We start from the raw sequence: 57,671 nt of genomic DNA, 5'->3' as shown, positions 1-57,671 counted from the left end.
TTCACCTGCCCGACCTCGTGATCGTCGATGGGGGTAAGGGCCAACTGGGTATGGCGGTAAAAGAATTGCGAGCTCTCGGCCTGCACGACCTGCCGGTGATCGGACTTGCCAAACAGCACGAAGAAATTTACCGCCCCGGCATCTCTGAGCCGCTGTGTCTGCCTCACGACACCGGAGCCCTGAAACTCCTGCAGCGCATCCGGGATGAAGCCCACCGCTTCGCAAACAACTACAACGAACTGCTGCTGCGTCGCCGCGTCAGGGAAAGCCTGCTGGACCAGTGCCCCGGTATGTCCCCGAAGCGGAAAGAGGCGCTCTTGCGGCGCTTTGGATCGGTCAAACGTATCCGTAAAGCCAGCATCAAGGAGCTCGAATCCGTCCCCGGCATTGGCAAAAAATCAGCCAGTCAAATGCATTCCTGGTTGCATGAGCAAGGGTGAAACCTCAGAATGCTAGACAGCCATGATTGCCCGCGCCCTCCACCTCTTCACCTTCATAACGCTCCTTTTCTGCGCATTCACGCCATCGGCAAATGCCCAGCAAGCAAAGATAGGGTTCCAATGGAGATCTGTCGAGCTCAGGGGGAAAGCATACATCCCACTCGAACAAATCAAATCCTTCTACCAACTTCAGGAAAGCAAGCGAAAGAACCAAACACTCACTCTGGAGAACCGTAGAACCCAGATCGAGATCACCATCGGAGAACAAAAAATCCGCATCAACCGGGCGACCTTTTATCTCAGTGAACCGGTGATCGAATCAGCCGATACCATTCACCTCTCAGCCTTGGACCTTCGAAGCCTGATCGACCCGGTCATGCGTCCAGCCAAAGTCGCCCGCGACCAGATCTTCAATACCGTAGTGCTCGACCCCGGACATGGAGGAAAAGATCGCGGATCGGCCAAACAAGAAGCCTCGCTCACACTTTCGCTTGCAGAAAAAACCCGCGAACTCCTCGTCAATCAAGGCTACCGCGTGGTTATGACCCGAACGGAAGATCAATTCGTCTCCCTGGGCGAGCGCGTCAGAATTGCCCAAGCGGAAGCCAACGCCATTCTGCTCTCAATCCATTTCAACGCGGGTCAGAAAAACACCCATGGGCTGGAAACATATATCATCAGCGCCAGAGAACCCCACCCCGCCGCCGCATCCAGCGTCACGCTGGCAACCGCCGTCCACTCTCGCAGCCTGCTGTATCTCAACGACCCAATGTATGGAAACCAGTTTCAAATCGTGGACCGAGGTATCAAACACGCCAAATTCAGTTTACTCAAAGGGGTAAGCCATCCCGCCATCCTGATCGAAGCCGGGTTTCTCACGCATGAAGAGGAAGCGGCCAAGATCCACTCCGAGGCTTATCAAAACGCCCTGGCCAAAAGCTTTGTCAGGGGAATCGAGGTCTACAGGGCCTCGATCCAAAAGAAGCCATAACATATGGCAGCATCTAGGCTGGCAGGTCCGATTGAGAGCCGCTTGGCTCCCCTCCGACACGGATGCCGCATCTGAGATGGGTTCCATGTAGTATAGCCGCTCGTCCGATCCGCTAGTCCGACGCGTGCTCAAGTGCGCGCTGTTTCATCTGGGTGGCCATCAGATTCAGGGCGTTCGCCCGGGTCGGCGCCAGATGCTCTTTCAAGCCAGTCTGATCGATGAAGCCCATGTCAGCCTGTAAAATGGCATCGGGAGTCTCACCGTCCAGGACTCGAATAAAAAGGGCAATCATACCCTTGGTAATCAGGGAGTCGGAATCCGCCCTGTACTGCATTCGTCCGTCCGTATAGCTGGCATCGAGCCAGACCTGGGACTGGCATCCCTTGATCAGCTTGTCAGACGTCTGCTGGTCCTGAGGCATCGCAGAAAGTTGTTTTCCCAGACCGATCACATACTCATAGCGTTCGGTCCAGTCCTGGAAAAAGCCAAGCTCTTCCAGCAACTCCTGCGTTTTGGCCTCAATGCTCATCACTCAGGACCCCAATTAGGAAGCTTGTTGAATGACAGGAAGGATCCGTGCGACCTTTTCCTTCATTTCCTTGCCGGGTTTGAATTTAACCACGGCACGTGGTGGGATCTTCATGTCGAGTCCCGGATTTTTCGGGTTCCGACCGATCTTTCCTTTCATTTCGCGCACTTGGAACGAGCCAAAATTGCGGATCACCACGGTGTTGCCATCGGCAAGCTCCGTTGTCACTGTGCTCAGAAAACTTTCAAGTACCTCCAGGACCTGAGCCTGGCCCATGTTGGTTTTGTTGCTAATTTGTGTAACCAGATCGCGTTTTGTAATCGTGTCCATGAAATGAATAAGGGTGTGAGATATTCAATAGCCGTGAGAGGCGGATTGCTGCGCACTGGAAAACCACAGACACGCGTCATTGTCCCGCAAAAAATACCTTAATTTTTGGCATCATGAGTAGTCGCCCCCAAGACGAATCTCGATCTGCCCCAGTAAACGCTCGATTTCCGGGACCTCTACCCCAAGCGCCTGAGCCCGACGAAAGGGTTCACGCCAGATGGCATCCACCTCTACCTGGCGGCCTTCGACAAAATCAATCATACTCGACGGTCGATATGCTTTCATCGTGCGGGTCACCTCCACTTGCTGGTCAATAAAGTGATCTTCGATTTCATGGCCCAGCGCCGCAGCCACCGCCTGAACCTCATGCATGATCTTGCGAATACGCCCTTCCATTCCGGAAGTTTCGAGCAAGGTCTGGGTATCCACGCCGCCCTCGGAGATGGCTAATCCATTGAATGGAATGTTCCATACCAGCTTCATCCACTGTGCGTGCTCCAGGTTCGCCACACCCCGGCAATCGATTCCTCCGTGCCGAAGCTGGGACACCACGGCCTCAAGTTTCTCACTCCCAGCCGACGGCACATCCGACGGCTGATCCGCTTGATACTTACCCACTCGCACCTGCCCCGACGCCGTATGGCGGATTTCGCCGGGAGCCACCCGGTTGGAGCAAATAAAGCAAAGCCCACCGAACACACGCTGGGGACCAAACAGATCGGCTAGCAACTCACAGTTTCCGAGACCATTCTGCAAGGTCAGCACCAGTGTCTCATCGTGAAGCAGAGGGCTGATGACCTCTTCATACAGATGGTTGGAGGTTGTTTTCCAAGCCATCAAAACCAAATCCACCGGGCCAAGCTCACGGGTATCCCGAACACACTGCACGTCCGGCAAATGAAAATCGCCGGCCACACTCTGGACATTCAGCCCATGTTGCCGGACATGCTCGTAATCACTGCGCAGTAAAAAAGTCACATCCTGTCCAGCCTGGGCCAGACGAGCCCCGTAGTAGCCACCAACCGCTCCAGCACCAACCACTGCGATCCGCTTGAATGGCTGCAGCTCCGAATTCTCCTCGCTCTTCTCCGTCATCACTCGTTTTTCCTATGATTCAGCTCAACGTGTCCGAAATACCAGCCTCCAAGGCAAGGCACATTTGTTTGATTTCCTCAGAATCAATACACAAGGGAGGCATCAACACAACCGTATCCAATACCGGCCGGGTCAACAATCCATGCTCACGCGCGGCCTCACAAATGTTCGCCCCCACCCGCCGGGTGTATGGAAACGGCTCTCCCGATGCCTGACGCAGCTCCACGCCGGCAACCATGCCACACTGGCGGACCGCATGAATATTTGAGCATCGCTGCTGCATCTCGGTAAGCAAGTCGCCTAGCAGCCGAACCTTTTCAGGAAGTTGCGCCAAGGTCTGCTCCTGCTCAAACACATCCAGACTGGCTAAGGCCGCGGCACATCCAAGAGGATTGGCGGTGTAGCTGTGGCCGTAATAAAACGCCCGCTCAGCACCACCGAGAAAAGCCTCGTAAATAGCCTCGCGGGTCAAAGTAGCGGCCAGCGGCATGTATCCTCCGGTGATCCCCTTCGCACAACAAAGAAAATCCGGTATCACCTCTTCCTGCTGACAAGCAAACATACTCCCGGTCCGACCAAAACCGGTCATCACTTCGTCCAAGATCAAATGCACCCCGTGCCGGTCACACCATTCCCGTAACTGCCGGAGCATTCCATTCGGCCAAACATGGATCTGGTTGACCCCTTGCACGAGGGGCTCGATCACGACGGCCGCAGTCCGGGCGATCTGCGCCTCATCCAGTGCCTCCAAACCCTCGATCCCTTGTAGATGGTGCACGGGAAAGCCAAATTGACGGAATCGCTCGAAGAAAGAGCTTACCCCACCTAAGGAAGCCGCCCCCATGGTGTCGCCGTGATAACATTGGTCAAAGGCAAGAAACTCGGTGCGCTCAGGCGCTCCGGTCTGCATCCGGAACTGAATCTCCATCTTGATCGCACACTCAACCGCCGTGGACCCGTCGTCCGAAAAAAACACGCGGGAAAGCTCGCCGGAGGGAAACAATCCACACAATCGCCCGGCAAGTTCGCTCGCACGCGGGTTGGCAAACCCCAGATAACTGGTGTGCGCAACTTGCTCCAACTGGCGGACAATCGCCTCATTGATGACCGGATGCCGGTGACCATGGATATTGGTCCAAATCGAAGCATTGCCGTCGATATACCGACGGCCTTCGGAATCGGTCAACCAAACCCCGTCACCTTCAACAAGGACCAGAGGATCGCCATCGCACCACTGGTCCTGGCGAGTGAACGGATGCCAGCAATGCGCTTTGTCCGCTGCGACCCAGGCTCGTGTCGATGGCTTCATCTTAATCAAACAGTCTCGCGTTGCCCGGCAAGGCCAGACAACAAGCTTACATTCGTTCCGGCACTTCAATTCCGAGAAGACCCAAGCCTTTCACCAGCACCTGGCTGGTCAAATCACAAAGCACCAAGCGCGTGTTCTGGGTCGCTCCCTCCGATTTCAACACCGGACAAGCCTCAAAAAAGGAATGAAATGCCCGGGCTAACTCAAGCAGGTAGTTTGCCAGAAGGTTCGGACGAAAATCATCGAGTAAGGAGGGCACCACCTCACCAAACCGAACGAGCATCCGTGCCAGATGCACCTCGGCATCCGCTTCGATCCGGAGCTCGCCCAAATCAAGTTTCACCCCTTCGTCCAGCTTACTGAAAATCGAGCGCACCCGGACACAACTGTATTGCAGATAAGGCGCGGTATCCCCCTGCAGGGCCAGCATCCGATCCCAGCAGAATACGTAATCCGTCATCCGATGCTGGGAAAGTTCGGCAAACTTTACCGCACCCAGTCCGACAATCGACGCCACCTTGTCTTTCTCCTCGCCGGACAAGTCCGGGTTTTTCTCTTCGATGGCTTTGGCGGCCCGTTCAACGGCCTCATCCAAGACATCAATCAGCTGCACATTGTCACCGCTGCGGGTTTTCATCAGCTTACGGTCCTCACCCAGAATCGAACCAAATGCCACATGGTGCATGCTCGGGTTCTGCCCGCGCATCCGGGTGGCTTCGAAGATCTGTTGGAAGTGCAACTGCTGTGGTGCTCCGACAACGTACCAGATCTGGTCCGCCTGCCATTCCTCAACCCGGAAATCAATCGTCGCCAAGTCCGTTGTGGCATAGAGGAACCCACCATCCGCCTTACGGATAATCGTTGGCTTGTCCTTCAGCTTGGCCTCACCGTCGAAGAACACACAAATCGCCCCTTCACTCTCGCGAGCGACCCCTTGCTCCAACATGTCATCCACGAGTGGTGCCAGGCGCTCATTGTAATAACTCTCACCATACCAGTAGTCGAACTGCACATCCAGGCGGTCATAAATCCCCTGCAACCCTTGTTTGGATAGCTCCACGCAGCGTTCCCAGATTTTCAAATTGTCCGCATCCCCCCCCTGCAGCTTGACCAACTCCTGCTTGCAGATCTCACGAATGGACTCGTCCTCACCGCACTGCGCATTCACCGTCCGGTACACGCGCAATAGCTCAGTCACCGGATCGGCCTCGAGCGCCTGCTCATCCAGAACGGTTTTCCAGCCGTGGATAATCATGCCAAACTGAGTCCCCCAGTCTCCAATGTGATTGTCGGTAATCACCGTATGCCCGAGAAAACGAGCAATCCGGGCCAGACTATCACCAATAATCGTCGACCGAATATGGCCAACGTGCATCGGTTTGGCCACATTGGGTGCCGAAAAATCCAAGACCACCGTCTGTAGCGGCGACGCCAAAGGCACCCCGAGGCGTTCATCTTTGCCCAAAGAGGAAACCGCGCTCCCCCAGGCACTCATGGTCACCGTAAAATTAATAAAACCCGGACCTGCAATCGAACACTCGGCCAAATCATCTATCTGCATCGCCTCGACCACTTTGGTCGCCAACTCCCGGGGATTGGTTCTCACCCGTTTGGCCAGCACCATCGCAGCATTCGTTTGATAATCCCCGAATCGCAAATCGGCCGAAGCTTCGACCTTCGCTTGAAAGCCCTCGGGCAATTCCACTCCCACGGATTCCAGGGCACCGATGAGCGCGCGTTCCAATTGTTCAATGATCATATCTACTCAATATCAAAAATTCTTCGAAAAAACTTATGCCCACCGGGCCTCGTCGCGGGTTTCTTAAACAGGATTACCTCGATAAACGAGGTTTTTTATTCTTCCACCACCACACAAACCGCCACAATCGACCCTCTTTCGGCATAGCCGCCGGCCTTGTTCAAAGGAGTCCGGTAAGAGTCCTTACTGCTCACAGTGGGTCCGCGATGGCCGGGACGCAAAAATATCCAGAACCTCCTCAATGGATGGAGCCTCTCCCAAGCGCTGCCTCACCTCACAGTTGTTAAACATCTTGGCAATCGCCGCCAAGGTCTGCAAATGCATGTTGTAATCCTTCTGCGGCACAATAAACAACACGATGAAATTGACAGGTGCATGGTCGATTGACTCAAACTCAACCCCCTCTTTCGAACGAGCAAAACAGGCAATCACCCGGTCAATCGATTCAGAAAAAGCATGAGGAATCGCAACCCCATAACCAATCCCCGTGCTAATCTGCTGCTCGCGCTCATACAATGCATCGAACACCTCCTGCCTCATGTCCGCCGCCAACAGATCCTTGGCAATCAGATGGTCCAGAATGCCGTTGATCGCCTCAACACACACCTCCGCCTCCAAGTCGAGAATCACTTGGTCGGGAGTCAAAAGACTGGCTAGTTTCATGAATAATGGGATCGGATGAATCAAGACCCTGGATCACCCGACAACAATCCATGTGCGCATGCTTTCACATCCACAGGTGGATCCATCATCCGGAAAAACAAAAGTCTATTGGGGAATCGTTCATGTTTCTTCATCCGGCTCATCTGAGAAAGCCGCCTGAACAAACAGGAATGAGCCATCTCAATAACCCCAAGTAACAAATCATGCAAGCCCTAATCAAGATCCGCACATGATCAGCAGCCATCGAAACGAAGGCTTCCAAACAAAAAATCGCCCGGCCCTGCCACATGGCAACACCGGACGAATCTATGATTTTTAACCGCTTTCCGCTCCTACTTTCGACGACGGAACACAAGCGCCAACCCACCAAGACCCAGCAGGGCCAGTGAGGACGGCTCGGGGACGGCAGCTAGGGAAGCGTCCAAAACAGCGGGGTCTGAGATACCTCCATCAGTATCAAACACAAATCCATCAATCAACAAGCCATCTTCCCGGGCTCGGATGGTAAAATCTGAAACTCCGGCAGGGAGGTCATAAATTGGAGCCAAAACTCCTGAAGTATCTCCCGTCTCTCCAACAAAGGTTCCCGCATTCGTATTGACCCAGCGATATGTCAAATTGTTCCCATTCGATAAATTATTAATCTCAACCGTGGGGCTCCCCATGGTCTCATAATCACTCTGGGTTGGAACAAACATACTATCATCTCCACTGCTGGGTGCAAACACCCTGATATATAACGTATAGTTTGTCGCTGTGGTGACATTCAAGGAATAGGTGGCCGTAGCCGCATATGAATTATCACTCGCAGTGATAGCTGAACCTCCGGAGGCGTTAGCATCCACCACTGTGTTGAAAGTGGGACTTCCTGATACAGAAGCGAAATCCTCTGCTTCAAATGCAATAGTCGCAGCCTGAGACAGACCACCCCCTGCAGCTATCGCTGCCAGTATCAATGTTGTTTTTTTCATGAGTATTGCTGTTAATGTTAACCACCTTCTTTGCATGGTACACCGAAAGATGACACGATATGCTTCGCAAAAAATGCGAAGACACGTGCCATCCTTCAAAAAAAGCAGCCTACGTCAACCTGTTTTTATTAACAGGGGGTGTATTTTTTGTAAAACACACCCCCATTCCTACAATTTCTGCCGATATCGGGCAAACTTCGAGAAAAAATTGACGCGTTTATGACAAAATCCACCCTCAATCATTTCCCATTGAGGGCGAATCAATCAGCATCACTCAAGAATTTGCCGCGCCTACTTGCGACGGCGGAAAATCAATGCGACACCGGCCAGACCGATGAGAGCAGAAGAAGAGGGTTCCGGTACCACAGCTGCTGTAAGCTGGGCGGAAGTCACTACCTCGCCAGTATCGACAAAGGCATAAGCGTCAATCCAAAGCTCTTCCCTGTGCCCCACTTGGAAGGTCTCGACTCCTGTCGCAGTAGTAAATGTGCCCACCGGCTCATCCTGTGTCACCTGTCCAGAAAACTTCACCCAGTTCCAAGTATCATTGGTAATTTCGACCGACTCAGGGTTCACATAGCTATTACTGTTCTCATTCAAACCATTCACACGAGTCCATTGAGCGTTATCACCCAACACTTTGATTCCAAATCCTTCGCCAATGAAAATACTATCCACTCCAGCGGAATTACCTCCATTTTCATCCACACGTATCCGAACATAAAGGTCGTAAGTTGTAGCAGCATCAAGTGCTACGGTGTAAGTGGCCACCTGATTTGCAGAAGTTGGGCTGTCACCCGTTGCATTAGACGAAGTCACATAGGCACCACCAATGGCTCCAGGATTCAATTCTCCGGCGTCGGAAACTCCCGTGATCCAGTTCGATCCGAGCAGCCCGTCCTCTGCTGAGAATGCTACAATGGCAGCCTGACTCATAGCCGTCGTAGCCGCGAGAGCGACCAAGCTTGTTGTAATGTTTTTCATGATATTGTTATGTTTGAGTGTCCCTTCTATTTGGGGAGTTTACCGGAAGGAAGAACGGCAGAACCTCACAGCTCATGTGAAGATACGTAAACAATCTAAATTTAGGCTGAAGAGTCAACGCCAATTCACGTATAAATGCGTCATTTTTAGTTAACACTAGATCATCTGTCAATAATCCGAAAAAGCGTTTACTCATTCACCTTTTTCCACGGTCATCGCCCAGTCCCCAAAGCCGAGAATCACACTGAGCCCCTGGGGCGGGCTTGGCTCGGCTTGCGCATCTGAAGGCCTGACTCCGGTGGTGGCGGACACCACATCCCCCGGCGAATCCGACTCGTCTATTTCGGCCTGATCCTCCTCTTCATCAAGCGGCGCATCCGTATCGGATTTCAGAGCGAGTGCTGAATCCAGCTCTTCCGAATTGATTTTTTGACCACTGGGAACCCAGGCCAAGGCATCGATATGCAGCTCTTCCCGATGTCCGATTTGGAACGTCACCTCTCCACCCGGGCTGACATACGGGGGGACGGCAACATCTTTATCCACCTGCCCTGAGAATCGGACCCAACTCCAAACACCATTTTTAATTTCCTCCCCGACAGCATTCACATAGGAGTTGGCCCCATCCTGCAACTCATTGATTTTCAACCATGCATTATTATCATCCAGAGACATTTCACCAAACTTTGCAGGCAAAAACACACTATCCACAGCTTGGGGATTCTCTGAATCCACGCGTATCCGCATGAACAAATCATATCGCCCCTGAGCGAGTTCCACCTTGTAGGTCGCCACTTGCTCGGAAGAAACCGGACGGTCCCCGGTCAACTTCCCCGATGTGACATAACGACCATCCAAAGCCTCATCATCATCAACGACCACAAATCCTCCCCCCAACTTACCCCGCTCTGCATCCACGGCCACCACTCCCGCCACAGCAGCAGGCACAACCAGGATCGACATCAATAACATTATGGAGCGCACATTCATCTTAAGCATTCAATCAACAAATAACAAAACGGTAGCGGAAGGGGTAGTGGAAACCGGTAAAGGAAGCGGAAGCGGTTTAAACCATCAGGGGACAAAGGACCGGGTCGCGCTCATCGCGACACTGGCTCATCATCTCTTTCCGAACAAAAACAAGATGACAAAGGCATACAACAAATCAACCATTTTTTATAGAAAAGCGTCATTTTTACTCCCATTATCCAAATTTAACAAGGTCCGGATCAGGTGGGTGGCACTCAATCATTATACCCCCACACCTGATCCGCATCGATCCAGCCTACCTTCCTTCTCGATGAAAGACAAAACGATGGATTATTTCAGTATAAAGCCAGCCCAATCCGCATGATCGGAATTGCTTCCATTCTTTCCACCATCATTGACAATCAACTTCAGTTCCTTCACCCCCTGAAGCGATAACTCGACCCGTTCGGGGCCCTCATTCCCCTCGATTAACTTCGACGTATAAATGGCTTTGCCGTCGGCATGCACCTCAAATTTCACGGATCCTCCGTCACCGGCGGTTTCGCCGACGCCGATGTAGCCGGACATCGCTCTGTATTTCTCATCCAAAGCAAACACCAGTTCACTCTGAGCGTGCACGGCAATGCCCTTGCGCCATTGCTGGTCTCCTATGCTCAGTGGAATACTGAACAAGCTCTTATCCCGACCGATATGGTTAAAACCATTTCGCAAGGATTTGATCTCCAAATCAGAGAGGCACACCACCCCGACCTGAAAACACTCAAGTCTCTCGATGGTTTTTCCAGCCGCCGTGATCACACGCTTGATCTCAAGCTCGGTTTCGGCGGGCGTATTTCCAGCCACACTGAAATCAAAGGAAAACTCGCGACTGGCACCAGGTTCTACAGGATCAATCGTGAGCTCTGTCTGCTTGAGTTTGACATACGGCTGACTCGATTCAGGAACCGAGAGAGCAAGCTTGAGCGGGCTCGATGCCAACTCCCCTTCATTGTGCACTAGGTAGCTCACTCGACTCATTTTACCGGCGGCCACCATCGGCACCTTTTTACCCTGCGTCTGGGTCCGAAGGTAGGAGACCCTGATTTTCGCCTGCTGCAATGAACAACGTTTTTTCATGCGGGCAATCATCGATTTCCCATCGGACACGGTAAAAAACAGATCAAAGGAATCCTCCAAGCGCCATCCCTCAAGCACTTTGAGCACGACCTTCGCCTGCTTGCTCGCCCCAGCCTCAATCCGCCCCAGAGCATCATGCCCTTTGACCAAGTCAATCAATTCATGTTTGCCATCGCCTCGTTTTGCAAGCGACACCGCCAGAACCGTTCCCTCAGCAGAGGCCACGGAGGCATCGTTTGTCACATCCACCAGCAGCTCCACTTCCTGATACGGCGGCATCTGCAATCGCTTGGAATCATTCGGATTCACCTTCGCACCTCCGGCGAACTTCATGGAAAATGCCGCACGAGGCAAGGTCTTGGAAAACTTCCGCTCGATACGGTGAGCTCCCGACTGATCCGCAAAACTTGCCTGCACACTGATAGGCAGGCGGGTGTCCGCAGGGGCCTCCTCGGAAACCAAAAGATCAAAACGAACACTGGCCTCTTTACCCGCAGGCAAGGAAAAGGCCCCGCCCCCTTTGTTGGCTGTCACTTTGACAAAGGGACTGCGAACCACACACTGGATCTGCGTCTGCAAGGCTGACTCTGTTCCCCGGTTGGCAAAAGGAACCGTCACGCTGGTCGTCTTACCCGGCTCAAACGTCCCCTCCCATGTCATTTCTCCAAAAAATAAACAAGGAGCTGAAGCCTTACAGACTCGCGCATCCACCCAGTTGACATAGGCATTCCCATCTCCTTCCGTAATCAGCTTCAAGCGTTTTTTCCCCCGCACATCAACAAGCACCTGTGCCCGTTCACCCTGACCAAGTTTTTCGCTCTGATAGAGTTCGTTCCAATCTCCACCGCCCTCCTTAGAACCCATCACCTTAAAGCAAACGACCTCATGCCGAACCTCGCCTTTACGGTTCAAGCGGGCGTCATGGCCGACCTCGGCAGCAAACAAGGCATAGTCATCCAAGAGAGGAACCTCGATCGTGGATGAGCCCGTCGTTCCGATGCCTCGGTCAATAACCTGCCCATCCATCACCATGGTGTAATGGCCCGGATTACAGTCCCTCTTGACTTTCCCCTCAGGCGAAACACTCCCCCATTCAAGATCCGTCAGGCTGGTCCACCTCCCGTCATCCACGGTGGCAACCACATGTTGTTTACCGGGTGCCAGTGTGACATCCACATAGGAAAGCGATTTCCCATTGCGCATCGACGATGTTGCCTTTTGCTTCTTTCCGTCGACAAGCAATTCTTTATGTTGCCCATAAAACCGGGCACGCCACGTCAAGGCCGCCCCACTTACATTTTTTACGCTTGTTTGCTTATTTCCTTCGTGCCGGACCGTCAACTCGTTCTGCCCACCCGGCGCATGCTTGCTTCCGACAGGGAAATGCTGAACCTCCACCCACGGAACTTCCGCGACCAACATGGGCAAGGTGCAGACTCTTCGTTCAATGGCATCACCTTCAAGTCCCATCATACCGGAAATGATATTGTTTACTCCGGTGTATGCCACCTCCGGATACTTATCCTTGGTTCCTAACGAATGAGCCAACCAATGCCAACCCATGGCAGCGCGCCCATGCAAGTACATGAACTCGGGATAGTACGTTCTGGCCTCAATATTGATCCCATTCTGGTATGTCGAAGCATGCACAAAATCAATGTAATCCTCCATCGGAACCCCTAGATCCTGACCGATAAACTTCAGCGGAATAAAAAAACTATTCTCACGGCCAAAATCTGTCGGTCTGGATTCTTCGTTCACCATGCTGGCACCAGTATGACTGTGCTGCCAATGGGTTCTGGTAATCCCCCGCACATACCTCTGTGTTGTTTGTGAATACCAATCCGTCTGAAACACCTTCAACAAGGCATTCGCTTTTTGCTGGAACGCTTTGGCTCCATCCGAATCCCCACGCGCTTCCAGTATGGAGGCATAGGCCAACGTTGCCCGATACTGCGATCCAAACGCATCAGCAGCCGACTTCAATTTCTCCTGCTCAAATTCGAAATACGAAGTATGGATCCCCTTGTTGACCGGTATATCGGCAACCCCGTCATCATCTTCACAATAATGCTGGTCGACAAAATCCGTCATCGCAAAGGAATAAAAATCAAACAACACGGGGTCGTCAATCCAGCGGCGGTCGCCACTCAAGCGATACTGTTCGTATGCCCGGTGAACCAACTCAAACACCGCTGGCAATTCATCAAAGCGAGAATTTTTCTCCCCCCAGAATTTAAACGACCAAGCTGGAAAATAATTCTTACTCTCATCCTTCACCAAGGACCCGGCAAAGAGCTTGAACATCGTCAAATTCTCCTCATCCAACCCCAACAAATGACCTCCTGCCGCTTGATGGTAGATATCCCGCGCAAAAAATGCCGGATCATGGGCATAAGAACCCCAATAACAAGGAACATGCACGGGGCGGTTGGGTGTCGACTTGTGCGTCTGAACCAGATCAATCGAACGAGCTTTCGCCCAGTCGAACCACTCGACCAACTCCTGGTTACCAGATTCGAGTCGTAGCTTGCTCGAGGTCTTCTTTTCCTCTTCGAGCGCGAGCAATGGCGTGGATGTTGCTATAGCGCAACTGGCAATCGTGGCCCAACGGGCCACATGAATTGGGATCATCATCGTGTGTTTTTGGGTGTGATTATACAACTCTGGCAAAAAGCCAGAGAACCATTTTGCAGCAGAGTCGTTAGACACCTACGACAAAGAAAAAGATTAAACGTTCTACCTCTCGATCACTTGCAAGCCACCTAAGCGAATATCTGAAACCTTGCCAAATTCGGGGGGACCCAAGTGAAAATACAAATCCGATGCCGTCAGATCGGCAAAATAAACATAGTGTCCGGGCTTACCGGTATTTGAACACAAGAACGTTCGATCTTTCGAATCCTGCCTGGTGAATGATCGGATTTGACCTTCATAAGGGTTGCCAGACACCTTAACTCCACTCACAAGATCAGAGGCTAACAATTTAGTTCTATCAGAGTCACCCCAAACGTCTACCCGGCTGATGGGTTGTTGTGAACCGTCCTGTTGATTTTCATCAAGCACATACTCCATGTACAACACCAGATCGTAACGTTTGAACCCCGATGCGTTCAAGCCTTGCAGAGAAAACGAAAGCTCCTTCCCCTCAAGGTTACTGCTCATCAGCAACAAGGAACCATCAGTATCCGGCTTGGGAGAGTTACGCCGGTTGGTGAGCCGGGGTGCCTGCCACGTCAAGGTCACCGACCCAGCCCGGCTACCATCCGCCAGTTGAAGCCCCTTCACCTGCCCGTCGAGAACCTTACCATGCTCGGCCCGTTGGTTTTGGTGACTAACATTATTCCAATGGGTCTGCGTAACAGCATCAAGACCAGCCGAACGGTTGGATGGAATCTGGTACTCATTGCCGGTGTAAAAATTAACCGCCATCACCTTGGCCCCATTGCGAAGGGGCAAAATGACTGACGGTGCTGTGTTGGGTTTCAGCCCCAGCTTTTTCAGTTCCGGTGTATAGATCTCATTGACGTAGCCATCATATCGAATCCTGAACGTTTGAAGGTTTTCCTCGACCACAGGTTTCGATTGTTCCTTGCTATACTCTCTGGCTGACTTTTGAAGCCGGGCGAGATACAGTTCACGGTCACGGGATAGCCGCTCACGCCTCCGGTTCCGATCATCCGCCTGATCCTCTGCTTTAAGCACAGGCTTTGGCCCCTGATCCTGCTCAGCATCAGCCGATTCTTTTTTTCCACAACTGGAAAAACAACAAAGACCAATGAGTAATCCTATATACTGGGAACGGTGCATCTTCTTAACGGGTAATAATTTCTTCAGCACAAATAATCACAGAAAGGTCGGTTTCACCTGGGCCATTCTGTTGCCGGACCAGCACCTTGTTGAATCCACGGTGGAATCGCACCTTGCTATAGCTTTCATTCAGAGCCCAGTCCGACATCGTATCTTCTTCGATCACCACCTGGTCATTCACCCATACCTTGGCCGTATCGTCCGCGGCAACTGAGAGAACCATCTCGGTATCTTCCTCAAAATACAACTCCGTGTAGAGAAAATAAGCCGAGTCCCTCCATTGTGGATCCATCGCCATCAAAACACTATCGAATTGTTTGAACTTCCAGACCAACCGCTCTCCATCCTGACCTTCACCATAATCAGCCTCGAGATCAATTTCATGTTCCGGAGGAAATTGCACGCGGTAATCAACGCGACCATCTGCCCATGGCGCTTTCCATGGCCCGATCACATACCAGGTATCAATGTAAAACCACCCCTTACGCAAACTTTCCTTTGAAAAACGACGGGCTGGCAATATATCCCGAAGCTGCTCGTGGGAGAAATGATACTTGGCACTGGCTACGGCATCCCGCCACTTCATGTTTGTTTGATTCCACGTCCCTCCCGACTGCAAACGCAGAGGATCATCCGGACCGCTACGGGCTTTTCCTCCGAAGCCTTCACCCCGTTTACCCTGGCCTGTGCCGGAACCAAAGCCACCTTTTCCCCCGCCGCCCATGGCAGCGGCGATAGCTGCAGCTCGCATGGCAGGGTCTGACATCCGCTCATTGCGGTTGATGCTTCGTGCCGCTTGCTGAATCCCCTTCATCGCATCCTTGGTGAAATTAGCAAAATCATCCATGGTTTCCCCCTCGGGATTGGCTTCCGTATTATTGGATTTCGGCGTCGACGGAGTTTGACCGTCGAGCTTGTTCTTCTGATAATCTGTTAGCTTCTTGCTCGCCAGTGAATCATTGAAAGGCATGTTCTTTTCCTTGGCATCTTCGGCCGCCTTGATATCCGTATGTAAATCATTGGCATGAGCCGCGAGATCCTGGCTGAGGTCGTGCAGTTCTTTGATACTCAGCTCATCCAGAGGGCGCGTTTCAGAACGCATCGGATTCGTCTCACTATCAGCCAACCCCTCGGTCATTTCACTGGTATCATTCTCTGCCAATTTTTCCAAATTCTTGGCAACATCCTCGGCAGCCATCGACGCCTGTTCGGCATCTTGTTTCGGTTCACCCGACTCGGCTTTCTTCGATGCCTCATCCAGCCGTTTGGCCAGATCTTCGGCTTTATCTGAAAGGTCCTTCAACTCTTCCTCATTTGCGGGCTTGCCGCTCGGGTCAGTAGGGTTCTCTTCTTTGGCAACTTTTTCGAGTTCCTTCTCAATGTCGTCCACCAACTCTCTGGCCTCCCGGTCGAGATCCGTCGCCTCTTGACTGGAGTCTTTGTTATTAAAAGTATGCGCCTTATCCTCGAGCACTTCGGCGACCTCTTTGATCCTTTCGATCATGTCCTCTTTCGGGTCGCGAAGGTCCTGTAAATCATCCATGCGCTGACGTTCGATTTGTTCAAGATTGGCCACCTGGCGCTGCATCTTCTTGATCTCGGTAATCATGCGCTTTTTCAGCTGACTCTTCTTCTTTTTCACCACCTTGTCCTTCAACTCCTTGGGCATCTGCCGAGGTTTCTTTTTGGTGATTTTCTTTTTCTTCGGCTTACTCAGTTCACTATCGCTGCTCTGTTCTTGCTTCGGAACTTTTAACAAGGTGCTCAGCAAATCAGGATAAATGCTGAGGGTAATCGAAACGGAGATCACCAACAACAAACATATCGCCATCGCCAAGCGCCGGCGACGTGCATAAATCTTCTCCAAGGCCCTATCTATGGAATCCACTATCATGATCTCTAATTGTGTTATTGGTTATAAAATTCATCGTAGGTCCGAACAGCCAGGTTTCGCATGCCAATGAATTGGCAAATGTCCAAAACCTCGACCACACGGAATGCAGGACACTCGGTATCCGCATCGAGTCGGATCTGATGATCCGGCCCGTTCATCATATAAATATCCTTGAGCACAACCCTCAGGTCGTTCAAGTCAGAGGGGACACCGTCGATATGAACTTCGCCTACGGCGTTCAATCCAATCACCGTGTTTTTATCATCAGCCGCAAGCTCCAAAGCTGAAGTTGAAACCGGCAAATCAATCGAAATATCCCGGTTATCCTTCTTCAGCATGGTGGTCAGCAGAAAGAAGATCAGCAACAAAAAGACACAGTCGATCAATGGCGACAAGGACACTTCAAATTCTTCTTCGTCTTGGTCAGAAATACGCATGGTTTCGGTTCTTTAAGTTGATCCCCTAATTGGAATATCGAAGCATCTTCTTCGATGATTGTTCATCGAGCAAACGCAGGCTAACGTTATCAAATTGCTTTTCTTGAAACAAATCCAGCAACTCAACAATCAAAGCAAATCGAGTTTCCCGCGGCACATCCAAGCGGATGGGAGCACCAGCCGGATGCACAGCCCCTAGCTCGGTAAGATAATCCGGAAGTGTCTGCCTGATTTTTTTGTAAGTCACCCGACCAATGTTCGTTTGCCGGGCCCCCAGCGTATAAAAATTTCCGCGAGGCCCCATGGCCACCACCTGAATTTCAGGGGTGGGCTCTTTCGATGAGCTCAAGTTCATATCCGGCATATTCACCGGAATCTGCTTTTCCTTCTTCTTCAACATCGTCGTGGCAAGAAAAAACACGAGCAAGAGGAAGACACAGTCAATCAATGGAGACATACTCACTTCTGGAGATTCCTCCTTACTTCGTTTTCCACGGCGATGGCGACGTCTCATAACGTTGGATAAGGTTAGACTTTGATCAGGCGGTCACTTGCACATCCTCAGATGATTCTTCGGAAGCCACACCCACCGTTTTGCCAGGCTCCGTATCCTTGACGAACCCACTGGTCTGGAAGAACCAGGCACTGGCCAATGATTCAACTGCTTCCTCCAGATCCTCTGAATATTTGTTCAGGCGTGAGCGCAGGTAATGGTAGATCACCAGCGTGGGGATCGCGATCACCAAACCCATAGCCGTCGTAATGAGAGCCTTTCCAATCGAGTCCGCCAAGACAATGGAGGCCTCAGAACTATCTTCGATCAAAGCAAACTTGGCGAAGGCTTCAATCATCCCAATCATGGTCCCCAACAGACCCAGGAGCGGAGCAAGCGAGGCAATAATTCCAATAGGAGCTAGCTTCCGCCGATGTTTATCAATTTCACGGGCTCCGATATCTGCGGCGCCAGCCATGTAGAGCTCCGGGTCATTCCCGCGGTGGTTCACCACATAGGTCATCACCTTGGATAAAACGGACGGTGACGCAGCACAGCGGTCCCGAACTTCATCAAAATAATGGTCGCGACCCAGCGGCTTGATTTCATCGATCAACTTTCGGGAAACAATCAGGTTTCCTCGTAAATTGAGCAAGCGCTCAATGGTAAAACCAACCGCAGCTACAGCGAGGACGATCAAGGCGATACCCGTGAGTCCACCTTTCTGGAGTTCTTCCATCCAGTTAATTTCAATGCTAATCGGCGCATCTGTCTGGGCTGATGCTTGGAGGACTGTCAGCATCATCACTGAGGCTGACAGGAAAATAGGGTGGTTCTTTATCTTGCGTTTCATGGATCTTATTGGTGTGGGTTGAGGTGATTGCGACCACCGCCCCCCGAGTTGATTTCTGGGGGACGATGCGCATCTTTGTAGATTATAGTTGTATCTGAATAGGTGTTTTACCGTCGTATTCACGGGATTCAATCGTTTTGCCTGCGGCTTTGACGGTCACGTGTTGTTTTTCACCTTTGCGAACCACCTCGATATCGATCGAGGTTCCAAAGGCATCGATATTGCGCAATGACATCTTCGGCCAGCCTTCAGGTAAGCGAGGAAGACAGGTAAAGGAACGCAGACCGGTCGGATGGAAGCCAAACATACCTTCGACAATCAGGCGGATATACAAAGCGCTCTCAGCGGATAGGTGACGCTGGTTCCCTTCCGGATAGGCTTCCACCGGGTAAGGAACATGATCACCTAACAACCTACGTGCCGAGTATTTCTTCAAGTAGTCAATTCCCTTCTCCGTTGCTCCTGCGCAGAAGACACCCCGCAGCCCGTAAAGTGTCGAGCGATCCCAGAACGTTTGATTTCCGGCTTCTGTTGCAAGTCCGTCTTCGGTCCAGAGGCGTTTTGAAAACAAAGCATCAATGGTGCCGTCACGGCGTTCATCAATGCCTACGGTCAGAGGAATACAAATCCACGAACGCAGAAGCTTGTTGCCCTCGAAGTAGCGGTAAGTGTCAAAACCTTCGACCTTACCCCCGAAATAGGACTCAATGGCTATACGCAATTCCTTGGCTTCCCGCTCATACTGGGCAATTTGCTTTTTAGGTTGACCGAGGTCACGTCCAAGTGCCACAGCCGAGACCAAGGCATCATAGTGTAAGCTCGAGGTGCAAAGGTTTGCTTTACCTGCAGGGAAACGTCGCTCCAACTCATCACAATCCGAAGCCACCACACCTCCATCATTCAATTTTCGACGACTATACTCCAGGCACCACTCGATCAAGGGCCAGAGTTTCCGTGCGATGGTTTGGTCACCACGGGCCATAGCGTAACGGGTCGCACCATAAGCGATCATTGCCGCATCACCACGGTCACCGGCACCATTCCAAATATCATCACCTTCGGCAATGATGGATGATGGGATGGGTTCCCAATCATCATTCATGAAACGAGCAAAGTGACGGAATGAGTTTTCAGCCGACTCACGGGCGACATCATCACCTAAATAAGCAAACAAGGGGTTCGCGTATTCAGCCTGGTCATTGGCCCAGATGGCAGCGTAATAACGTCCTCCTCCAGGTGCATGCATCAAGCCTCCTTTGGTTCTGAAAATACTCTCGGCGGCTCGAATCTTGGCAAAGCCAAACGACCGGTTGAGGATTTCATCCGGGCTGACAAATTGGAGTTCGGCATCCAGACCGCTGATGTAAGCCAACCGCTCATTCAGTTCTTTCGCGGAATCAAGCTCAAGTGGCTTTTCAGCCTCACGCCGGGCGGAATGAGTCAGTGAAAATTGCATCGATGCCCCAGGAGCCAGCGATTGATCCTGATCCTTGCTCGACTCGGTTCGGAAAACATAAACACCATCCACCCCCTGGCTGGCTTCGGTTCGTTGCTCTGTCTGGAGAGACTTCAATCGCACACGGACCTTCTTGTTTCCAACATTTTTCAAAGTGCATTGCTCCATCGCCGCAGGCTTTTCCATGCTAGGAAAAATCACCCGGGTAAGCTCGAGGCCGTCGCCCACCCGACTCGTGATCGTCATCACTCCACGGTGGGTGATTGTGCGGGGTTTCTCCACAGCAATCGCTTGCCCATCCACCTCGATTTCAGGAAGCAGAGCTCCTTTGAAATCTCGGGCAAGACTCCCGTGAGTGTCATTGGGAATCGTCCGCAGCATCGGCCACACAATGTGTCGCGTGAGCTTCAAGCTACCATCACGGTTTATTCCATACCTTACGATCACAGCTGTGTAGCGGCCACTCATTTCCACATGGTCCTGGTGCCCTACAGCCAAGGGGTCGTTTGGGATATCCCACTGAATCGATCCATCCTTCTGAATCCCCCAGCGCCGGTCACTCTCGTGTGGCATGGGAGCTTTGCCCTCATACGTGATTTTAGCGTCCGCCCAATCGGCATGGTCGGCAACAATGCCGTCACCGCCGTCATCAATCACCAATGTAAGGAATTTCTTCCCCGTCAAATCCACGTCCACTTCTTTTGCTTCCTTCATTTTCATAACTCCACTGTCAAATAATGTTTCTCCATCCGCAATCACCAGATAGTTTACCGAGGCTGTCGGGTTGACTTCATCATCCAGACCAACCACCGCCTTGAAGCGTGTTACTTTTCCGTCCAAAGCCAACACATAACGGCTTACGGCATGCACCCCCACTCCTCGCTGATAGGTTTTTCCGTTGATCTGGATGGGATTGCCATCCAGCGATGTTCTTGGCTTGGCCTGGCCAAAACCTGAGCTCATGCTCGAAAGATCAAGTTCATCTAACCAGACACCCTTGGATTCACCAAGAACGTTGGATGATAAAGCTAAAGCAAGGCTCATTGCACAAAGTATATTCTTATTCACTTTCATTGTTTTCTCGTATTGGAATGGTATCAAATATGGGTTTCACCCTGATTTTTTCTCCGGTGTTGCTGATAATCACGACCAGGCGTTTACCGGCATACACAGGCCAAAAGGTGGAATAGATCGTCTTTATTTCCTGATCGATCGAAGCCTTCGCCATAATCGCGGCCCCCTTTCCCTTCTGGGCTTTTACATCAAAAATATGAATACTACTTGGCTTGATCAACACCGGCTTGGTTTTGGCACCCACTTGGAACGCAATCGCCCGGTCCGAGGTGTTGATCATCAACCATTGATCAGCCTTGGCCTTGGAAAAATGATCCTTGATCGCCATGAATTTCTCTTTCCCGGAAACCTTCCAAGCCAACAATAAAATCCCCTCCGCGGAATCGGGTATATCCACCTTGAAAGCCTGCTTGTAGTCAAGCCCTCCATTTCCATCTTTCACCTGACGATACAAAACCAAAGGATCCGTCTTATCCACCTGCAGCAGTGCCGACGGCTGAATCGAGGAAAAACTCAATAATTCCGGACCCTCCGCCCCATTCACATAAAGGTCCGGCATTTCCTGTTTATCCAACTGAAGCGTCCGCAACTCGAGAGAATCAGCAAACGTCAGCGAGCTAAGACACGCCAAGATACAGGCAAGCCAGAGGTGAAACAGGAGTATTAACGATCGAGAATAAATCATACCAGATTCAGATTAAATTTCATCGGGGCTTAACCACCGGAACGACAACATACGGAACCGACGACCATACGCACTACTTGGATTCGCCAACTCTTCTAACACACTTAGAGAACTTTCTGAATTCCCTACAGGATCAGGGTAACGTTGCACGACGGCCTCACACCAGGCGCGGGCAAGGATTCGGCCACTTACCGGATCAAGGGATTCACCGTATGCCCTGACGGTAAAACTATCAGACCGAGACTGCATGTAGGGCGACAAGGCTTGTAATAAATCACCCTGCAATAGTTGCCCGGGGAAACCGGCGCCTTGCGTACTATCACCAGTGACGGCAGGGTGTGTGGCATCCTCATCCACAGAAGCATCCAAACCTTCATTGACAGTGGCGTCCAAAGCAGCCTGCAACACGCCCTTCGCTGAAAGCGTCTTATCATCATCGAGCTTCCGATTGACAAATTCACCTAGCGTAAGAAATGGCCCGCGCCGTTTAATTTCTTCAACGATTTTTTCGGCCAAGGCACGCACCTCATCTTGCTCCAAATGACGGAAGCCGATCCAATAATCCTCGTCCGGATCATCCTTGTCAAACCCCTCTCCCATCACAGATTTCACACGAGGGAAGCGAACATGCTCAGGTTTGACAAAACCGCCGATTTCCCCCTTGTCATCCATTTTCTGAACGGGAAGCTTGTATGTCCCGGATAGAAAGGCCTCCCATGCCGCAACCGATGTCGAGTTCACATTGAACATCCCGTCAACTAACAAATGACCGGCATTATGATAAAACGATCCGCTCTGTTTATCCCCCTCGTCTTGCATCGTCGCCTTGTCAAACTGAGATCCGGAGGGAGTGTAAGGAATGAACCTTGGATTGGGTAAAAACTCTTCACCTTTTGCAATCTTTGGAAAATCAATCTCCGGCTCATCCGGAGTGTGGTTATCCTTCACTTGTGGGATCGTAGTGAAGATATAACCGTCCCACAGGATTTCATTGATCAGGTAGGACGCATCATAAAGATTGAAGGACCCCGGGATTTTCCATTCTGGTTTCCCTGGAAAGGTATCACTGGCTTCCACCTTCCATTCATCACCCGGAATCCTGACATTCCGATATGAATTCCCAACAATGTAACTGGGCTCATAACTGAAGCGACCACATCCGGCGTGCTGCAACTGACCCAGAGAAACCAAATCTTCACGGGGTACATCAAAGAGAATGACGGATGACGCGCCATCCTGAGATGAACGGTCCGCCCCCCAATAGGTATGGCCGTGACTATCGGCATCCGTCTCCATCTCGACGAAAGGAACATCAGTGGACTCTCCCTGATGCTTATCCGAATAAGAAGCCAACAAGGGAAGCCCCATATTGTAATCCCACTTGGGGTTATGCCACATGGCCCGAATATTGCCATCGATCAAGGGGCGCAGGGAAGAACCAGGTTCCCGCGTGGTTCTCAAGCCAAATGTCATCGAAACCTTACCATTGATATTGAAGCCATCCGCCGGAAGTCCGGTATCGATCTGCTTTCCAATATGTTGATCCGTACCATCCCGATCAACGAACTGATCCCACGCGAAAGGAGAGAAAAACACCTGGGCCGTCTCCAGGTCATTGCGTAGATGCCCTTCATGATTCACACCATGGATCATCGCCGGCCGATCCAACATAAACGAAACCGTGATGTTACCATTCTTCAAAATCGTCTGACCTGCATCGTCTGGTTTCCCCCAGACATTTTCCATCACCACGGTGGCAACCTCGTCACTAAACTTATCCGTCCCATCCACGGACTCATCAAAGCGCGTATTTTTCCTGAAGCCCACCATCCGGCTTTTCCCCGGAGAAAGAATGATTGATTTACCTGGGACATGAATCTCACGTTTGTCATTCAGCCCATTCACCGACTTATCCGGACGGTCCGTAAAATTGACTTGCGGGTAATTGATCACCCGCGGACCGTCCCGCCCTTGGTCGTGTAAGCCGATCAGTCTCAGGTTGATGTTGTAAGGGTTATAGTGGGACGTCCAGAGCTGCACATGGGTTTCAAACTTACCATCATCCGGATCGGAGTCAGCCTTTCCGTGGTTATGATCCGCATTGACCGGATCCAAGCGGTGTTGCTTATCTATTTTTTCAAGCCAGGCATCTTCACGAAGTAACGACAGCACGGTTGTCAGAGGGCTATGTTTGTATTCACCGGCGTAGACCTCTCTGGCAGGATCGTGCAGCACCGTGTAATCACCATAAGGGTGCCCTTCATGGGTTAGTTTCATGCTGGGGTCCGGAGCCCAACCGTCTGAGGTCTCTTCAAATTGATCATCACCAATATCATGTGGCCCCAAGGCCCCCTCATAAAATGGCTTTTTGATATACGGCTCATTGTTATTATTCATTTTGAGGCCGCTTTTCCCGAAAATCACATGATCCAAGTATTCCACACCGCCTTCCTCACGGATATGTTTTTTCATGTTGTAGTAATCCTTGAACATTTCCCAATGGATATATCCGTTCTTTTGTAAATCCTGGGCCTGTTCCAGCTTCTCCTCATCCATTACCAGATAACGCTCTTTTTCATCCAAGGGAAAAACAGAGGCAAATACAGACTCATTTTCAAATGCGATGGTCAGATCCTTTTTCAATCCGCCTTCCCTCACGTTCGATAACACCCCAAGTGACGAAACCGTGTAATCCATCAATCTTTTCCGGCAAATGTCATCCAAGCCACCTAACAATGGCACTTCAGCTAAAGACAGCATCTTTTGATAGTCGGACGGAGCCACTCCATCCAAACTGTCAAGCCCATCCAAGATAGACAGGTCATAAGCACCCGGAAGCACTCCGGAGGCCAGCAATTCGGGCTCTTCATTTTGTAAAGACTCATGATAAGGCGTCAACTGCGCCTTCATTCCATTGTCATCGACAAAATACGCATAAGCAGAAATCCGCTGCCCCATACCATTGTTTACATACACCCGGCCGGCACGAATCGCTTCACCTCCAGTGTATTGGTCCAGATCGAGACTATGCTCACCCCACATCTCCACAGGATTCTGATCCACAAACGGACTGGGGTCAGAAATATTTTTCGAGGAATCGAGCCCGGAAACCAACCAAGCCACAGCCTCCCCCGTATCAGCCGGATCATTAGGATCGCCTGAGACGATCGGCAAATTTCGATCACTGTGCATCGCACCCACCCACCAAGCTTGGGGAGAACCTGCGGAAACCACATCTGCAATGCGAGGGTCCTTGACCAAGGTTTCGGCCCGGGCACTGATCCTTTGGTCAGGCCCAAGATGCTTCTGCAACTCCCCCAAAGCCACCATCAGAGCCAAGCGGGCGTTCGACTTCGCCTCTTGCACTGCTTTCACACGCTGGGAAGAGCGAACCTCCACCGTACTCAGGCTAAGGAGAGACAACGCCACCAGCACCAACAAAACCATCACCGCAAGCGTCGACACCAACGCAAAGCCACCAGCTTGCCCCTGCAGCAGGGTCAGCCTGGCCATTTTCCTCGGTGATGTCAAAATTGGGTTCATATACTCAAAAAACCGAATCCTCTTCATTTTATGATGATTCAGATTCATCTGCATGAGTAAGGCAATCAAGAGAAAAGAAAGAAGCATTCATCAATTCCCCCCTTGCAACTGCATATGCGTTACTCAATGCAAAATTGGATTAACACGTATACTTCAATACTCCAATAGATATTTCCGAAAAATGACGCTCATTTGCTAAATATACCACCAGAGTTAAGATATTAATCAATAATACCCCCTCCATTGCAAACCAAAAGCAATGACATCGAATAAAAAACACCCCCATTTGTCAAAATGCACAGGCAAAGACATTGACCAAAAACCGGATTCAATAAAACTCAGCAGTATGAAAGCACCCACCCTCCTGGCTATTGGATTCAGCGCATGTTGCTGCCCCCTCTTGACCTTGGCCGACAACAGCCAGACCAAAGAGCTTGAAACAGCCCAAAATAGAAAAGAGGACGCCCTGATCCGCTCCATGCTCAATCAGGACTGGGATAAGCAAAGCTTCTCCTTCCCCAAAATCATTCTGGCCAGCAGCAAGAAAAAAGTCATCCCCATCGATCAAGGGAACCCGACACACACAGCCATCCTCAAAGCCATTCAAGAAGCAACGCAAAGAACCATCCGAGATCTCAATCAAACCCCACTCAAACAGATCAAACGAATCAACGAGGTCTCCCGCTTGGCTGAAGACATCCTGTGCAAACACCTCAATGCTCAAAAATCCCTCCAATGCTGCATCCCCCTCAACAGCCAGGGACACGCCCAACGCAGCGGATACCCCGATCTCTGGATCACCCACACCGGACAGAACGGCAAAACCACCCACATCTATTTGGACCCGAAGCTTTACCAACGTGACAGCGAAACCAGCACACTCCGCACCTTTTACTTCAAACCAAGATCAAGCACCCTCAAAGTACAGCATCATGCTATTCACCTTCTCCTGGGAATCCAACACAATGGAAACCAAGGGAGCTGGCACTTTGAGCATGGGACACTCTGCGACCTGTCCGAACTCAAGGTTCGCTTCAAAGCCGAGTTTCAAGCCTCCAATCGCGACATCTACCGCAAACCCGCAATCATCCAACGATCTGACGACTGAAACGCGGCCATGCTTGACAGCAGGCATCCAAATCCTGAGAATCCATGCATGCCAGCCTCCCACCGCACCAGCGGCTCAACCGCCCGCGACGATTACCTCGAACAAATCCTCCACCTCATCGAGGAAAAAGGCTACGCACGTCCGATTGATATTTCAAAAAAGCTCAACATTTCCCAAGCCAGCGTCACCAATATGCTGCAGCGTCTCGATGCCGAAGGCCTGGTCAAACATGAAAAATACCGGGGAACGATCCTCACGGATAAAGGGCTCAACATCGCCAAAGCCATCATTGACCGACACGAGACCCTGACCCGGTTTTTGCAACTGTTTGAAATCGACACCAACACCATCTATCGCGATGTCGAGGGCATGGAGCACCACATTTCCCGCTCCACCCTGGAAGCTCTCAGAGCGGTCACCGACCACCTTCAGCACCACCCGGAAACCCTGCGCCAGGTTAAGGAAAGGCTCCCGGAGTAAGCCTCTCGCAAAGACGAAAACTCAATCAAGGCGGGATTTTTGCGAAAGATTCCACAGAAGGAGCATACACCATCCAGCTGGTGACCAAACGGATTCCCGGTTAGATCTCTATTGTTCAGCGGAGGTAACGTCGCACTGGATGGGGTGCACGCCCCCCCGCGCTCGACGCCACCCTGCTCACCAACTGGACAGGCCACGATTACCCCGGACACTACCTTCCACTCATCGAGGTGAACCTCAAAAAAGAAATGGTTTGGTCATTCTCGAACACCGAGCTGATCCCTGAACCGATAAGCATTCAGGAACTCTAGCTAATCCCCTTGCCAACAAGGCAAAGCAGGTGTATGGAACTCACCTCGCGCGCCCAACCCGCGCCCCAATTTTTATGCTTAAGTGGACTCTTCAGAAAATCGTCGGCAGTAAAAACCAACGCGAAGTCAAGCGACTTCGCCCGGTCATTGCCAAAATCAACAGCATCGAAGAAGGCTATCAGTCACTTTCCGATGACCAGCTACGTGAAAAAGTCGCCACTTGGCAGAATCACCTGCACCGCTATTTGCCACTCGAAGTTCCCACCGTTCACGAACTTGAGCAGATGGATGAGGAAGCTCTGGCGGCGGCGGCCCAGTCACTGAGCCAACGCATCGAAGCCCTCCGTGACGAATACCCGGGGCTTCCTTCGGTAGACAACAACACCAACTCCATCGAGGAAGCCAAAGCTGCCTTTCGAGAACTCGAGGAAACCAGCTTCCCGCAAGCCCAGTCAAAGTACATCGAATCCATCCTGCCCGAAGCCTACGCAGCTGTCAAAAGTGCCGCCCGCAGGCTCTGCGGTCAGACCATCACCGTCTGTGATCAGCCGATTGCATGGGAAATGGTGCATTTTGATGTCCAGCTCATTGGTGGTATCGCCCTGCACCGCGGTATCATTGCCGAGATGCAAACCGGTGAAGGAAAAACTTTGGTTGCCACGCTGCCCGTCTTCCTCAACGGCCTGACCGGCCTGGGCGTCCACGTGGTCACCGTAAATGATTACCTCGCCCGACGTGACTCCGAATGGATGGGGGCGGTCTTCAAATTCCTCGGCCTGACCGTTGGCTGCATCCAAAACCAGATGCCACCCTTCGAACGCCGCGAGATGTATAACTGCGACGTCACTTACGGCACCAACGCCGAATTTGGATTCGACTACCTGCGCGACAATGGCATGTCTTCTTCTAAAGACGAGCAGGTCCAGCGCGGCCACTACTACGCCATTATTGACGAGGTTGACTCGATTTTGATCGATGAAGCCCGGACGCCCCTGATTATTTCCGGCCCGTCCACCGTTTCCAACATCGAACAATACGGCCGCTACAAGCCTCTGATCGAACAGCTCGTCAAACGCCAGAACCACCTCTGCAACGAACTGTCCGAAGAAGCGAAAAAAGCCTTGGACGACAAAGATGAAGTAGCTGCCGGACGGGCACTGTTCAAAATTAAACTCGGCAACCCACGGAACCGCCAACTGATGCGCTTCATGGAAGACCCGGACACCCGCCGACTGATCGAAAAAACCGAACTTTCGATGTATCAGGACGCCCAAAAGCGTGATCTGTTTGCCATCAAAGAGGAGCTCTACTACACCATCGACGAAAAAGCCCACGATGCCGACCTCATGGAAATGGGTCGCGAGTTTCTCTCCCCGGATGACGCCGAAGCCTTCGTGCTGCCCGACCTCGGAACCGCCTATGCCGAAATCGATGCCGACCCGGACCTCAGCACCGACGATCGAGCCGAGAAAAAAGATGCCCTGCAAGCCCGCCTCGATACCCAGGGCGAAAAAATGCACTCGATTTCGCAGCTACTCAAAGCCTATTGCCTCTACGAAAAAGACGTCGAATACGTTATCGCCGAAAACAAGGTGATCATCGTCGATGAAAACACCGGCCGGGAAATGCCAGGACGTCGCTGGTCCGACGGACTTCACCAAGCGGTTGAAGCCAAAGAGGGGGTTCACGTGGAAGAGGAAACCCAAACCTACGCCACCATCACCATCCAGAACTACTTCCGCCTCTACAGCAAACTGGCCGGTATGACCGGAACCGCTGAAACCGAAGCTGCAGAATTTCACGACATCTACAAACTCGACGTCCTTCCGATCCCGACCAACGTGCCCAATATCCGGATCGACCACAATGACCAGGTATTCAAAACCCGGCGTGAGAAATACAATGCGGTGGTCTCAAAAATCCAGGAAGCCCACGACCGAGGTCAGCCGGTGCTCGTCGGAACCGCCTCCGTGGAGGCCTCGGAACTGGTGGGCAAGATGCTCAAACGGGCTAAAATTCCCTGCAACATCCTCAACGCCAAGTACCACCGTCAGGAAGCCGAGATCGTTGCCAATGCCGGACAAAAAGGAGCCGTCACCGTTTCAACCAACATGGCCGGCCGGGGAACCGACATCAAACTGGCTCCCGGAGTCGCCGAAGCGGGTGGATTGTTTGTTATCGGCACCGAGCGCTACGAATCGCGCCGGATCGACCGTCAGCTGCGAGGACGCTGTTCTCGCCAGGGAGACCCGGGAATGAGCCAATTCTTCATTTCCTTCGAAGACGACTTAATGCGCAACTTTGCCGCCGCCGACCGCATGACCAACATGATGGAACGCTTCGGCATGGAAGACGGTGAAGCCCTGGAACACAAATGGCTGAACCGCTCTGTGGAAACCGCCCAGAAACGCGTCGAACAACGCAACTACACCTGGCGGAAACGCGTTCTCGACTTCGACGATGTGATGAACAAACAACGTGAAGTTGTCTACGGCTATCGCAATGAAGTCATCAACAGTGAGAACCCACGCGAGCTCATCTACGAAGTCATCGAGCGGGCCATTCCGGCTTCCGTCCACGCCTACATGGAAGACCGTGACGAAGGAGCTCCGGATTACGCAGAGCTTCTCAACTGGGCAAACACCACCTTCCCGCTTCAACTCAGCATCGAAGAAAGCGGCTTCCAGGATCGCAATGCCGAGGACAACTCCGAGTTCCTCGTCGGCAAAGTCAAAGATGCCTACGAACTCAAGATGCAACACGAGGAGGCCGAGCTGCGTGACATGCTCGAGCGCCACATCATCCTCACCGGCATCGACAAGCTGTGGCAAGAGCACCTCTACAACATGGATGCTCTCCGCGAGGGTGTCCATCTCCGAGCCCAAGGTCAAAAAGACCCGCTCGTGGAATACAAAAACGAGGCATATTCCCTCTTCGAAACCCTGATGAGCAACATCGAGGGCGAAACCCTCAGCAACCTGTTCCGGTCCACCACCAACCTCGAACAATTCGAAAACTTCATGCGCAGCCTGCCGCAGGAATTGTCCAGCGACGCAACCGCCGGAGAACCCATCACCAATGCCAACGTCGCCCAAACCGGCAACCAACAGCAACTGGCCATGACCCCGGTTCCCGACGGACAGCAAATCAAAATCAACCTGCCGAAACGACGCCCGACCGTGAAAATCAACCGCAACGACGACTGTCCATGCGGGTCCGGTAAAAAGTTCAAAAAGTGCTGCGGCCGGGAAGCCTAACCCCGGGACACAGTTCTGACAAAACATCCAAGCCCAAGGCGTCCAAAAGCCTTGGGCTTTTTTGTGCACCCGCCTTGATGCGCTTCAGACTATTCATACCAAGTAGTAAAACAGACGGGACGATAGCCGAGATGAATGAGTTCTTTGGTAAGGCACGACGAAGGAATGGTGCGGGCACCATGACTAAGGAGAAACAAAGCCAAAGGAGTCATTCATCCGGAACTCTCATGGATCACGCAGTGCTTTTCCAAATACCTCAACAACGATCAATCGTCTCGTCTGTTTTGCGGAGTGGTATCAGAGGCTCAAGCCCACGGCTCCACTGTTAGCGAAACAATCGAAGCCTTACTGGCTACAACCTTCACTTTCAGGATGTTCCACCCTGACATAGGTTCCATCAAAGTAGGCTCTAGCCCCGTGGTAATAACTCGTATTCACCCCCCGAACCTTGATCCGGGCTCCGTCCAGTATTTCAAAATCAAGCCACGTTTTACCCTCAACACCTTCACGGCCTTTGCCCTCATCCGAGAAACGGGCGTAACTCTGATTGATCTCAGCCACACCACTAATCTGACCAACGTGGTGGCTCAAGCCTCGTACAACATCGATCTTAAAATGCAGTTTGCCTTCTTTGACCGAGATCGACATGCCTCCCCCATAACTATCACTATAGTCTCCAAGCCACTTCCCCTCCTCCGCCACAGCTGCCCAGCCGTTGAGCACATCGACTCTCGCCCAGGTCAAACCGGCCATCATCGACCAGTAGTCGGCCTTTGTTTTGACATCCTTAACCTTTCCCTCCAGGTCAAAAACCGCCCGCTCTGCCATGGCGTCACGGTATGAAACCCACCGCCTTTGATCGGGCTGGAGCTGCTTGAACGACCATTCGGGCATTGTTTTTTTCAAACTGAGGTAGACCACATTCAACTGTTTGTCTGCCTCTGCAAATTCCGTTTTACTGGTTTCCAGCTCGCTCGCAGCAAAGGCTCCGGCCACCATCGACACACTCATCATCAAGAGGATTTTCATAAGCACAAAGAACTAACAAGAGCCCCTGCACCTGACAAGCCGCCAGTTCAAAAATGACGCATATCAAACCAAACAAGTGCCAGCCTTCAACTAGCAGCCAGGCAAAACATCTCAGCCAGCGCCATCCGCCTACGGCGAACCGGGCGTTTTACTCACCGAGCAGGAAATCTACCACCTCGGAAGCTGAGTATGTCTCCTTACCCGGTTTGACGATCTCCTTGATCGCAGTCAAATTGTATCCGCTGGTCAACAGGGGTAACTCCTCGACTCCACCTTTACGCCTCTGAGGCATACCGATATTGGCCATCAGTGAGTTACAAAGACATTTCCGCCCCTTGGCATCCTCCTCGGTCCCTCCTTTACGAAGGAAAGCAGGCAGAGGCTCGGATGCACAACGCCACCCGAGCGAACCATCCTCTTTTTGATAGGCCTCGCGCAAGTAACCCAGATCACAAATCCGCTTACGGTCCTCATACACATCCTGTTCGGAAAGCGTGTCGGGCAACGATAAAACCTGAAAAGGGAATCCGGTAGGTGAAGCCACGGGGTCGCGGAAAATGCTCTCCGTTCCCGCAAGACAGTGACGGACGGCATCCAGCTTGATCTCAGCAGTCAGACCAGACTCATCACTAAAGGCAAACAAGGAACCTACCTGAATACCTGTAGCTCCCATCGCTTTGGCCTCTTCCAATTTCTCATGGCTGGCAAAGGAGCCGGCAATAAAAAACGGCAGACCAATGTCACGGATTTTTTCGAAATCCACTTCATCCCGCTTACCATATACGGGTTCGCCCCGCTCATTATATTGGGTCTTCCCACGGGGTGGCGCATTGTGCCCACCCGCTGTCGGACCTTCAATAATCAATCCATTGACCCCCTCACCACACTTTTTGACCATCAAGTTAGCCAGCGTAACAGAGGAAACAATCGGGAAAAAATAAGGTGTATGTGGTTCTGGGCAGTCGTCAAATACGAGATTCGGGTCAAACTGCATCTTAAATGGAGCCCCGTCCGTAGCCCCCTTGACCGGCAGACTGAACTCCACCGCCTCGTTGCGACTCAGGCCGTCAATAATCTTGGGAATTTCGAGGGGAATACCCGCCCCGACGATGATCACATCCACCCCTGCCAGCATGGCCCCGTAGATCGATGGCATCATCGGCGTCTGGATTTTATGCAAGAAATTAATCCCGACCAGCCCGTTATGACCTTCCTTGGCCAAATACACTTCCACAAAGTTCGCAACAATCAGCAACTCCTGCAACTCGATACTCGGAGCCTCACCAACCATCGTCTTGTTGGAATAAGCCTTCTCCGGCTCCTTACCATCGGCAATAAAATACTTTTCCAGAATACGCTCCACCACTTCCTGTCGGGGAAATGCAGCCATCGCGCGTCGACGATGCCCTCCTGGATCTCCGTTTTGCAGGCTTCTGACGAGCACCAAATCAATGGCCGTTCCCGAAACCACACCAATCTGCCCCCGGGTAGCAACTGCATTTGCAAGTTGCCAACTGGAAACACTAATACCCATTCCGCCTTGGATGATCTGAGGAAATATCATGGCCTGCTGAAGTCATATACGTTCTCCCCCATCTTGCGAGTAAAATACCACTTAAATTCACAGTGCTATCAATAGCAGCTGACAATTCCTGAAATTCCTGACAAATCAGCGATCACAATCGATCAAGACTTGTCGGAGCGGGCAATTAACCTAATATGCGGGCACATGAACATGACACAGGATGCCGCCAGCGCCACAAAAAAACAAGTCCTCATGATGGGTACCTGCCTATGCGACGCCTTTTACGCGGATGCCGCCAAAGCGACTGTTCAAGTCCTCGAACACCTCGGGGTGGAAGTCATCTACCCCGAAGACCAAACCTGCTGCGGTCAACCAGCCTTCAACGCCGGCGATTGGAAATCCTCACGCAAGGTGGCCCGCCATGCCATGGAGGTGTTCCAAGGAGACCTGCCGATCATCATCCCATCCGGATCTTGTGCCGCCATGCAACAACACGGCAACCCGCTCCAATTCGAAAATGAAGAAGACCTGCCGGAAATTGAAGCCATGGGCCGTCGAACCTTCGAACTTGCCGACTACATTGTGCACGAACTTGGCATCACCACCTGGCCCGGCTCCTTCAATGCCCATATTGCCTTCCACCACTCCTGCCACACCCGTGGAACCGGAACCCGTGAAGCCGCAACCACCCTGCTCAACTCCATTGAGGGCATCCAACTGGTCGAATACGGGCAAAAAGAACAATGCTGCGGGTTCGGAGGAACCTTCTGCGTTACTTTCCCGAATATTTCCGGCAAAATGGGAACCCTGAAACTTGATCACCTGCTCGATAACCAGCCAGACTATCTCGTCTCCGCCGACCTCTCCTGTATGATGCACCTCGGAGGGCTGGCTGAAAAACAAGGCCGCCCGATCGAATACCGCCATATCGCTCAAATCCTACTCGCCAGCCTGAAAGGCGTCGATGTCGCCTGATCACCCGCCCCTTTCTCCCAGCTATGATCGATACCCACCATCACTTCTGGAAGTATTCCCCTGACGAATACGGCTGGATCTCGGATGAGATGCCCCAACTGCAGAAGGATTTTCTCGTTCCTGAACTCAATCATCACCTCGATATGAGTGGTGTGGATCAGGTCATTTCCGTCCAAGCCCGCTGCTCGGATCAGGAAAACCGCTTCCTTTTGGACTGCGCCAAGCACTCGGAGGAACTCGTGGCTGCCATCGTCGGCTGGGCCCCGCTCTGCTCTCCGGACCTCAGGATTTTTCTTGATCAGTATATCAACGAGCCTCTGTTCAAAGGGATTCGGGAAATTATCCAAGGCTGCCCTGACGAGCAGTTTTTGGACAACCCGGACTTCGATCATGGCATGCGGGAAATCACCCATCGGGACCTGGCATTCGACCTGCTTGTCTTCCACGACCAACTCCCTTCGGCCATTGCTTTCGCCGATAAACACCCGAATCAACGTATGGTCCTCAACCACTGCGGCAAACCTCCTGTCTCGAACGAAGGCATGAAAGACCCCGACAGCAAATCCTGGGCCCGCAATATCCGGGAGCTCGCCAGACGACCGCACATTTATTGCAAACTTTCCGGCCTCACCACCGAAATCCAAGACCCGGAGAGCAAAAGCCAAAGCACCAGGCACCACGACCTGCTTCGGCCTTACGTCGATACAATCATCCACGCCTTCGGGCCGCAGCGCGTCATGTTCGGCTCCGACTGGCCTGTCTCCTTGCTCGGCACCGATTACCCGGCCTGGCTCAACCTGGTCGATGAATTCACTCTGAGCCTAAGCCCCGACGAACAGGCCGCCATTCAGCACGAAACCGCAGCAGCCTTCTATCAAATCTAACTTCCTGCCCACGCACCCAGCCATGCCATCCCATCAACTCATCGATACCTATGCCACTGAAATCAGTGCGGAAAAACAAGCCTCGGTCATGGACGGAACCTCCTCGGGAACCGAAAAACGATACCATGTTCTCTTCAACGACTACCAAGACCCGGACCGCATCCGCAAGCTGGCAGCCGACATCAAACAACACACTCTGGAACATCTCGACACCTATCTCGCCCAGGCCGAGGAGAAACTGACCCAAAACGGGGTGAAGGTCCACTTTGCTTCCACCGATCAAGATGCCCGGGAGGCCGTCCTGAACATCCTCAAACAACACGACGTCAAACGACTGACAAAATCCAAGTCCATGGCGTCAGAGGAAATCCACCTCAACCCATTCCTAGTCAAAAATGGCATCGAATGCCTGGAGAGCGACCTCGGTGAGTTTATCATTCAACTCGATGACGATGTCCCATCCCACATCGTCAAACCGATCATCCATAAAAACCGTAGGGAAATTGCCAACACCTTCCTGAAGGAAGGCATTGCCGAAGACTACAACGACGACCCCGAAACCCTGACCCGTCGGGCTCGAACCCATCTTCGCGAAAAATACTTCCAGGCTGATGCCGGCATCACCGGCGGCAACTTTGTCTCAGCCGAAAGCGGGCGCGTCGTGCTGGTCACCAACGAAGGCAACGCCCGCTTCGGCATGGCCCCACCACCCGTGCATATCGCCCTGATCGGCATTGAAAAGCTGGTTCCCCGCGACCAGGACCTCGGTGTCTTCCTCAACCTGCTCGGCAGATCCGCCACCGGCCAACAACTGACCGTTTATACCCAGTTCATCAACGGGCCACGCTCGGAAAATCAACCCAGCGGCCCGGAGCACATGCACGTTGTCTTTATGGATAATGGCCGAAGTGACATTCTGGCCTCCAACTGCAAGGAAATCCTGCGCTGCATCCGCTGCTCCGCGTGCCAGAACGTCTGCCCGATCTACCGCCAATCCAGTGGCCACGCCTATCGCGCCACTTACGGGGGACCAGTGGGAGCCGTCCTTTCCCCGCTTCTTGCCGGTGACAAATTCCCGGAACTCGCCGACCTACCAAAAGCCTCGTCTCTTTGTGGAGCATGCCGGGAGGTCTGCCCGGTAGATATCCCCATCCCCACCCTGTTGCTCCGACTCAGAGACCGGGCCAAACGTGAAAAAATCAAATCCCCCGGCAACCTTCCCATGGCGCCCTTTGCCGAACTTGCCAGCTCACCGAAATTATGGCGCACGGCCATGACCATGTCCAAGGCCATGAACCACCTGCCGATCCACGTTGCCCCGATCAAACCGATGCAACACTGGCTCGGCCAACGCACGCTTCCGAAGTCCACCGGAGGGGATTTCCGCAAGTGGTTAAAAAAACGGCCACCCATTCGTTAAAATCCCATCCGAATACATCTGGGGTTTCCCAGATGACGGAACGCGATTGCACTTGAATCTTCACGGTGCGGTTCTTACAACCATCGCCATGCCCACTGTGCACCTTGACCTCGCCGACCGCTCTTACGACATCCTCGTTGAAGATGGACTCCTCGATTCGATTGGCTCGCTCGTTCAGTCCACCGGACTGAAGGGAAAGTGCGCGCTGATCACCGACTCCAATGTCGGACCTCTCTACGCCCAGCGGGTGATGGACAGCCTCGATGAGGCCGGGATATCTTCAAGCTGCCATACCTTCCCTGCTGGTGAAGCCAGCAAATCAATGAGTCAGTCCAGCGCACTCTGCAGTGAACTGATCAATGCAGGGCATGATCGGGCATCCTTCGTTCTCGCATTGGGCGGCGGCGTCACCGGCGATCTTGCCGGATTTGTCGCGGCCATTTTTTACCGGGGCGTTCCTTTTGTCCAGGTCCCCACCACCATCGTTTCCCAGGTCGATAGCTCTGCCGGAGGTAAAACAGGCGTCAACGCGCCTGAAGGAAAAAACCTGATAGGAGCCTTCCACCAACCTCGTTTGGTTGTGGTCGACCCAATGACCCTGGCCACCCTTCCCGGGCGTGAATACCGCGAGGGTTATGCCGAAGCCATCAAACACGCCGCCATCCGGGACGAAGCCATGATCGATGACCTCAACGCTCTCGACCCATCAGACCAACACCCAAGCGCCGACCTACTCGCCCGCAATCTCGCCATCAAAGCCCGGGTCGTCGAAGAAGATGAACGCGAAACCTCCGGCACCCGAGCCCTGCTCAACTTCGGTCACACCGTTGGCCACGGCATCGAAGCCTCCCTCCCCTACGGGGAAATGCTACACGGTGAGGCCATTTCCTTGGGTACCCGGGCCGCCCTGATCCTTTCCGAGCAACTCAACGGCTTCCCCCGTGCGGACAGCCAACGGATCCTCCAATTCCTTGAGGCATTTCAACTTCCACTCGTGCTGTCAGATCACATTGAAACCGACACCATCATGGACAAACTACTGCGGGATAAAAAATTCAGTGGTGGCACCATCCACTTTGTCCTTCTCACCAAAGCTGGCTCGGCCGAAGTGTCCGACCAAGTCACTCTGGATGATATCCGCAATGCCATCGAACAGCTCCGCACCCCGGTCGATTCAGATCCTACGCGCGGCTAATACCATTTGATCAGTTAAATTGGCTGAATGGCTCATCATCTTAAACTCAAACCATTCTGCCAATTTTACTGGGAGAATGGTATAACCACCCGGCATCTTTGATGATGGCTGAGCGATGAGGAGCCCATCTGCCCCCCGCTCTCAGCGATTGGCTTTTTTGCCCGTTTTTTTACTGGGCAAAGGTGGCTGACCATATTGCTTTCGTAGACGTTCCAGCTCATCCTTCATCTCATCCATAACCTTCCTGTATTCTGGGTTCTTGGATAAATCCTTCATTTCATTCGGGTCCTTCTCCAAATCGAACAAGTTGTATTCGCCCATGGTATAAAAATGGATCAACTTATAGCGTGCGGTCCTGACCCCCTCATGCTTCGGAGCATTATGCTCTCCTCCCCCTTCATAAAAATGGTAGTAGACCGACTCTCTCCATTCCGGTGTTGCCCCGTCAAACACCGGTAACAGGCTAACTCCCTGCATTTCATCGGGAACGTTCAACCCTGCGGCATCAATCAACGTTGGAGCGTAATCAATGTTCTGAATAAACTGCTGATACCTCGACCCCGCTTTGATCTTGCCAGGCCATGAGATGATAAAAGGCATTTTGAATGCCTCCTCGAACATCCAGCGCTTGTCATACAGACCGTGGTCACCCAGAAAAAAACCTTGGTCCGAACTATAAATCACAATCGTATTCTCTAAAATTCCATCCCGCTCCAGGTAATCCAGTAATCTGCCCACATTTTCATCCACCGAGTCCACACAACGTACATAATCCCTGATATATCTCTGATATTTCCACTCAACCAATGCTCTCCCTTTTGGCGCCGCTTTGATAAAAGCCAGGTTTTCAGGTCCATAAGCTGCGTCCCAGAGAGCCTTCCCCTCAGCACTCAATCTGGAATACTCACGTGCACCAAGCCGCTTTTCGCGGGCAGAAGCAAAGGGAACCGGCTCATTCACTTTGAGATCATACTTATAATAAAAATGTTCCGCAATCGACTGTCGGTTAGCCCTCAAGGTTTCACTTCGATTCGACCAATCATCGTGCAATGTTTCTGGAAGTGGAAACTGATGACCTTTATAGCGATCATAGTGTTTGGGGTCGACCGCCCACGTCCGGTGCGGGGCATTGTAGGTACACATCATGACAAATGGTTTGGCTCGATCGCGCTGACTCATCCAACGGATCGCTTTGTCCGTGATCACAGTCGTAGAATACCCTTTCACTTTATGACGTCCCTGTTTATCGGTAAACACAGGGTTGTGATATCCAGAACCCCATAACTCCCAGTGATCGATCCCATAACCGTCTTTCGGGTGATCCCCCAAATGCCATTTACCAATCAAGGCCGTTTGATAGCCGCCTTTATTAAGTGCATTCATCAATGTGGGCTGCGTCCCGTCAAAGGATTTCCCCCAATTGGAAACAAACCCGTTGGCATAGCTGTGCTTCCCAGACATGACGCACGCTCGGGAGGGACCACAAATCGCATTCGCACAAAAACTGTTTTCAAACAGCGCCCCAGCCTCCGCAATCCGGTCAATGTTAGGTGTCTTGTTAATCTTCGATCCATACGCACTGATGCTGTGACACGCATGGTCATCTGAAAAAACAAAAAGGACATTCGGTTTCGGACTGTCGGCCAGAGCATGACTGCCAAATATAACGCACGCACTGAGAGCCGAAACTCTGAGGCCAACGGAAACAAACGGCGAACGAGACAAACTAAAACGATGAAATAATTTCATAATAAAAAATCGATGAGGAAGAACCATAGAGAGAGGGTGCTCGTATTCCTACGGTGACTGATCAGAAAATATAGCTGCAAAACACACAACCAAGCTAAAAACTTCCCAATCAGCCCATAAGACAAGAATTCAAGCGAATCTCACCCCATTCACACCATGTTAGACTGAAACAGATTCCTATCTCAGTTCGTATATTTAAGCCCTCCAAAGACGTTCTACGACATCAATACCTGGCACCATCCATCATTCAGCGGATCCCTCTTCCACGAACAATCAAATCACCAAGCATTATGACCCGCATTTTAATCCTGCTTTCCCAACTTCTGACTCTCACCCTGATCGCCCAAAAACCTACCCAGGCATCCCAAGCACACCCGATGCCAAACATTGTCATCATCCTTGCTGATGATATGGGTTATGGCGATTTGAATTGCCAGAACCCAGGCTCAAAAATACCAACCCCTCACCTTGACCGCCTGGCCACACAAGGCATGCGGTTCATCGACGCACATTCTCCGTCCGCGGTCTGCACCCCCACACGCTATGCCCTTTTGACCGGACGTTACGCTTGGAGAAGCCGCATGAAAAAAGGTGTTCTTGGACCTTACTGCTCGCCCCTGATCGAAGCCAATCGCCCCACCATCGGCAAGATACTCAAACGCAAAGGTTACACCACAGCCTGCATCGGCAAATGGCACCTCGGTATGCAGTGGGGCATGAAAGATACCAACATCAAACTTCCTCCATTGTGGAATCACAGTTGGAACCGTAAATTCCAATCCAAAGTGGATCTGAGCAAACGTATTTCCGAAGGCCCCCTTACGGCCGGGTTCGACTATTATTTCGGAGTGGATGTCCCCAACTTCCCTCCCTACTGCTTCATTGAAAATGATAGTGTGCTAGGCCCATTACCCACCAAGCAAAAGCCAGCAAACATGTATGGCAACCCGGGACGCATGCAAAACGGCTGGGACCTACACAAAATCCTGCCAGGATTGAGAGATCGCGCCGTGAAGTTCATTCAAGAACAAGCCGAGGCATCACATTCTCCTTTTTTTCTCTACATGCCTCTCACCTCACCTCACCGCCCCATCGTTCCGACAAAAGAATGGGCCGGCAAAAGCCAAGCGGGTGATTATGGTGACTTCATCGTACAGACCGATGCCATCATCGGCGATGTTCTGCAGGCTCTGGACGACAACAAGCTCAGTAAAAACACCCTCGTCATCGTCACCAGCGACAATGGATCCTGCGGCCCGGCCGGAGACCCCCACATCAGAGGCAAAGATTGGCACACCAACCTCTCGGTCAGCAAAAAATTCGACCACCACCCAAATGCCCCATGGCGGGGCATGAAGGCAGATGCCTTTGAAGGCGGGCACAGGGTGCCATTCATTCTACGCTGGCCTGGACACATCAAGGCCAACTCAGTCAACCCACAATTGGTTTGTCATGTCGATCTCATGCGCACCATCGCCAAACTTGTCAACGCCCCCCTAGCCGCGGGATCCGCTGAGGACTCAGTTGATCTGTTTCCATGCTGGCAACAACCTGACAAAGCAGTCAGAGAATCATTGATTCACCACTCCAGCAATGGAACCTTCGCCATTCGATACAAGGAATGGAAGCTCATCCAAAGCAAAGGTTCCGGAGGGTGGTCAAAGGTCGCCATCTCTAAAAACACCCCTCCAGGGCAACTCTACAACCTGTCCAAAGACCCGGAGGAAAAAAACAACCTCTACCTCAAGCACCCTGAAATCGTCCAACAACTCAACCAACGCATCAAAAACACCAAAAATCACGAGTAAGCCCGCCCTCGTCGATCTCTACAAAAAAGTTCATTGAAAATTTAAATCCGCTGGGTGCTCCGTAAAAAAACTACCTCCCTCGAAAGGGAGGTAGATCACGAGCATGAAAACACACAAAATCATACTCAAAAATGAAGCCCATGGTCAGCGGGTTCTCCGGCGGCTGAAAATCAACATACCACACCCCAAGCCAAGGATGGCCGAAGAGGAAGGCTCGGGAACGGTCTGACGAATCGTCAGATCATCCAACCCTCCTCCACTACCGGCACGCACATACAAAAAGTTCCAAGTCGAAGGATCTCGATATGACTCAGCCATTCGATCTAACTGCAAATCAACACTCTGCAATCCAGCAACCTCTGTATAGGCGCCAGTTGTACCTGCCACACGAAAAGACAAACTCCCAATCCCTTTTCCACTATTGGCTTGAGGATCAACAGCCAAACGCAATTCAAGTCCAACACTGTCAGTAATATTGTCGGCAACTCGAACCGCAGTACCTGCGGAAGCTCCACGCACATAAAAATCACCGCTACTCATCCCAAACATAAAACCTAAGGAACCACCGGAATCCAAATCAGCACCAAGCGCCATGTATTCGTTCACTCCTGTGTTCCGTCTCACCACAGTCGATACTTCAAAGGGAGCATTCTGCAGTGTATAGCTAAACCCGGCATCATTTTTCCTTCGCAGCTGCTTATCCCCAGGCCCGGCATAGATCACGTTCCCCGACGCTCCTGACATCCACGATGACTGATCATTCCTAACAACCACGTTTCCAGATATGGATTCCCAGCCATCTGACCAGCAAGGTTTACCCCACCACTGGTTAATGCATTGAAATCATAGACTTCGGTGATGATAGAAGCCGCATCGGCTGATACGGCAAGACACAGCCCGCTCACCGCGGTCAGCAATTGGAATTGAACACTCTTCATCATACTTGTGAAATACATACTGCAGTATCAAACTTGGTCGGGTCTACTAAAATTCGAGCAATCAAAGAATATGACATTTATTCAGACGAATAAGACTAAAGGACACCTATTCTCTGCCAACGAAATCGAATCATCATTCTCCCTGCGCTCCTGAATGCTGGCCAACCGCATTTGTCACTTAGACAACAAAAGCAGCTGACACAGGCTACAAGGGTAAATTAAAATCAAAAAAGGATGCTACTTCCTACGGCGAAGCACGAGCGCCACTCCACCGAGCCCCAGTAATGCCGCGGAATGAGGCTCAGGGATCGGTGTGTATTCTACAATCAACTTGGGGCGATTCGCTACGACAGCATTGTCTTTACTATCAACACTCCACTGCCCAGACCCACCGTAAATCTGAATCCCAGCATTCGTTCCCCCGCTCCAAAGGTTCATCATTTCATCCAAGGTATTCACAGATTCATCCAGGCTGCTTGGATCCAAAGTCACCATCACTTTATTACCGGTAACCGTGCTTCCATTGGTAAAGGTCATTGACGCCATGGAGCCGTAAACATCTGTAGCTAGCCGTGCACCACTGTTGCCTCCCAACCAATTCGCGGTGTTCTTCTTATTCCAGGTTGCCGTACCCGCCTCAGCCTCTCCGTTCGAACTTCCCTCAACCCAATCGGCATTACCTTCACGCAGCAGATTAAGCTGCCAAGTATTGGTCCCGGCCGTAGTCACGCCGACGGTAAACTCGAGTTTCACTGATGCAATCGTACTATACAAACCATTCAGCGAGGTCACATCAAAACCAATGACTCCTGCCCGCTGCCGCCCTGAACCGTGCGCTCCAATCAACACGTTTACACGGTCTCCATAATTATTGTTAGGAGATTCTTGCACCAATGAGGTGTCTCTGGTTCCTGCATAGCCATCCACTCCATCTTGAAAGGTAGCGAAAACCGTCGCTGCTTGAGTAGGAGTTGCTAGCATTGAGGCTCCGCTCGCTAATAGTAAAATTGTATATTTTTTCATATCTAATAGGAGGTCATTTACCTCAATGCTGTAAGCTTTAAAACTCAGACCTTTTCTGGTCAATGGTGTTTCCAGAGATCAGACGATCGAGACTAATATTCAGATCAATATGACAAATTCCTAAACAAAATCAGACGAAGCAAAGAGAATCTTCTTCCCCATTGAAAGACAACCAGCACCTTTGCAGTAAGTTAAAAAAAGCGCCCGAGATGGTCTAAACATCTTTGCAACGGCCCGTATCGAACGATCAAGACCATGCTCAAACCATTCATTTTAATCACGTTAATCTCCGCTCCCTTCACCTTGGGCAAAAACGTCCCCCACTCAGACTTTTATATTTCTCCCACGGGCAGCGATAACAACACGGGAAGCAAAACAAGCCCCTTCAAAAGCTTGACCAAAGCTATTGCGGTAAGCCGAAAAGCACAAACTCAAACGAAGAATCTGATTCTTTACCCTGGCATTTACGAACTTCAATCTTCTCTCAAACTCGACCAACGGGACAACGGATTACGCCTTCAGGCACTGGACCCCAAACACGCTCCCCGCTTAATCGGTGGACACAAAATCCCCGTATTAAACCCCGTCCCCACATCGGATCGCCCAAACGCGCTTCCACAGCAATCTCTCAAAAACGTTCGCTATGCAGACCTTGGATCACTCGGCATTGAAAACACCGGCGAACACAAAACCCTCGGCTTCGGTCATGGAGGATCCACAGCCATGGAAGTTTTTATCAACGGCCAACGCCAAACTCTAGCTCGCTACCCCAATCGAGGATGGCATACCATCAAATCCATTCCCGACGGGAAAAATGGCAACCGGATCACATCCCATATCAGTCAAACCAGACTCAAACAATGGAGCAAAGAATCCAACCCTTGGCTCTACGGGTATTGGTACCACGGTTGGGCGGACCGTTTTCTCCCGATCCAATCGATCCAGCCCGATGAACAACAGCTGATTCTCGGCCAAGCAAAGCACTACGGATTGCGGAAAGGTCAGCGTTTCTTTGCCCAAAACCTTCTCTGCGAACTTGACTCACCCGGAGAGTATTACATCGATAAACGTAAGGGGCTCCTCTATGTGTGGCCGGAGGATTCCGATACAAACGAGGTTCTCGTTTCCACCTTCGAGTCCCCCCTGCTTCACATCCAAAACAGCAACAACATCCAAATCAAACATATCCATTTCGAAGTTGGTCGTAGTCACGGCATCCTGATTGAACATTCGACCAAGATCCAAGTGAACCAGTGCCAGGTGCGCAACCTTGGAGATACTGGAATCGTTATCCAGAAAGGAAAGGAGTGCACAATTTCGAGATGTATCGTCAACAATACCGGGGCTTGCGGGGTCTCGGTTCAGGGTGGGGAACGCCAGACGCTGCAAGCAGGTAATCATGTGATCGAATCCAACCACATCCACCACATTTCCCGTATCAGAAGAACCTACACCCCCGCTGTCGCGCTCAACGGTGTAGGGAACCACGTTCGTAACAATCTCATTCACCATGCACCACACCAGGCGATTTCCTTCAACGGCAATGACCACCTCATCGAACGCAATGAAATTCACCATGTGGTTCTCGAGACCGATGACTCTGGCGCTATTTACACCTGCCCACGGGACTACACCTCCAGAGGAACCATCATTCGCCACAACCACCTGCACCACAGTGGCCCACACTTCGCCACCAAAACTCCCGCCTCATTACGCACCGAAAAACATGTTGTCTACGAACCCATGCATCGGCACGGAACCAGTCTCATCTATCTCGATGACCTCACAGGAGGTATGACTATCGAGGGAAATATCCTTGAAGGCGCCTATCGTGGAATGCTCATCGGTGGTGGCCGGGACAACCTGATCCAAGGAAACCTCATCCTAGGCGGCAACATCGGCATTTGGATCGATGGGCGGGGCCTCGGCTGGGCAGCCAAACATGTGGCCAAAGGCGGCCCCCATGGCTTTTACCGCAAATACGCAGCCATCAAAGGTGATGCCCCGCCATTCAGCACACGCTACCCGCAACTCGTAAACGTCCTCACCGACAACCCTGCGGCCCCAGTCAACACCATCGCCCGAAGCAATATCATTATCGGAGCAAAAGCTTGGAAAAAAACCGACAGAAAAAGTGACCGCTTCATCCGCTTTGAACAAAACATCCATATCCCTCCGTCGAAAAACACCCCAATCCCATCAGCTGAGAAAGCCCTCCTCTCCCTCCCCGATCAACAACGAAAGGATATCGCCTTCCCTCCCATCCCCTTTGATCGTATTGGCCTGAAGTCCAGCTGACCAACGAACTCAAACGACCATCCTCTCCCGTCTCTTTTCCACGGAAAACCACTCACATAAACACATCCAACGCATCACTCACTCTGACTCCATGAAAACCGCGCTTCTCTCCCTAGTTCTCCTTCCTGGTTTGCTCTTTGCCCAGACATCCAAAACCGAAAAGCCCAATATCATCCTCATCCTCGCTGATGACGTCGGATACGGTGACCTCGGGTGTTACGGAGCAAGCAAAGTCAAAACACCTCACCTCGACAAACTGGCCGGAGAAGGAGTCCGCATGACCGATGGTTACGCCTCCGCCGCAACCTGCACTCCGACTCGATTTGCCATGCTCACCGGCAAATACGCATGGCGACAACGCGGCACCGGCATCCTTCCCGGGGACGCGGCTCTCTGCATCAAACCCGGCACGGTCACGCTGCCGGCCTTGATGAAAAATGCCGGCTACACCACCGCGGTCGTAGGCAAATGGCACCTTGGACTCGGCGTCGGAAAAACCCGATACCGTGGCGAAATCAAACCCGGCCCACTGGAAATAGGCTTCGACCATTGTTTTATTTTCCCCGCCACCAATGACCGGGTTCCCACCATTTACATCGAAGACCACCATATCGTCGGTGAAGACCCCAAGGACCCCATTCTGGTGAACTACCGTAAAAAAGTGGGCGATGAACCCACCGGCCGGGAAAACCCCGAACTGCTCGACCTCAAAGTCCGGCGCCACCCCGACCACCACGAGGGAACCATCGTCCACGGAGTCAGTCGGATCGGCTACATGTCCGGCAACCAAAAGGCACGCTGGAAAGACGCCGACCTCACCGAAACATTCACAAACAAAGCGATCTCATTTATTGAACAAAACAAAGACAATCCGTTCTTTCTCTATGTCGCGAGCCACACCGCACACGAACCCTGCGTCCCAAGCAAACGATTCAAGAGCAGCAGCCAAGCCGGAGCCCGAGGAGATACCATTCAGGAACTCGACTGGCAAGTCGGCCAAATCATGGCAACGCTCGACCGCCTGAACCTCAGCGAGGACACGCTGGTCATCTTCTCCAGCGACAACGGCGCCGGCTGGCCTGTAAGCCGCTACGCCTATCACTACGACCATGAAGAACAATGGGCCAGCCAGCACAAAGCCAACGCACCACTCAAAGCGGGAAAAGCCGACCCCTACGAAGGAGGAACCCGTGTCCCCTTCATTGCACGCTGGCCCAAGGCCATTAAGGCCGGCAGCGAATCCAAGGAAGTGGTCTGCCTCGTCGACATGCAAGCGACCCTTGCCACGGTCGCAGGCACCCGTCTGCCTGACCATGCCGGTCCGGATTCCTTCAACGTTCTTCCTGCTATTCTCGGTAAAGGTAGTGGCCGCAACCATCTGGTCCTGCAACACAACCGAGGCCACGGCAATTTGGTCATTCGCAAGGGACTCTGGAAATTACATCCAAAAAACAACGGCAAACACGAACTCTATCATCTAGGCCGTGACATCGGAGAGACGAACAATGTTGCAGTCAAACACCCCGAGGTGATCAAAGAAATGCTGATCCTGCTCGACAACATCAAAAAATCAAAGGAAAGCCGTCATTCGCTTCAGAAATAAAAATCACGGAACCGATACCATTTGAGTGGCTCGATTGTCGGAACGGCGGTGTTCATTTAGCCTTGGCTTCAAGGCTTGACGATGGAATGTAGTGAGCTGCATGACCGAGACAAAACGCTGGAATCAAGCCAAAGACACACCTCATTTGAGGATGCGAGGCATACCTTTAAAAAACATCCCTCAGCTATTGAGCTACCCCCTTCTCCTTTAATTGATAATACCAAGTAGTAAAACAGACGGGACGATAGCCGAGATGAATGAGTTCTTTGGTACGGCGCGACGAAGGAATGGTGCGGGCACCATGACTAAGGAGAAACAAAGCCAAAGGAGTCATTCATCCGGAACGCTCATGGATCACGCAGTGCTTTTCCACATACCTCAACAACGATCAATCGTCTCGTCTGTTTTGCGGAGTGGTATAAGTCCATGGCTTATCCTGCGAATGATCAAACCTATCTCTCACTCTAGGAGGGGAAAAACTCCCCTTGTTTGGTATGAAACATGGAACCGTCTCGAAACAATCCCCCTTCCCCATGACTCTGGGGTCCTTTTGCTCTTTGAGTTTTTCTTGTAATTTTGCCCAAAGGCTTTCGCAAACCTCTTTATACTCAGGAAGCCCAGCCAGATTATGTAAACAATACGGGTCTTTACGAATGTCATAGACTTCTTCTAACGGACGCTTATTGACGGCACGGTCATAGTATGGCTTCAAACCCTCGTTTTCGGGCAACGTATCAAAATACTGCCTGGTAAGATGATCACTCCAACTCAGATCTAAACAGCTTGGAGGATCACCGGAGGGCCAGCGGTCAGGCTTAAAATTGCGCAGGTATAAATACTGATGCGTTCTAATCGTCCTGATAGGATAGCATTCGTTATACTGGCGAGCAGGATCATGCCTTTCCTTCCCTGTGAGCACATAGACTCGGGATGCGTCGACTTGTCCTTCTTGATCAGACATGAGAATCTTCAACATGCTGCTTCCTGTCAGGCCGCTCGGACGTCGCAATTGCGCAACATCCAGAAAGGTAGGAGCCAAATCGACCAAACTGATTAAATCGTTGATTGTCCGGTTGCCGGGCATCTGTTTCGGCCACTGAACAGCAAATGGCACATGCGTCCCCAATTCGTAACAATGCATTTTTGCCCGAGGAAATGGCATCCCGTTATCAGACGTCACGATAATAAGCGTGTTTTCATACTCTCCGGCATCCTTGAGAATTTGAATAAACTCACCTAACTCACGGTCAAATCGCTCAATCTCATACGAATAACCAGCCAGATCTTTACGAATAGGAAGGCCATCAGGTAAGAATCCAGGCATTTTGAACTCACGGTCTTGCAATCCCTTATCAACGGCCTCATTCGAGTATGGCCGGTGGGGATCCGTTGAACCAAACCAGAAAAAGAAGGGTTGATCCCGATTATGCTGGCTCATGAATTTCTTAAACGCTTTGGCATAATGGCCCGGTTTCCCCGTCAGACGTTTTCCAATGGGATTGCGCTTCCTTGCCACATTCTTACCTCCGGCATTCCATCTCCCCGGCCCCCAACCTTTACCCGTATATGCGACCTCATAACCTCCCGCTTCCAGCAAATGGGTGAACACTGGAAACTTGGCAGGGAAAAGGCTTCCATGAACGCCGGCTTCCTGATTTTGCCAGATGTTCCGTCCTGTGAGTATGCTGGCTCTCGTCGGAGCACAACTGGGAGACGGAGCAAAACAGTGATGAAACAAAGCTCCATTCTTTGCGATGGTATCAAAGTTTGGGGTCTTGACCTCAGGACTGCCATAGGCTCCGGCATGTGGCCATGATTGGTCATCCGAGATACAAAATAAAATATTCGGCCGTTCATCTCCCATTACCGGGAATGAAAGAAGCGAAACCAAGCAGCTACAAAAGACGATCTTAAACATTCTTATAAAATTACGCGATAGTGATACGATTCATCGTTAACGATCAGCACCCGGTGAAACGCCTTTCTTATTCGAAAAACATTCCTTACCTCTGTGCGGGACTTTGTCGGAGTTCAGCGAAAACATTTCGATCACAAATGATGACCCAATGTCCATCTTTGTTACGTCCGAACCAACCGCTGCTTTCAACGACGCATTGTCCTAATCAACTGAATAATGGGCATATCATACTGGTTCTCCACATTTGATTGCAAAAGCGAGGGTCGCTACGTCGGCGTATAGGCATTACAGCCAAAGCCCTGCTACCAGCAGCGAGGGGGGCTCCGTGTGCACACCATTAAAATGGCGGTAAGGCCGAAGCCCTACCGCCAAGCACATGATCTCATGTGAGATCCAGTTTAAATCACCTTGGTTTTCCCGGGGATCGGACACGGATACAATCCGTCTTTACCTGCCTTTGGCCCCGGATCAGCATCCCAGGAAATCTCCTTCGGCATAATGGAGCGGCCTGATTTCAGAGCCTTATCCCATGAAATTTCCAGACCAGAATAAGTCACCATCCGACCCAAAATAGCCGACATACTGGCCTCAGCCGCATAATAAGCATTGTTGAGAGGCTTATCCTCACGGATATGCCGGTAAAGCTCGTTGTGTTCCTGCTGGTATGGGTTCGGCGCATTCCGGTTCCGGTGACGCCAGATGATTTTCCCCTTGTGATCTTTGATCAGTCCGGCAGAGGCCGTTCCTTTTTCACCGATCACAATTTCGGTCACCCGGGACGGGCATCCACGCCAGTGACGACACTGGCTATTCATCATCCGTCCGTCATCGTAGGTAAACTCAACATAATGGTGGTCAAAAATTTCACCATAGTTCTTACCAATCCGCTGGGAACGTCCACCCACACCAATCGCCTTGACTGGATTCTTTCCAACAAACCAATTCACAATATCAATATTGTGAATGTGCTGCTCACAAATGTGGTCTCCACTCAGCCAGTTGAAGTAATACCAGTTACGCATCTGGTATTCCATTTCGGTCATGCCTTCCTTTCTTGGTTTGTTCCAAACGCCTCCGCCATTCCAGTAACATTGCGCGGATAATATCTCACCAATCGCACCTTCTTGAAGCTTGGCATAGGTTTCAAGATAGGATTCCTGGTAGCGGCGCTGTAAGCCGGCAACGACTTTAAGTTTTTTCTTATCGGCCTCTTTTGCAGCGGCAAGCACCTGGCGAACGCCCTCGGCATCGACCGCCACCGGCTTTTCCATAAAGACATGTTTTCCCTTTTCCACCGCATATTCAAAATGACGCGGACGAAACCCGGGAGGAGAGGTCAAAATGACCACATCCGCAGCATCAATAGCCGCCTTGTAGGCATCAAATCCGACAAATTTTCTCGCCTTCGGCACATCCACCCGCTCTTTGTAATGTCCCTTCAATGAACGATATGCCTTTTCAAGCCGGTCTTCAAAAGCATCTGCCATCGCCACCAACTTGGTGCCTTTCACATGCAGGGTCTGATTCGCAGCGCCAGTGCCCCGGCCTCCGCAACCAATCAAGGCCACCTTGATTTCAGAACTACCGGCGCCACCGGATTTCCCTTGTCCAAGGCCTACCTGAGGAAGAACCGCGCCCGCTGCCAATACTCCACCGGTCTTGAGAACCGTCCTACGTTTTGTGATTTTCTCGCTCATACGGGTGAGGAATACGCCATAGGAGCCAGCATCTTTTCATTTCTTTTTGTCTCCGGCTCCGTGGCCAATTTGCGCTTGTCCGGAGAAAGTCCTGCACTAGTTTGACTCCCATCCATGCTCCGACTCTTCATTCTCTTCATCGCCCTGTTCAACATCGCCAAGCTGACGGCAGATGACTCCGAACGCTGGTTTATTGACACCTCGGATCTCTACGAACGAGGCCATGCACGCAGCTTGGCATATCAAAATCTGCGGACTCCCGAATTGTCGGGTGTCCGAGCTCAAACCCTGCCATGGATCGTCCGCATCGAAGCTCAACACACGTTCACCAAAGAGGGCTTTGTCTCCAACCACGGCACCGGCATCATTCTCAAAAACGGACTTGTACTCACCGCCCACCACGTGTTCACTAAAAACATCAATGGCAAAAATAAAGAGGTCAAGATTCTGCTCACCTTGACCGACGGCCGCGTCTTCCCAGCCAAACTCATCCATCAGGGTAAACCCGACTGGGCCCTACTCAAAATGCAACTCCCCCCTCAGAGCCCGCTAAACAACTCCCCCATCCAAATCAAAACCCCGACAATCAACGAAACCTGCTTATTCCTCGGGTATCCAGCACGCATGGGCGTGGATCAAGCCGGTCGCATCCAGGCCTTTCACAAAGGCAATGCAAAACAGAACATCCCGACATCTAGACTTGAGCCCCTCAACGTCGTAGCCAAAGTCAGCGATATCAAGTCGATGTACTTGGCCCCACTCGCCGGGTTCCCCCCAGTTGGAGGAATGAGCGGGGGCCCCATCCTCAACCAGAAAGGCGAGGTCATTGGCGTGCAGCACTCGGTCACCAAAACCACCGATGATGCCACCGGCAAGACGCTCTCCTACCGGATTGATGCGACACCATCCAACCTCATCGATCTCTCGCAGGTCGACCAGCCGTAGTGAGCAGCTAAACCTGCAACTTACATCAACTGCGCCCCGGCCTCGGCAAGCGGACTACGCTCACCTCTCGACAAGGTAACATGGGCCGTGAACGGCTGACCTTTCAAGCGGTTGCGGGTAAAGACCAAGCCATTACTCCGACTGTCCACGTACGGGTTGTCAATCTGCTCCGGATCTCCAACCAAAACCAACTTGGATCCACGGGACATCCGGGTGACCACGGTTTTGGCTTCCTGCGGAGTCAACTGCTGGGCTTCATCCAGAACAAAAAAGCGGTTCGGGATCGAACGTCCACGGATATAGCACAAGGCTTCGATTTCAATCACGCCACGTTCAATCAATTCGTCATAAGGCTTGCTGCCATTCTCAGGCAAGGCGTCTTTCTTTTGCTTTTTACGTTTCGGCCCCTGAGCCGAGCTGGGCTGCATCAGCAAATCCAAGGCGTCGTAAATCGGCTGCAGCCATGGCTTCATTTTTTCGTCCAATGAGCCGGGAAGAAAACCCAATTGGTCTCCCATCGAAACGACCGGGCGACTGATCGTCAAACCATTGAAACGCCGGTTAAACATGGAGTGTAATCCAGCAGCCACCGCCACCAAGGTTTTTCCGGTCCCCGCCTGACCGTAACAAGTCACCAGGGAAATGTCCGGGTTCAACAAAGCATCAATCAAACATTTTTGTCCCAAATTCAAGGGTTTCAGATGATGTCCATCCGGGATCCTCAATACCTCGGGAATTTGCAACCTGACAAAAGTCCCATTGGCGTCCAAACGGGCCGGCATCGTTTGTTTCTCACCCGCAGCAAGCAGCACATACTGGTTCAAAGCAATCTCCTTGCGCCGCGGATGCTTCAATTCAAGTTCTCCCGAACTGGCAAACCTCTGCAACTCCATCGGATCGACTTCGACAGAACGCATGTCGTACGTGCTGATCTCCATTGGATCCACCTTGTCATTCAAGTAATCTTCACAACGAATCCCGACCGCCCGGGCCTTCAGCTGCATATTCAAATCCTTGGTTACCAAAATGACCGGGGCCGTGTTGTGCTCCATCAATAAAACCGTGGCAGCCAAAATCCTGTGATCCACACGCTCACGGTCGGGAAACACCCGCAAGAATTGCCCCAACTCCTGAGAGTTCTGCTCACAAAAAGCCGGATCGTAAATCACCAAACGTATGGTCCCCCCTCCCTCGGTCTCAACCCCCCGGGTCACGGCATCCCCACCGGCAAAAATCTCCGTCAACCGTCGATGCACCTGACGCGCATTCGCCCCTCGCTCGCTCTGTTCACTCTTAAACTTATCCAACTCAGCGAGCACATCCACCGGCACACAAATATGATTCTCCGCAAAACGATTCAAACACCCCGGATCATGAAGCAATACATTGGTATCGAGCACAAAGTTTTTTGCCGATCCCGACGGGGCTTGAATTCCAAAGTCTTGAATACGCGTTTTTTTCACTCGATCGCTTGTGTTTTTATGCTCTGCCTTCTTGCTGGATTCCTCAAAAAGACGTGTCTGGTCAGGGTTGGCTGGTTGAATCATGGGTTTTAATATGCTGGCTCAAAGCGGCAACGGTCCAATCTAAGCATAACACCGACCCGCTTCAACCAGTGTTTTGCCAAATCCTCTGCATCCCTCATTCCTCCGATTACCATCGCCACCTTTCTCCCCCTCACACTACAGACACCCCCCTGACTCCCCCCTCTTCTGCCATGTAATTTAATATTCAAGATACGTTAATTATTACTGGATGCCGAAGCATAGAGCAACCCTTATTTTGTGCATGTCAGCTAAAAAAATATTAAGCTTGGTGAATCAAAAACCTCTGCTATAATTTCCTGTTTCATCAACACAAACCACCTAACAAAAAAACAACCTCCCGAACACGGGTCAAAAACACCATTCATTCTGCATCAAGCAGACGCTGGACTACATCAGAAAGCGCAGCATAACGCACCTTACCTAACGGAGTTCGAGGAATCTCCTCAGCACTTACCACCCGACCCACTCGTAACAGAGGGTGACAATGCTTATTGTATTTCTCGATCTCCCCTTTCACCACATGCTCGCCATCCTTCTGCTCAATCACCGCCACCAACACAGCACCCATCCTAACATCTTCAATCGAAACAACTTCAAGCCCCGGAACAGACACACAAGCGCCAAGCTCGGAAGCGACCCGATCCAAATCAACCAACTCACCTAACAATTTAACAGATCGATCTTTCCTCCCCAGCACTTCAAGGTAACCCTCGTTCACGCGGGCAACATCCTTCGTCACAAACCAACCATCGACCTTTGGATCAAGCGATTCAACACTCTGCTCATTGCAACGAAGATACGCGGTCAACAGAGCACGCCCTTGAACAGCAAGACAGGAATGCTCATTTTCACGAACTTGCCAAAGAGGCAACACGCGCAAGGTTCTTTCTCCCACTCTGGCCGTCGCCACTTGTGACGCGGTTTCTGTCATCCCATAGGTTTCCATCACCGGCCAACCGAGACCCATTGCCCTCTGATAGACTTCATCATTCAATCGCCCACCCCCGATCAACACTGAACGAAGGCAGGATGGCGGACATATGTTAGAATACACCAGATCTGTCAATTGGGTAGGCACCAGCGACGATCTGGTCACACCTTCTTGAGCCAGAATCTCAGCATACTTTGCGGGCCGCCATCGTCCTCCCAGTGAAACAACCGACGAAGATGACAAATGCGCCCGCGCCCATATCCCCATGCCTCCCACATGAAAATCGGGCAAGGCCTGAAGCCAGCGATCTGATGAATCCACACCTAAAAACTGATTAACGGCGTCCGCCGATGCCAGCATCGCCTGCTTGGAGAGAGCCACCCATTTGCTCTTACCCATGGACCCGGACGTCGCAAAGAATACGTGGCCATCCCAAACGCCTTGCCCCTTCACCCATGTGCGGATTTGGCGAGCCTCATCCCCAGCCTGCGGGTCCCTCGGATTCACCATAACCCGGGGCAAGGTATCAGCCCAAAACGAAGGGTCATTCACACGAGGCGTTTCCATGGTAGTGATTCCAGTAGTTGATCAAAGCCAAGTCCTGTTCCGTCAGCCGGAGAAAAACCGGGCTTCGGGCGACCTAACATTTCCGTAAATTCATCAGGTTCAAACAAACCATGTGTCACCAAGCCGCACTTCGAAACCACTCCGGGGTACGATTTCGCCATCATGGCCGCTTGCCAAGCAGCATAACTTTGCCCCAGTGGGTGATCCATGTAGCTGGTAACAACCACCTTCGGACCGTGTGCATTCTCCACAGCAGCCTTCATCGCCAATGGCATATCATTGACAGCGGGTTTAAGAATCCAGACGGGAAACGACCCGACGACATTCTCCACATCACGATCAATCGCGAGAGGGACCTGGACACCACGACCGTCTGGGCAAGGGTCCACATCCGGGCACCAGGCATCTTCAATAAAATCCACTCTGGCCAGATCTTCACGGCCCCATGTCGCAAGCCACCTTCTGACCTGTGAGAATGGTTGGCTATGGTTCAAGTCGATGCGCCAGCGCAACGAGGGGAACTCGGCGGAGATCTCCTGCATGATCCGCCGTTCGACCGCAAGGTCCCGCCCCATCTTCACCTTGACCGTGTCAAAGCCTGCAGCCACCGCCGACTCCACCGCCGATTGCTCCAAATAACACGAAGCATGGCTCACGGGAACGTCCAAACCATCAAACAAACTTACGGAGAGCTTGCGAGCCCGTCCATCCGCTTTGGCACAGCTGAGCGCCGAACGCAACAACGCCGTCGTCTGCCCTTGCCGCAAGGACTGCAACTGCGCATCCAAAGGTAAATCCCCCAATTCAGGCCATGGGTGCACACACGCATAACCACCAAACGCCCGCAACAACACCCCCTCATAGTCCTGTTTCTGGCTACGGGCATTCAAGGGCGACCGAGAACGCAAGCAGTATCGGTGAATGTCAATCCGGTTGGACACTCGACAATCAATAATATGCCGCTATCTGGAAAGCAACGGCAAACAGCAGGAGCTGGACGGCAGCAAGCGCAAGGAACTTATTATAGACCGGCCCGGCAGCCGTGCGGCAAACCATCATCAAAATCCACAGACCAAGTGCCATCGGGGGAATGAAAGCAACCAAGAGTGATGGGGTTAAATCGAGCACTAGGATCAGAGCGTAAGGAGCCACCGTCATCGCAGCCAACAATTTCAACGACGTGGAGCGTCCCCACTTCACAGCCAAGGTGTTCTTGCCGTGTTTGCGATCTTCCTCCCGGTCGCGAAGATTATTGATCGCGATCAAAACCGCCGACAAGCAGCCAACAGCCACACCCAGAATCAAAGCCTCAGAATACCATGTTCCGGTCTGCACAAACACCGTGCCCGAAACAGCAAGCAATCCAAAAAACAAAATCACAAACAACTCTCCCAGCCCTTTGTAAGCCAGCGGTAAAGGTCCACCGGTGTATCCATACGCTAGATAAAACGAGGGTATGCCAATCGCCAGCATCACCCAGCCACGCTCCTGAATCAATGGCCAGCCACAGCCGGCGGCAAACAACAGACAGAGCACCGCAGATGCATAGACCGACCGCCGGGACAACTGCCCCGAAGCCGTCGCCCTCGTCGGGCCAAGCCGGGCATCGGTATCCGCACCCTTGTCCGCATCGATAGCATCATTAAAGAAATTGGTCGCAATCTGAATCCAGACCGCTCCCAGCAGAGTGAATACCGCCAAGCGCAGGTCCCAGCCACCTGTCAAATGATAGGTCATCACACAGCCAAGCCATACAGGCACCACAGCGGCGGGCAAGGTTTTGGGTCTGGCGGCAAGCAGGTAGGCATTCATCTGCCCGAAGCCTGTGAAAAGACCACATTTCTGTCTAGATAATTCACCTCCATCTCAAAGAATGGACGAATCCGAAAATCTACCCTTTTCTTCCCTCCGGTTTTGGGTCATGGCACGGGCATGGATCTCATTCTAACCACCGCAGTCACCCTGTTCATTGTCTTGGACCCCTTTGGCAATTTGGCGGTTTTTCATACCGTTCTTTCGAACTGCCCCGAAAAAGACCGGGGGAGGATCTTGATCCGTGAAATGCTCATCGCCCTCTTGGTTCTTATGCTCTTTCTCTTTTGGGGGCGACCACTGCTCAATTTCCTCGGACTACAAACGCCCACGCTGCAAATCACCAGCGGTGTGATCCTTTTCATCATTTCACTCGGTATGATCTTCCCTTCCAAGGCGGTGATTGGCAATGACGCCGATGAAGATCCCTTTATCGTACCCCTTGCCATTCCCCTGGTCGCCGGCCCCTCAGCCATCATTCTGCTCCTACTCCTTGCCAGTCAACATACGGGACACATGAGCGAAATTGCCATCGCAACCTTCCTCGCCTGGCTTGCCTCTTCGGCAATTCTCCTTGCATCCCCCATATTCATGCGGTTTCTTGGCCGCAAAGGCAGTCGTGCTCTGGAGCGCCTCATGGGCATGCTTTTGGTTATGATCGCCATCCAAATGTTCCTCGACGGGGTTGCCGAATACCAACATCTGCAATAACGCTGAAACAAGCTATCTCTCACTCACACAACATGATCGCCAAACGCGCATACTTTGAAGGCCGGGTCCAGGGAGTCGGGTTCCGCTACTCCGTCAAACAACTGGCCATGGGTTTTGATGTCACCGGATGGGTGAAAAACCTGAGTGACGGACGAGTCGAGCTCCAAGTCATGGGCGAAGAAGAGGAAGTGGACGAATTCCTTGAGGAACTCGCCGAGGAAAGCACGATGGCCCGCAATATCAGCCAGATGCACGCCGAAGAAATCCCGCTGCTCGAAAATGTCAGCGGCTTCCGTATCGTCAGTTAAAGGGGTGGGTCACCCATCCTCGCGGACAAAGCCCCCTACCGAGGGGCCATCCCCTACCGGAGGGCCATCTTAGGCGATGTTGGTGTACACCGCCTGGACGTCATCGTCTTCTTCCAGCTTATCGATGAGTGCTTCGATTTCTTCAATCTGGGCCTCGGTGAACTCAACCGGGTTATTGGCGACACGTTGCAAGGTTGCTTTTTTAGAACT

At 51.8% G+C, this 57,671-nt stretch carries 47 protein-coding genes (2 of these 47 cut by a window edge); 16 read left to right on the top strand and 31 right to left on the bottom strand.

Features of this window, described 5'->3' with window-relative positions:
* Together HW115_RS13765 and HW115_RS13760 are read left to right on the top strand one after the other, a co-directional pair.
* Window positions 1–440, top strand: the final stretch of a protein-coding gene (locus HW115_RS13765) for an excinuclease ABC subunit UvrC (protein ID WP_227021526.1). The gene continues 1,144 nt to the left of window position 1, outside the view; 440 of the gene's 1,584 nt are visible here — the last part of the coding sequence; its start codon lies off the left edge, out of view; its stop codon occupies window positions 438–440.
* Window positions 441–462: 22 nt separating this feature from the next.
* Window positions 463–1,431 carry an N-acetylmuramoyl-L-alanine amidase family protein gene (locus tag HW115_RS13760; RefSeq protein WP_178933484.1) on the top strand — a complete coding sequence of 323 codons (969 nt, stop codon included), beginning with the start codon at window positions 463–465 and terminating at the stop codon, window positions 1,429–1,431.
* Window positions 1,432–1,543: 112 nt separating this feature from the next.
* Here the strand turns inward: HW115_RS13760 and HW115_RS13755 are convergent, their stop codons facing one another.
* The 9 genes from HW115_RS13755 to HW115_RS13715 all read right to left on the bottom strand — a co-directional run bounded on the left by HW115_RS13755 (window position 1,544) and on the right by HW115_RS13715 (window position 10,055).
* Window positions 1,544–1,960, bottom strand: coding sequence for a SufE family protein (locus HW115_RS13755; RefSeq protein ID WP_178933483.1), 417 nt, complete (start codon window positions 1,958–1,960; stop codon window positions 1,544–1,546).
* A gap of 15 nt (window positions 1,961–1,975) precedes the next feature.
* Window positions 1,976–2,290 (bottom strand): HU family DNA-binding protein, encoded by a 315-nt coding sequence (locus HW115_RS13750; protein ID WP_178933482.1) that lies wholly within the window; start codon window positions 2,288–2,290, stop codon window positions 1,976–1,978.
* 111 nt (window positions 2,291–2,401) lie between these two features.
* The gene (locus tag HW115_RS13745; protein ID WP_178933481.1) at window positions 2,402–3,385 is read right to left on the bottom strand and encodes a 2-dehydropantoate 2-reductase; all 984 of its coding nucleotides are present in this window, start codon (window positions 3,383–3,385) and stop codon (window positions 2,402–2,404) included.
* Between the two features lie 19 nt (window positions 3,386–3,404).
* On the bottom strand, window positions 3,405–4,694 hold the full coding sequence (gene bioA, locus HW115_RS13740; protein ID WP_178933480.1) for an adenosylmethionine--8-amino-7-oxononanoate transaminase: 1,290 nt from the start codon (window positions 4,692–4,694) through the stop codon (window positions 3,405–3,407).
* 46 nt (window positions 4,695–4,740) lie between these two features.
* Window positions 4,741–6,453, bottom strand: a complete 1,713-nt coding sequence (gene argS / locus HW115_RS13735) for an arginine--tRNA ligase (RefSeq protein ID WP_178933479.1) — start codon at window positions 6,451–6,453, stop codon at window positions 4,741–4,743.
* A gap of 183 nt (window positions 6,454–6,636) precedes the next feature.
* Window positions 6,637–7,116, bottom strand: a complete 480-nt coding sequence (locus HW115_RS13730; protein WP_178933478.1) for a PTS sugar transporter subunit IIA — start codon at window positions 7,114–7,116, stop codon at window positions 6,637–6,639.
* Window positions 7,117–7,448: 332 nt separating this feature from the next.
* Window positions 7,449–8,087, bottom strand: coding sequence for a PEP-CTERM sorting domain-containing protein (locus HW115_RS13725; RefSeq protein ID WP_178933477.1), 639 nt, complete (start codon window positions 8,085–8,087; stop codon window positions 7,449–7,451).
* A gap of 291 nt (window positions 8,088–8,378) precedes the next feature.
* A complete protein-coding gene (locus HW115_RS13720) occupies window positions 8,379–9,071 on the bottom strand; it encodes a PEP-CTERM sorting domain-containing protein (RefSeq protein ID WP_178933476.1) in 693 nt (230 codons plus the stop codon).
* Window positions 9,072–9,263: 192 nt separating this feature from the next.
* Window positions 9,264–10,055: a hypothetical protein gene (locus tag HW115_RS13715; protein WP_178933475.1), complete on the bottom strand. Its 792-nt coding sequence runs from the start codon at window positions 10,053–10,055 to the stop codon at window positions 9,264–9,266.
* Here HW115_RS13715 and HW115_RS13710 point away from each other — a divergent pair.
* Window positions 10,045–10,425: a hypothetical protein gene (locus HW115_RS13710; RefSeq protein WP_178933474.1), complete on the top strand. Its 381-nt coding sequence runs from the start codon at window positions 10,045–10,047 to the stop codon at window positions 10,423–10,425. The genes HW115_RS13715 and HW115_RS13710 overlap by 11 nt on opposite strands.
* On the opposite strand, the gene HW115_RS13705 is transcribed toward HW115_RS13710, so the two are convergent.
* The 9 genes from HW115_RS13705 to HW115_RS13665 form a co-directional block, all read right to left on the bottom strand.
* Window positions 10,392–13,814, bottom strand: a complete 3,423-nt coding sequence (locus HW115_RS13705; protein ID WP_178933473.1) for an NPCBM/NEW2 domain-containing protein — start codon at window positions 13,812–13,814, stop codon at window positions 10,392–10,394. The genes HW115_RS13710 and HW115_RS13705 overlap by 34 nt on opposite strands.
* Window positions 13,815–13,916: 102 nt before the next feature.
* On the bottom strand, window positions 13,917–14,987 hold the full coding sequence (locus tag HW115_RS13700; RefSeq protein WP_227021525.1) for a hypothetical protein: 1,071 nt from the start codon (window positions 14,985–14,987) through the stop codon (window positions 13,917–13,919).
* A gap of 4 nt (window positions 14,988–14,991) precedes the next feature.
* The gene (locus tag HW115_RS13695) at window positions 14,992–16,854 is read right to left on the bottom strand and encodes a hypothetical protein (protein ID WP_178933471.1); all 1,863 of its coding nucleotides are present in this window, start codon (window positions 16,852–16,854) and stop codon (window positions 14,992–14,994) included.
* 41 nt (window positions 16,855–16,895) lie between these two features.
* The gene (locus HW115_RS13690) at window positions 16,896–17,318 is read right to left on the bottom strand and encodes an ExbD/TolR family protein (RefSeq protein ID WP_178933470.1); all 423 of its coding nucleotides are present in this window, start codon (window positions 17,316–17,318) and stop codon (window positions 16,896–16,898) included.
* A 25-nt stretch (window positions 17,319–17,343) separates the two neighbouring features.
* Window positions 17,344–17,832: an ExbD/TolR family protein gene (locus HW115_RS13685; protein ID WP_178933469.1), complete on the bottom strand. Its 489-nt coding sequence runs from the start codon at window positions 17,830–17,832 to the stop codon at window positions 17,344–17,346.
* A gap of 25 nt (window positions 17,833–17,857) precedes the next feature.
* Window positions 17,858–18,664 carry a MotA/TolQ/ExbB proton channel family protein gene (locus HW115_RS13680; RefSeq protein ID WP_178933468.1) on the bottom strand — a complete coding sequence of 269 codons (807 nt, stop codon included), beginning with the start codon at window positions 18,662–18,664 and terminating at the stop codon, window positions 17,858–17,860.
* Window positions 18,665–18,746: 82 nt separating this feature from the next.
* A complete protein-coding gene (locus tag HW115_RS13675; RefSeq protein ID WP_227021524.1) occupies window positions 18,747–21,164 on the bottom strand; it encodes an NPCBM/NEW2 domain-containing protein in 2,418 nt (805 codons plus the stop codon).
* 16 nt (window positions 21,165–21,180) lie between these two features.
* A complete protein-coding gene (locus HW115_RS13670; protein ID WP_178933466.1) occupies window positions 21,181–21,825 on the bottom strand; it encodes a hypothetical protein in 645 nt (214 codons plus the stop codon).
* Window positions 21,826–21,891: 66 nt separating this feature from the next.
* A complete protein-coding gene (locus tag HW115_RS13665; protein WP_178933465.1) occupies window positions 21,892–25,392 on the bottom strand; it encodes a hypothetical protein in 3,501 nt (1,166 codons plus the stop codon).
* Between the two features lie 376 nt (window positions 25,393–25,768).
* On the opposite strand from HW115_RS13665, the gene HW115_RS13660 reads away from it, so the two are divergent.
* From HW115_RS13660 to secA, 3 genes are all read left to right on the top strand, one after another.
* Window positions 25,769–26,530, top strand: coding sequence for a hypothetical protein (locus HW115_RS13660; protein WP_178933464.1), 762 nt, complete (start codon window positions 25,769–25,771; stop codon window positions 26,528–26,530).
* 48 nt (window positions 26,531–26,578) lie between these two features.
* Window positions 26,579–27,010 carry a transcriptional regulator MntR gene (gene mntR / locus HW115_RS13655; protein WP_178933463.1) on the top strand — a complete coding sequence of 144 codons (432 nt, stop codon included), beginning with the start codon at window positions 26,579–26,581 and terminating at the stop codon, window positions 27,008–27,010.
* 385 nt (window positions 27,011–27,395) lie between these two features.
* Entirely contained in the window at window positions 27,396–30,578 is a 3,183-nt protein-coding gene (gene secA / locus HW115_RS13650; RefSeq protein WP_178933462.1) for a preprotein translocase subunit SecA, read from the top strand.
* Window positions 30,579–30,923: 345 nt separating this feature from the next.
* Here the strand turns inward: secA and HW115_RS13645 are convergent, their stop codons facing one another.
* Both HW115_RS13645 and HW115_RS13640 read right to left on the bottom strand, forming a co-directional pair.
* Window positions 30,924–31,607 (bottom strand): lysozyme inhibitor LprI family protein, encoded by a 684-nt coding sequence (locus HW115_RS13645; protein ID WP_178933461.1) that lies wholly within the window; start codon window positions 31,605–31,607, stop codon window positions 30,924–30,926.
* A 148-nt stretch (window positions 31,608–31,755) separates the two neighbouring features.
* Window positions 31,756–33,171, bottom strand: coding sequence for a nitronate monooxygenase (locus tag HW115_RS13640; RefSeq protein WP_178933460.1), 1,416 nt, complete (start codon window positions 33,169–33,171; stop codon window positions 31,756–31,758).
* A 165-nt stretch (window positions 33,172–33,336) separates the two neighbouring features.
* Between HW115_RS13640 and HW115_RS13635 the strand changes: the two genes are divergently transcribed.
* The 4 genes from HW115_RS13635 to aroB all read left to right on the top strand — a co-directional run bounded on the left by HW115_RS13635 (window position 33,337) and on the right by aroB (window position 37,606).
* Entirely contained in the window at window positions 33,337–34,107 is a 771-nt protein-coding gene (locus HW115_RS13635) for a (Fe-S)-binding protein (RefSeq protein ID WP_178933459.1), read from the top strand.
* A 23-nt stretch (window positions 34,108–34,130) separates the two neighbouring features.
* Window positions 34,131–34,991 carry an amidohydrolase family protein gene (locus HW115_RS13630; RefSeq protein ID WP_178933458.1) on the top strand — a complete coding sequence of 287 codons (861 nt, stop codon included), beginning with the start codon at window positions 34,131–34,133 and terminating at the stop codon, window positions 34,989–34,991.
* Window positions 34,992–35,013: 22 nt separating this feature from the next.
* Window positions 35,014–36,411 (top strand): LutB/LldF family L-lactate oxidation iron-sulfur protein, encoded by a 1,398-nt coding sequence (locus HW115_RS13625; RefSeq protein ID WP_178933457.1) that lies wholly within the window; start codon window positions 35,014–35,016, stop codon window positions 36,409–36,411.
* Window positions 36,412–36,499: 88 nt separating this feature from the next.
* On the top strand, window positions 36,500–37,606 hold the full coding sequence (gene aroB / locus HW115_RS13620) for a 3-dehydroquinate synthase (RefSeq protein ID WP_178933456.1): 1,107 nt from the start codon (window positions 36,500–36,502) through the stop codon (window positions 37,604–37,606).
* A 141-nt stretch (window positions 37,607–37,747) separates the two neighbouring features.
* Here the strand turns inward: aroB and HW115_RS13615 are convergent, their stop codons facing one another.
* A complete protein-coding gene (locus tag HW115_RS13615; protein ID WP_178933455.1) occupies window positions 37,748–39,355 on the bottom strand; it encodes a sulfatase family protein in 1,608 nt (535 codons plus the stop codon).
* A gap of 290 nt (window positions 39,356–39,645) precedes the next feature.
* Between HW115_RS13615 and HW115_RS13610 the strand changes: the two genes are divergently transcribed.
* Entirely contained in the window at window positions 39,646–41,163 is a 1,518-nt protein-coding gene (locus HW115_RS13610) for a sulfatase family protein (protein ID WP_178933454.1), read from the top strand.
* Window positions 41,164–41,307: 144 nt separating this feature from the next.
* Here HW115_RS13610 and HW115_RS13605 read toward each other — a convergent pair whose 3' ends face one another.
* The 3 genes from HW115_RS13605 to HW115_RS13595 form a co-directional block, all read right to left on the bottom strand.
* The gene (locus HW115_RS13605) at window positions 41,308–41,907 is read right to left on the bottom strand and encodes a PEP-CTERM sorting domain-containing protein (RefSeq protein ID WP_178933453.1); all 600 of its coding nucleotides are present in this window, start codon (window positions 41,905–41,907) and stop codon (window positions 41,308–41,310) included.
* Window positions 41,883–42,104 carry a hypothetical protein gene (locus HW115_RS13600; protein ID WP_178933452.1) on the bottom strand — a complete coding sequence of 74 codons (222 nt, stop codon included), beginning with the start codon at window positions 42,102–42,104 and terminating at the stop codon, window positions 41,883–41,885. Before HW115_RS13600 ends, HW115_RS13605 begins: the two co-directional genes overlap by 25 nt.
* A gap of 234 nt (window positions 42,105–42,338) precedes the next feature.
* Window positions 42,339–43,124 (bottom strand): PEP-CTERM sorting domain-containing protein, encoded by a 786-nt coding sequence (locus HW115_RS13595; protein ID WP_178933542.1) that lies wholly within the window; start codon window positions 43,122–43,124, stop codon window positions 42,339–42,341.
* Window positions 43,125–43,379: 255 nt separating this feature from the next.
* Between HW115_RS13595 and HW115_RS13590 the strand changes: the two genes are divergently transcribed.
* Together HW115_RS13590 and HW115_RS13585 are read left to right on the top strand one after the other, a co-directional pair.
* Entirely contained in the window at window positions 43,380–45,422 is a 2,043-nt protein-coding gene (locus HW115_RS13590) for a right-handed parallel beta-helix repeat-containing protein (RefSeq protein ID WP_178933451.1), read from the top strand.
* A 91-nt stretch (window positions 45,423–45,513) separates the two neighbouring features.
* The gene (locus HW115_RS13585) at window positions 45,514–47,025 is read left to right on the top strand and encodes a sulfatase family protein (RefSeq protein ID WP_178933450.1); all 1,512 of its coding nucleotides are present in this window, start codon (window positions 45,514–45,516) and stop codon (window positions 47,023–47,025) included.
* Between the two features lie 388 nt (window positions 47,026–47,413).
* Here HW115_RS13585 and HW115_RS13580 read toward each other — a convergent pair whose 3' ends face one another.
* Window positions 47,414–48,889, bottom strand: coding sequence for a sulfatase family protein (locus tag HW115_RS13580; protein WP_178933449.1), 1,476 nt, complete (start codon window positions 48,887–48,889; stop codon window positions 47,414–47,416).
* Window positions 48,890–49,341: 452 nt separating this feature from the next.
* Window positions 49,342–50,640, bottom strand: coding sequence for a Gfo/Idh/MocA family protein (locus tag HW115_RS13575; protein ID WP_178933448.1), 1,299 nt, complete (start codon window positions 50,638–50,640; stop codon window positions 49,342–49,344).
* Window positions 50,641–50,754: 114 nt separating this feature from the next.
* On the opposite strand from HW115_RS13575, the gene HW115_RS13570 reads away from it, so the two are divergent.
* Complete coding sequence (locus HW115_RS13570) at window positions 50,755–51,585, top strand: S1 family peptidase (RefSeq protein ID WP_178933447.1); 831 nt, start codon at window positions 50,755–50,757, stop codon at window positions 51,583–51,585.
* 20 nt (window positions 51,586–51,605) lie between these two features.
* On the opposite strand, the gene HW115_RS13565 is transcribed toward HW115_RS13570, so the two are convergent.
* The 4 genes from HW115_RS13565 to menA all read right to left on the bottom strand — a co-directional run bounded on the left by HW115_RS13565 (window position 51,606) and on the right by menA (window position 56,442).
* The gene (locus HW115_RS13565) at window positions 51,606–53,132 is read right to left on the bottom strand and encodes a PhoH family protein (protein ID WP_178933446.1); all 1,527 of its coding nucleotides are present in this window, start codon (window positions 53,130–53,132) and stop codon (window positions 51,606–51,608) included.
* Between the two features lie 361 nt (window positions 53,133–53,493).
* Entirely contained in the window at window positions 53,494–54,630 is a 1,137-nt protein-coding gene (locus tag HW115_RS13560) for an AMP-binding protein (RefSeq protein WP_178933445.1), read from the bottom strand.
* Window positions 54,612–55,571, bottom strand: a complete 960-nt coding sequence (locus HW115_RS13555) for an enolase-like domain-containing protein (protein WP_425498141.1) — start codon at window positions 55,569–55,571, stop codon at window positions 54,612–54,614. The genes HW115_RS13560 and HW115_RS13555 overlap by 19 nt, the downstream gene beginning before the upstream one ends.
* Before the next feature lie 7 nt (window positions 55,572–55,578).
* Window positions 55,579–56,442, bottom strand: a complete 864-nt coding sequence (menA, locus tag HW115_RS13550; protein WP_178933443.1) for a 1,4-dihydroxy-2-naphthoate octaprenyltransferase — start codon at window positions 56,440–56,442, stop codon at window positions 55,579–55,581.
* Between the two features lie 120 nt (window positions 56,443–56,562).
* Here menA and HW115_RS13545 point away from each other — a divergent pair, with 120 nt between their 5' ends.
* Both HW115_RS13545 and HW115_RS13540 read left to right on the top strand, forming a co-directional pair.
* Complete coding sequence (locus tag HW115_RS13545) at window positions 56,563–57,153, top strand: MarC family protein (protein WP_178933442.1); 591 nt, start codon at window positions 56,563–56,565, stop codon at window positions 57,151–57,153.
* A gap of 32 nt (window positions 57,154–57,185) precedes the next feature.
* A complete protein-coding gene (locus HW115_RS13540) occupies window positions 57,186–57,461 on the top strand; it encodes an acylphosphatase (RefSeq protein ID WP_178933441.1) in 276 nt (91 codons plus the stop codon).
* Window positions 57,462–57,530: 69 nt separating this feature from the next.
* Here HW115_RS13540 and HW115_RS13535 read toward each other — a convergent pair whose 3' ends face one another.
* Window positions 57,531–57,671: the 3' end of a YebC/PmpR family DNA-binding transcriptional regulator gene (locus HW115_RS13535; RefSeq protein ID WP_178933440.1), read on the bottom strand. The gene runs 570 nt beyond the window's last position; the window shows 141 of its 711 coding nt (coding positions 571–711); the start codon falls outside the window, past its right edge; the stop codon is at window positions 57,531–57,533.

The organism is Oceaniferula marina, assembly GCF_013391475.1.
Taxonomy (GTDB): domain Bacteria; phylum Verrucomicrobiota; class Verrucomicrobiia; order Verrucomicrobiales; family Akkermansiaceae; genus Oceaniferula; species Oceaniferula marina.
The sequence above is the reverse complement of the archived record's forward strand: the minus strand, read 5'-3'. Positions and strand labels throughout refer to the sequence as shown.

Bases quoted from the DNA above. Each gene is read 5' to 3' on its own strand.
- HW115_RS13760 (WP_178933484.1), top strand. From the start codon at position 463: ATGATTGCCCGCGCCCTCCACCTCTTCACCTTCATAACGCTCCTTTTC.
- HW115_RS13755 (WP_178933483.1), bottom strand. From the start codon at position 1,960: ATGAGCATTGAGGCCAAAACGCAGGAGTTGCTGGAAGAGCTTGGCTTT.
- HW115_RS13750 (WP_178933482.1), bottom strand. From the start codon at position 2,290: ATGGACACGATTACAAAACGCGATCTGGTTACACAAATTAGCAACAAA.
- HW115_RS13745 (WP_178933481.1), bottom strand. From the start codon at position 3,385: ATGACGGAGAAGAGCGAGGAGAATTCGGAGCTGCAGCCATTCAAGCGG.
- bioA (WP_178933480.1), bottom strand. From the start codon at position 4,694: ATGAAGCCATCGACACGAGCCTGGGTCGCAGCGGACAAAGCGCATTGC.
- argS (WP_178933479.1), bottom strand. From the start codon at position 6,453: ATGATCATTGAACAATTGGAACGCGCGCTCATCGGTGCCCTGGAATCC.
- HW115_RS13730 (WP_178933478.1), bottom strand. From the start codon at position 7,116: ATGAAACTAGCCAGTCTTTTGACTCCCGACCAAGTGATTCTCGACTTG.
- HW115_RS13725 (WP_178933477.1), bottom strand. From the start codon at position 8,087: ATGAAAAAAACAACATTGATACTGGCAGCGATAGCTGCAGGGGGTGGT.
- HW115_RS13720 (WP_178933476.1), bottom strand. From the start codon at position 9,071: ATGAAAAACATTACAACAAGCTTGGTCGCTCTCGCGGCTACGACGGCT.
- HW115_RS13710 (WP_178933474.1), top strand. From the start codon at position 10,045: ATGGAGCGCACATTCATCTTAAGCATTCAATCAACAAATAACAAAACG.
- HW115_RS13705 (WP_178933473.1), bottom strand. From the start codon at position 13,814: ATGATGATCCCAATTCATGTGGCCCGTTGGGCCACGATTGCCAGTTGC.
- HW115_RS13700 (WP_227021525.1), bottom strand. From the start codon at position 14,987: ATGCACCGTTCCCAGTATATAGGATTACTCATTGGTCTTTGTTGTTTT.
- HW115_RS13690 (WP_178933470.1), bottom strand. From the start codon at position 17,318: ATGCGTATTTCTGACCAAGACGAAGAAGAATTTGAAGTGTCCTTGTCG.
- HW115_RS13685 (WP_178933469.1), bottom strand. From the start codon at position 17,832: ATGAGACGTCGCCATCGCCGTGGAAAACGAAGTAAGGAGGAATCTCCA.
- HW115_RS13680 (WP_178933468.1), bottom strand. From the start codon at position 18,664: ATGAAACGCAAGATAAAGAACCACCCTATTTTCCTGTCAGCCTCAGTG.
- HW115_RS13675 (WP_227021524.1), bottom strand. From the start codon at position 21,164: ATGAGCCTTGCTTTAGCTTTATCATCCAACGTTCTTGGTGAATCCAAG.
- HW115_RS13665 (WP_178933465.1), bottom strand. From the start codon at position 25,392: ATGGCCAGGCTGACCCTGCTGCAGGGGCAAGCTGGTGGCTTTGCGTTG.
- HW115_RS13660 (WP_178933464.1), top strand. From the start codon at position 25,769: ATGAAAGCACCCACCCTCCTGGCTATTGGATTCAGCGCATGTTGCTGC.
- mntR (WP_178933463.1), top strand. From the start codon at position 26,579: ATGCCAGCCTCCCACCGCACCAGCGGCTCAACCGCCCGCGACGATTAC.
- secA (WP_178933462.1), top strand. From the start codon at position 27,396: ATGCTTAAGTGGACTCTTCAGAAAATCGTCGGCAGTAAAAACCAACGC.
- HW115_RS13645 (WP_178933461.1), bottom strand. From the start codon at position 31,607: ATGAAAATCCTCTTGATGATGAGTGTGTCGATGGTGGCCGGAGCCTTT.
- HW115_RS13640 (WP_178933460.1), bottom strand. From the start codon at position 33,171: ATGATATTTCCTCAGATCATCCAAGGCGGAATGGGTATTAGTGTTTCC.
- HW115_RS13635 (WP_178933459.1), top strand. From the start codon at position 33,337: ATGAACATGACACAGGATGCCGCCAGCGCCACAAAAAAACAAGTCCTC.
- HW115_RS13630 (WP_178933458.1), top strand. From the start codon at position 34,131: ATGATCGATACCCACCATCACTTCTGGAAGTATTCCCCTGACGAATAC.
- HW115_RS13625 (WP_178933457.1), top strand. From the start codon at position 35,014: ATGCCATCCCATCAACTCATCGATACCTATGCCACTGAAATCAGTGCG.
- aroB (WP_178933456.1), top strand. From the start codon at position 36,500: ATGCCCACTGTGCACCTTGACCTCGCCGACCGCTCTTACGACATCCTC.
- HW115_RS13615 (WP_178933455.1), bottom strand. From the start codon at position 39,355: ATGAAATTATTTCATCGTTTTAGTTTGTCTCGTTCGCCGTTTGTTTCC.
- HW115_RS13610 (WP_178933454.1), top strand. From the start codon at position 39,646: ATGACCCGCATTTTAATCCTGCTTTCCCAACTTCTGACTCTCACCCTG.
- HW115_RS13605 (WP_178933453.1), bottom strand. From the start codon at position 41,907: ATGTCAGGAGCGTCGGGGAACGTGATCTATGCCGGGCCTGGGGATAAG.
- HW115_RS13600 (WP_178933452.1), bottom strand. From the start codon at position 42,104: ATGATGAAGAGTGTTCAATTCCAATTGCTGACCGCGGTGAGCGGGCTG.
- HW115_RS13595 (WP_178933542.1), bottom strand. From the start codon at position 43,124: ATGAAAAAATATACAATTTTACTATTAGCGAGCGGAGCCTCAATGCTA.
- HW115_RS13590 (WP_178933451.1), top strand. From the start codon at position 43,380: ATGCTCAAACCATTCATTTTAATCACGTTAATCTCCGCTCCCTTCACC.
- HW115_RS13585 (WP_178933450.1), top strand. From the start codon at position 45,514: ATGAAAACCGCGCTTCTCTCCCTAGTTCTCCTTCCTGGTTTGCTCTTT.
- HW115_RS13580 (WP_178933449.1), bottom strand. From the start codon at position 48,889: ATGGGAGATGAACGGCCGAATATTTTATTTTGTATCTCGGATGACCAA.
- HW115_RS13575 (WP_178933448.1), bottom strand. From the start codon at position 50,640: ATGAGCGAGAAAATCACAAAACGTAGGACGGTTCTCAAGACCGGTGGA.
- HW115_RS13570 (WP_178933447.1), top strand. From the start codon at position 50,755: ATGCTCCGACTCTTCATTCTCTTCATCGCCCTGTTCAACATCGCCAAG.
- HW115_RS13565 (WP_178933446.1), bottom strand. From the start codon at position 53,132: ATGATTCAACCAGCCAACCCTGACCAGACACGTCTTTTTGAGGAATCC.
- HW115_RS13560 (WP_178933445.1), bottom strand. From the start codon at position 54,630: ATGGAAACGCCTCGTGTGAATGACCCTTCGTTTTGGGCTGATACCTTG.
- menA (WP_178933443.1), bottom strand. From the start codon at position 56,442: ATGAATGCCTACCTGCTTGCCGCCAGACCCAAAACCTTGCCCGCCGCT.
- HW115_RS13545 (WP_178933442.1), top strand. From the start codon at position 56,563: ATGGATCTCATTCTAACCACCGCAGTCACCCTGTTCATTGTCTTGGAC.
- HW115_RS13540 (WP_178933441.1), top strand. From the start codon at position 57,186: ATGATCGCCAAACGCGCATACTTTGAAGGCCGGGTCCAGGGAGTCGGG.